At 68.0% G+C, this 57,458-nt stretch carries 39 protein-coding genes; 8 read left to right on the top strand and 31 right to left on the bottom strand.

The window, feature by feature from the left end:
* The 24 genes from AC1DJN_RS02435 to purL form a co-directional block, all read right to left on the bottom strand.
* On the bottom strand, positions 1–998 hold a 998-nt coding region (locus tag AC1DJN_RS02435; RefSeq protein ID WP_478038739.1), incomplete at its 3' end, for an MBOAT family O-acyltransferase.
* Between the two features lie 13 nt (positions 999–1,011).
* Positions 1,012–2,136: an alginate O-acetyltransferase AlgX-related protein gene (locus AC1DJN_RS02430; protein WP_442251751.1), complete on the bottom strand. Its 1,125-nt coding sequence runs from the start codon at positions 2,134–2,136 to the stop codon at positions 1,012–1,014.
* A gap of 4 nt (positions 2,137–2,140) precedes the next feature.
* Positions 2,141–3,181, bottom strand: coding sequence for an alginate O-acetyltransferase AlgX-related protein (locus AC1DJN_RS02425; RefSeq protein ID WP_442251750.1), 1,041 nt, complete (start codon positions 3,179–3,181; stop codon positions 2,141–2,143).
* A 21-nt stretch (positions 3,182–3,202) separates the two neighbouring features.
* Positions 3,203–6,022, bottom strand: a complete 2,820-nt coding sequence (locus AC1DJN_RS02420; protein WP_442251749.1) for an NfrA family protein — start codon at positions 6,020–6,022, stop codon at positions 3,203–3,205.
* Complete coding sequence (locus AC1DJN_RS02415; protein WP_032978927.1) at positions 6,019–8,166, bottom strand: glycosyl transferase family protein; 2,148 nt, start codon at positions 8,164–8,166, stop codon at positions 6,019–6,021. The genes AC1DJN_RS02420 and AC1DJN_RS02415 overlap by 4 nt, the downstream gene beginning before the upstream one ends.
* A gap of 6 nt (positions 8,167–8,172) precedes the next feature.
* On the bottom strand, positions 8,173–10,374 hold the full coding sequence (locus AC1DJN_RS02410; RefSeq protein WP_282280462.1) for a hypothetical protein: 2,202 nt from the start codon (positions 10,372–10,374) through the stop codon (positions 8,173–8,175).
* Positions 10,371–11,555: a non-hydrolyzing UDP-N-acetylglucosamine 2-epimerase gene (wecB, locus tag AC1DJN_RS02405; protein WP_032978922.1), complete on the bottom strand. Its 1,185-nt coding sequence runs from the start codon at positions 11,553–11,555 to the stop codon at positions 10,371–10,373. The genes AC1DJN_RS02410 and wecB overlap by 4 nt, the downstream gene beginning before the upstream one ends.
* Before the next feature lie 135 nt (positions 11,556–11,690).
* The gene (gene pncB / locus AC1DJN_RS02400) at positions 11,691–12,887 is read right to left on the bottom strand and encodes a nicotinate phosphoribosyltransferase (RefSeq protein WP_032978918.1); all 1,197 of its coding nucleotides are present in this window, start codon (positions 12,885–12,887) and stop codon (positions 11,691–11,693) included.
* A 109-nt stretch (positions 12,888–12,996) separates the two neighbouring features.
* The gene (locus AC1DJN_RS02395) at positions 12,997–13,836 is read right to left on the bottom strand and encodes a glycosyltransferase family 2 protein (protein WP_099782791.1); all 840 of its coding nucleotides are present in this window, start codon (positions 13,834–13,836) and stop codon (positions 12,997–12,999) included.
* Positions 13,833–14,687, bottom strand: a complete 855-nt coding sequence (locus AC1DJN_RS02390; RefSeq protein WP_313444879.1) for a glycosyltransferase family 2 protein — start codon at positions 14,685–14,687, stop codon at positions 13,833–13,835. The genes AC1DJN_RS02395 and AC1DJN_RS02390 overlap by 4 nt, the downstream gene beginning before the upstream one ends.
* A gap of 438 nt (positions 14,688–15,125) precedes the next feature.
* Positions 15,126–17,339: a type II secretion system secretin GspD gene (gene gspD / locus AC1DJN_RS02385; protein WP_099782787.1), complete on the bottom strand. Its 2,214-nt coding sequence runs from the start codon at positions 17,337–17,339 to the stop codon at positions 15,126–15,128.
* Between the two features lie 9 nt (positions 17,340–17,348).
* Positions 17,349–18,137 (bottom strand): general secretion pathway protein GspN, encoded by a 789-nt coding sequence (locus tag AC1DJN_RS02380; protein WP_180831567.1) that lies wholly within the window; start codon positions 18,135–18,137, stop codon positions 17,349–17,351.
* Positions 18,127–18,846, bottom strand: coding sequence for a type II secretion system protein GspM (gene gspM / locus AC1DJN_RS02375; RefSeq protein WP_025876696.1), 720 nt, complete (start codon positions 18,844–18,846; stop codon positions 18,127–18,129). Before gspM ends, AC1DJN_RS02380 begins: the two co-directional genes overlap by 11 nt.
* Positions 18,821–19,990 (bottom strand): PilN domain-containing protein, encoded by a 1,170-nt coding sequence (locus AC1DJN_RS02370; RefSeq protein WP_442252075.1) that lies wholly within the window; start codon positions 19,988–19,990, stop codon positions 18,821–18,823. The genes gspM and AC1DJN_RS02370 overlap by 26 nt, the downstream gene beginning before the upstream one ends.
* On the bottom strand, positions 19,987–20,850 hold the full coding sequence (locus AC1DJN_RS02365; protein WP_025876700.1) for a type II secretion system minor pseudopilin: 864 nt from the start codon (positions 20,848–20,850) through the stop codon (positions 19,987–19,989). Before AC1DJN_RS02365 ends, AC1DJN_RS02370 begins: the two co-directional genes overlap by 4 nt.
* Positions 20,847–21,479 (bottom strand): type II secretion system protein J, encoded by a 633-nt coding sequence (locus AC1DJN_RS02360; protein WP_032977169.1) that lies wholly within the window; start codon positions 21,477–21,479, stop codon positions 20,847–20,849. The genes AC1DJN_RS02365 and AC1DJN_RS02360 overlap by 4 nt, the downstream gene beginning before the upstream one ends.
* Positions 21,476–21,895, bottom strand: a complete 420-nt coding sequence (gene xpsI, locus AC1DJN_RS02355; protein WP_025876704.1) for a type II secretion system protein XpsI — start codon at positions 21,893–21,895, stop codon at positions 21,476–21,478. Before xpsI ends, AC1DJN_RS02360 begins: the two co-directional genes overlap by 4 nt.
* Entirely contained in the window at positions 21,892–22,386 is a 495-nt protein-coding gene (xpsH, locus tag AC1DJN_RS02350) for a type II secretion system protein XpsH (RefSeq protein WP_025876706.1), read from the bottom strand. The genes xpsI and xpsH overlap by 4 nt, the downstream gene beginning before the upstream one ends.
* Positions 22,387–22,392: 6 nt before the next feature.
* A complete protein-coding gene (gene gspG, locus AC1DJN_RS02345) occupies positions 22,393–22,836 on the bottom strand; it encodes a type II secretion system major pseudopilin GspG (protein ID WP_032951922.1) in 444 nt (147 codons plus the stop codon).
* A 49-nt stretch (positions 22,837–22,885) separates the two neighbouring features.
* On the bottom strand, positions 22,886–24,106 hold the full coding sequence (gene xpsF / locus AC1DJN_RS02340) for a type II secretion system protein XpsF (RefSeq protein WP_478038737.1): 1,221 nt from the start codon (positions 24,104–24,106) through the stop codon (positions 22,886–22,888).
* 24 nt (positions 24,107–24,130) lie between these two features.
* A complete protein-coding gene (gene gspE / locus AC1DJN_RS02335; RefSeq protein WP_478038735.1) occupies positions 24,131–25,852 on the bottom strand; it encodes a type II secretion system ATPase GspE in 1,722 nt (573 codons plus the stop codon).
* Between the two features lie 135 nt (positions 25,853–25,987).
* Positions 25,988–27,874, bottom strand: coding sequence for a S8 family peptidase (locus AC1DJN_RS02330; protein WP_032977158.1), 1,887 nt, complete (start codon positions 27,872–27,874; stop codon positions 25,988–25,990).
* 161 nt (positions 27,875–28,035) lie between these two features.
* The gene (locus AC1DJN_RS02325) at positions 28,036–36,492 is read right to left on the bottom strand and encodes an ESPR-type extended signal peptide-containing protein (protein ID WP_478038733.1); all 8,457 of its coding nucleotides are present in this window, start codon (positions 36,490–36,492) and stop codon (positions 28,036–28,038) included.
* A gap of 440 nt (positions 36,493–36,932) precedes the next feature.
* Positions 36,933–40,817 (bottom strand): phosphoribosylformylglycinamidine synthase, encoded by a 3,885-nt coding sequence (gene purL, locus AC1DJN_RS02320; RefSeq protein ID WP_478038731.1) that lies wholly within the window; start codon positions 40,815–40,817, stop codon positions 36,933–36,935.
* Positions 40,818–41,663: 846 nt separating this feature from the next.
* Between purL and AC1DJN_RS02315 the strand changes: the two genes are divergently transcribed.
* Complete coding sequence (locus tag AC1DJN_RS02315) at positions 41,664–43,775, top strand: glycosyl hydrolase family 18 protein (protein ID WP_478013629.1); 2,112 nt, start codon at positions 41,664–41,666, stop codon at positions 43,773–43,775.
* Positions 43,776–43,892: 117 nt separating this feature from the next.
* Here the strand turns inward: AC1DJN_RS02315 and AC1DJN_RS02310 are convergent, their stop codons facing one another.
* Complete coding sequence (locus tag AC1DJN_RS02310) at positions 43,893–44,684, bottom strand: thioredoxin fold domain-containing protein (RefSeq protein ID WP_032977259.1); 792 nt, start codon at positions 44,682–44,684, stop codon at positions 43,893–43,895.
* 100 nt (positions 44,685–44,784) lie between these two features.
* Entirely contained in the window at positions 44,785–45,762 is a 978-nt protein-coding gene (gene xerD / locus AC1DJN_RS02305; protein ID WP_442252316.1) for a site-specific tyrosine recombinase XerD, read from the bottom strand.
* A gap of 56 nt (positions 45,763–45,818) precedes the next feature.
* On the opposite strand from xerD, the gene AC1DJN_RS02300 reads away from it, so the two are divergent.
* Positions 45,819–46,307 (top strand): RDD family protein, encoded by a 489-nt coding sequence (locus AC1DJN_RS02300; RefSeq protein WP_025879355.1) that lies wholly within the window; start codon positions 45,819–45,821, stop codon positions 46,305–46,307.
* 82 nt (positions 46,308–46,389) lie between these two features.
* On the opposite strand, the gene lptG is transcribed toward AC1DJN_RS02300, so the two are convergent.
* Together lptG and lptF are read right to left on the bottom strand one after the other, a co-directional pair.
* Positions 46,390–47,496, bottom strand: coding sequence for an LPS export ABC transporter permease LptG (lptG, locus tag AC1DJN_RS02295; protein ID WP_025879356.1), 1,107 nt, complete (start codon positions 47,494–47,496; stop codon positions 46,390–46,392).
* Positions 47,493–48,575, bottom strand: a complete 1,083-nt coding sequence (lptF, locus tag AC1DJN_RS02290) for an LPS export ABC transporter permease LptF (protein ID WP_032977254.1) — start codon at positions 48,573–48,575, stop codon at positions 47,493–47,495. Before lptF ends, lptG begins: the two co-directional genes overlap by 4 nt.
* 104 nt (positions 48,576–48,679) lie before the next feature.
* On the opposite strand from lptF, the gene AC1DJN_RS02285 reads away from it, so the two are divergent.
* The 5 genes from AC1DJN_RS02285 to AC1DJN_RS02265 all read left to right on the top strand — a co-directional run bounded on the left by AC1DJN_RS02285 (position 48,680) and on the right by AC1DJN_RS02265 (position 54,721).
* Positions 48,680–50,158 carry a leucyl aminopeptidase gene (locus tag AC1DJN_RS02285; RefSeq protein WP_059065965.1) on the top strand — a complete coding sequence of 493 codons (1,479 nt, stop codon included), beginning with the start codon at positions 48,680–48,682 and terminating at the stop codon, positions 50,156–50,158.
* A 97-nt stretch (positions 50,159–50,255) separates the two neighbouring features.
* Positions 50,256–50,681 carry a DNA polymerase III subunit chi gene (locus AC1DJN_RS02280; RefSeq protein WP_442252315.1) on the top strand — a complete coding sequence of 142 codons (426 nt, stop codon included), beginning with the start codon at positions 50,256–50,258 and terminating at the stop codon, positions 50,679–50,681.
* Between the two features lie 19 nt (positions 50,682–50,700).
* Positions 50,701–50,892, top strand: coding sequence for a YqaE/Pmp3 family membrane protein (locus AC1DJN_RS02275; RefSeq protein ID WP_025879360.1), 192 nt, complete (start codon positions 50,701–50,703; stop codon positions 50,890–50,892).
* Positions 50,893–50,926: 34 nt separating this feature from the next.
* Positions 50,927–53,770 (top strand): valine--tRNA ligase, encoded by a 2,844-nt coding sequence (locus AC1DJN_RS02270; protein ID WP_478014235.1) that lies wholly within the window; start codon positions 50,927–50,929, stop codon positions 53,768–53,770.
* 129 nt (positions 53,771–53,899) lie between these two features.
* Positions 53,900–54,721: an EamA family transporter gene (locus AC1DJN_RS02265; protein ID WP_025879362.1), complete on the top strand. Its 822-nt coding sequence runs from the start codon at positions 53,900–53,902 to the stop codon at positions 54,719–54,721.
* Positions 54,722–54,779: 58 nt separating this feature from the next.
* Here AC1DJN_RS02265 and rimI read toward each other — a convergent pair whose 3' ends face one another.
* From rimI to pssA, 3 genes are read right to left on the bottom strand one after another with little or no spacing between them, the layout of a single operon-like run.
* Positions 54,780–55,277 carry a ribosomal protein S18-alanine N-acetyltransferase gene (gene rimI / locus AC1DJN_RS02260; protein ID WP_032952160.1) on the bottom strand — a complete coding sequence of 166 codons (498 nt, stop codon included), beginning with the start codon at positions 55,275–55,277 and terminating at the stop codon, positions 54,780–54,782.
* Complete coding sequence (locus tag AC1DJN_RS02255) at positions 55,274–55,786, bottom strand: hypothetical protein (RefSeq protein WP_442252313.1); 513 nt, start codon at positions 55,784–55,786, stop codon at positions 55,274–55,276. Before AC1DJN_RS02255 ends, rimI begins: the two co-directional genes overlap by 4 nt.
* Positions 55,783–56,562 (bottom strand): CDP-diacylglycerol--serine O-phosphatidyltransferase, encoded by a 780-nt coding sequence (gene pssA, locus AC1DJN_RS02250; RefSeq protein ID WP_025879365.1) that lies wholly within the window; start codon positions 56,560–56,562, stop codon positions 55,783–55,785. Before pssA ends, AC1DJN_RS02255 begins: the two co-directional genes overlap by 4 nt.
* A gap of 80 nt (positions 56,563–56,642) precedes the next feature.
* On the opposite strand from pssA, the gene AC1DJN_RS02245 reads away from it, so the two are divergent.
* Positions 56,643–57,020, top strand: coding sequence for a DUF4124 domain-containing protein (locus AC1DJN_RS02245; protein ID WP_025879366.1), 378 nt, complete (start codon positions 56,643–56,645; stop codon positions 57,018–57,020).
* The last annotated feature ends 438 nt before the right edge of the window (positions 57,021–57,458 follow it).

The following is a 57,458-nucleotide window of genomic DNA, read 5'->3' as shown; positions in this document are numbered from 1 at the left end:
GTGTTGTAGTTGGGCACCACGCGCTCGGCGCCCAGATACGACAGCGTCAGCAGCGATGCCTTGTCCGACAGCAGCGGCAGGGCTGCCTTGGCGAGCGCCGGGAAGCTGTAGTACAGGTAGGCGGTGATGTAACGGGTGAGCGTCATGTGCCAGCGCGCCCAGAAGTCGATGATGCTGGTGGCCTTGTACGGCGAATTGAAGTTCAGCGGGAAGCGGATGCCGAACATGCGGGCCAGGCCCAGCGCCATGTCCGAATAACCGGAAAAATCGAAGTACAGCTGCAGCGCATAGCTGAGCGCAGTGGCCCATGCGCCCCAGAACTGCACATCACCGGTGGAGGCGAAACCGGCATCGGCATACGGCGCGATGCTGTCGGCGAGCAGGACCTTCTTGGCCAGGCCGATGACGAACAGCATGCCGCCGATGGACAGGTTCTCGGCCTGGAAACGATAGGTCTCGCGCTTGCTGAACTGCGGCATCATCTCCTTGTGGTGGAGGATCGGGCCGGCAATCAGGTGCGGGAAGAAGGTCACGAACAGGACATAGCTGAGCGGGCTGCGGTCGTTGACCACGCCGGCACGGCAGTCCAGCAGGTAGCCGATCTGGGTGAAGGTGAAGAAGGAAATGCCCAGCGGCAGGATCAGCGTGTCCATCGGGCCGACGTTGAAGCCGATGTCGTGGACGAAGTTCACCATTGCCGCGAAGTACTTGTAATGCACCAGCAGCAGGATGTCGGCGGCCACGCCCAGCGCGGTGGCCAGCAGCTGCAACCGGGGACGCTTGGCCAGCGACAGGATCACCAGGCTGACCAGGTAGTTGAAGATGATCGAGCCGGCCAGCAGGATCACGAACTGCGGATTCCACCAGCCGTAGAACACGATGGAGGCCACGCACAGCCACAGCGCGGCCAGCCGTGGCCTCAGCGCGCCCAGCAGGTAGTGCACGCCCAGCGCGATCGGCAGGAAAATCAGCAGGAACAGGAAAGAGTTGAACAGCATGGTCGGTCGGCGCTCAGTCGATACCGGCCAATGCCTTCTGCTCGCCTTCGGTCAGCGGCAGGGACAGGGCCATTTCGGAAAATTCCCAGATCACCAGTTTCACGGTGGGTGGCCACGTCGACTGCTGCGGCAGCGCCGCCAGCAGTGCGCCGGAAAACTGGCCGCCGTCCATGCTCTGGTTCCACACTTCGCGCCCCAGGCCATGGCCCAGGCGTTCTGCGAACAGGCTGCGGCGGCCGTTGGAGCTGCCCAGCAGCAGCACCTCCACCGGCGGGGTGTCGTCCAGCAGTCCACCGCTGCGCAGCGGCGTGATGACCTGCTCCGGCTCCAGGTCCAACGGCGGCCGCCATGATGGCGGCGCGTGTTCCAGGCCTGCCAGCACGATCAGGTCGCCCATGCGTGGCTTGGGCGTGCCCGGCGCTCCGACCTCGAATGCCTGGCTGCCCTGCCCGCCCAGCAACGGCAGTGCCACCGCGCTCACCGCGTCGGCGGCACGCTGCGCGCCGATGCGGTTCATGTGCACGTCGGTGCGGAAGAACACCGGCGCGTCCTGCCCGGACAACACCGGCAGCAGATCGACACTGGGTACCTTCGCCGCCGCCAGCGCCTGCTGCCACTGCCCGTAGCGCGCACGCATCGGTTCGGAATAGCGCAGGCCACAGGTGTGCGCCTGCTCGATGCGCGACTTGTCCGGCACCACCACTACCAGCAGCTTCGCACCGGTGGCCTGCAACTGCTGCGACCAGTGCTGCATCAGGCGCACGCGATCGTTGAATACCTTGGCACCGGCACCCGGCTGCGGACGCAGGCCATCGCGGTAGAACAGCCAGTCCGGGCACCCCAGCGCCACCTGCTCGCCAAGATCGCCCAGCAGGCGATAGCGCACGGCGGCCCCCAGCAGGTCGCCCTGGGCCTGGATCGGCAGCCGCAGGGCCTGGTTGATCGCCTGCCCGGCTTCGCCATCTGCCCAGCGCGAGGGCAGCAGTTTCTCGGCCGGCAGCTTGGCGTTGGCCAGCATCCAGGCACCGGCGCAGACGCCGATCAGCAGCAATGCCGATACCACCACGGCGGTCAGCCGATGGGCACGCGGTGGGGCAGCAGGTGGCAGGGGCGCGGGCGCCCCGGGACGGGCATTCATCGGATCACTGCCCCAGCGCCTTGTGCAGGCGTACCTTCCATTGTTCGGGGGTCATGATCGAGGCGTTGTCCCACTGGCCACGTGCATCCGGGCCCTGCGGGTAGGACGGTTCGAACATCTGCCAGACCAGCACCTGCGGCTTGTTCTGCTTGAACGCGGGTGATTCCAGGTACTCCAGCAGCATCACCCAGTGGCCGACGTTGCCGGGCTTCCAGTTCACCGATACCGGGCGGTCGATCAGGTTGGACAGCTTCTGCGGGAAACCGAAATACGGCTGCACCATGCTGTGGCCGGTCACGTGCACCGGCGCCGGTGCATCATCCAGCAGCGACTGCTGTTCGGCCTGGCGGCGCACGGTGAAGGTATCGCGGCCGATCGCCCTGCGCTGTTCATCGGTAAGGAACAGCTCGGCCAGATCGCCGAAGCGGCGTTCCTTGATCTCGCTGCCCAGCGGCATGCCGCTGCCGGCCTGCCCGGCCAGGGTCGGCACCTGCTCTTTCACCTTCGCGGCGACGGCAGCGGCCACTGCGTCGGCGGCCGGCTGGGTCCAGTGCTGATCGCTGCGATAGAACACCTCCTGGCCGCCCTGCTTGACCTGCCGCATCGCCTGCAACGCATCGACAGCCGGCACGTGCGCATTGACCAACCCCTCCAGTTCCAACGCATAGCGGCCACGCACCGCATCGCCCAGCCGCTTGCCGTCGGGCAGCTTGTCTTCATAGAACAGGGCCTTGTCCGGCAGCACCAGCACCTGCAGCTTGACCCCGGCGGCGGCCAGCGTGCGCTGCGCCTCGGCGATCAGCGCCGTGTTGCGGGCGACGGCGGCACTATCGACCTCGGTCAGGCTGCCCCAGGCCGGGAACAGCCAGCCATCCTTGCCGGTCAGCACGATGGACGAGTCTTGATTGGCCGCGGCAACGGGCGCGGCAGGTGCCTGCGCCTGCAGGGGACCGGCAGCGGCCAGCGCGCACACGGCGGCCAGCAGCAGCAAGCGCGGTCTACGTGCGGACGGTACGCGGAGCGTTGCAGAGAAAACTGATTTCATCGGCAGATCCTTCATGCAGCATCAGTAGTAAAGGGTGGCAGTGGCGAACAGTCCCTTGGCCCGCTGGGTATCGCCGCCGCCGATGGCGAAGCGGTAGGACACCGACAGGTCCAGGTAGGAGCGCGCCGCGTTGTAGTGATCTTCGCGGAACCAGTAACGGACGCCGACGCCAGGACCGGCCCCGAGCGACCAGCTGCGCTGGGTGTCGGACAGGTTGAACGACTGCGGCCCGATGCCGGGATAGTCGATGCCGCGCACCCGCGAGCGCTGATCCTGCCAGTCCGCACCCAGCACCAGGTACGGGGTGACCAGCCAACGGGTCTGGTCGGCACCGAAGCGATAGTTGCGCCCGGCGCGAAGTTCGGCTGCGGCAAAGGCCTGCTGGCGACGCAGGCGGCCGTTGGATTCGCTTACGCGCTGGGACGGGGCGCCGTTGGCATCGAGCGCATCGACGGTGAAGTGGGCGCGGTTGTCATCCCAGCTCAGGCCGGCCTGGGCATAGCCACTGACCGTCCACCACTGGCTGACGTCGGTGCGCACGCCGGTGCCGTTGTAGAACCCGTAGGTGGCGTAGGTCATCCAGCCACCGGCGCTGTCGTTGAGCCGGTAACGGGCCAGCAGGTTGGCCTGCAGCGGGCGTTCGGATTCGATCTGGATCTGGCAGCGCATGGCGGCGGAGTCGGCATAGATGCCGCCGCGCCGGGTCGCGCTGCCGAGGAACTGGCGGCGTTCCAGGCCGACGCTGAGGCCGGTCTGGCCGAAGGCATAGCGCACGCCGAACGAACCGACGGTGGACGGCCAGCCGGCGATCGAACGCGAACGGCTGAGGCGCTCGGCACGTTCACGGTTGTCCGGCGTCGCCTGCCCGGTGCAGGGGTCGGTGAACAGCAACGATTCGAACGTACCGCCTTCGTCGTACAAGGTATTGGCGATGCGCGCGTAGGCTTCCAGCGTGCCGTGCTGGTTGTTGGTGGCCTGCGGCCGCCAGAAGGCTTCCAGGGTGCTGAACACCGAAGCGCCGGGCGTGCTGATCGATGCCCCGCCCAGGTTGGTGGCCGCCTGGCGCGACCCACGGTAGCCGGCCGAGGCGGTCACGCCCCAGTCGCGCGAGTAGCCGGCGATGGCACTGCGCGTGTTGTAGCGCTGCGCCTTGTCCAGTGGCAGCTGGCCGGCGTCGGCAGCGTCGATCGCGCCGCGCAGCAGGGTCACGGCCTGGCGGTGATCGCCGCTGGCGGCACTGGCATAGGCCTGGTCCATCATCACCGTCTTGGGCGCCTTGCCGGTGGCCTCGGCGGCTCGGAAGTCAGCCAGCGCCAGCGCCGGTTCGCGCGCCGCCTGATGGAGGTAGCCACGCTGCATCAGCAGGCCCGCATCATCGGGGTGGGTGGCCAGCGCGCTGTCCAGGCGCTGGCGCGCCTCGCCCTGCTGGCTGCGGTTGCCGGCGGCCAGGGCCGTGGTCAGCAGCCCTTGCAAGGTCGCACTGTCCGGAGTTTCCTGCACGGCCTGGCGCGCTTCGCTGATGGCCTGCTGGTAATCCTGCCGGCCATAGGCCGCATAGGCGCGCTGTGCCGGGCCGACTTCGCCCTGCAGATCGGCGGGCATCAGTTCGCACTGGGTACCGTAAGGCGTATCGCGGCACTGCTGGAACGGCGCCGGATAGGACTGCAGCGTCAGGGTCTGGCCGGCGCGTGCGCCACGGATCGCCTTTTCGCGCTGGGTCACCGCCTCGCGGATGCCCTGCCGTGAGGACGCGTCTACGTCGTCCAGGGGATCGGCCTGCAGCGGCGCCAGCAGCGCGGTGGCACGGTTGCGATCACCGGCAGCCACCGCGGCGTCCACCGCCAGCAGGCGCACGTTTCGGCGCTGCTGGTCATCGAGCCAGTCCTGCTGCAGGGCCGCGTCGAAATCGGCGTTGGCCTGGGCAGTGTTGCCCTGGCGCTGGCGCAGATAGGCCCGCATCACCAGGGCGACGGTATCGTCGGCATCGTTGTCCAGGGCCTGGTCGGCGGTGCGCTCGGCTTCTGCCAGCTGCCCATCGAGCAACTGCGTGGTCATCAGCAGCAGGCGGTGCGAGGCGACGTCGGGCGCACGTGCCACCGCTTCGCGGGCGAACCCGACGGCGGCCCGGAAATCCTGCGATATCAGCGCCTGGTAGCCTTCCTGTGCCGGTTTCACTGCACGCTGACGGCCCAATGCCACGCGCTTGGCGCGTAGATCTGCCACATTCGGTGCGCCCAGCTGCAGTGCTGTAGCCGCCGCAGCGTCGGCCTGCTCCAACTGCTGCTGCGCTTCCAGCGAGGCGACCCACAGCATCGCCCATGCGCCCTGCTGCGGCTGCTGACGGAAGGCCTGTTCGGCCTTGCTGGCGGCCACCACCATCTGGTCGTTGTTGTAGGCGGTATAGGCTTCGGTCGCGATGGCGAATGCCTGCTGGTAAGCGCGCTCAGCCGGCGTCTGTCGTGCCGCCGGCACGGCGCGGGTACCACCGCCGCTGGCAGCAGCGGCCGCCGGCGCGGTGGCCAGCCCCGGTAATGCCGGATCCTTCAGCCCCGCATCCAGCGCACGCCGCGCCTGCTGGCGTGCCTCATCACTGCGACCGAGCTTCTGCAGCGAATAGATCTGCAGCAACCGCAGGCGCACCACATCCGGCCGCAGCCGCGATGCTTCGCCGGCCTGTCTCAGGGCCGTGCTGTAATCGCCACGCTCGTAGGCGGCGAACGCCTGCTCGGCCATGCGGTAGGCGGGCCCGGACAGCGGCAATGGCACGTCGGCCTGCGCGTATGCCGGGGCAGCGGCCGCCAGGGCAACGGCGATGACGGTGGACAGCAGCGAGGTCTTCATACCGTTGCAACTCCGGGAGGCGGCGACTGCAGCATCGCCGCGCGGCGGCGTTGTTCTTCCATCGCCTGGGCGATGGCGTCTTCGGTGGCGATGCCCCGCTTGACCAGGTAGTCGCCGATGCGTCCATCACGCTGGGGCTTATACTCATCCAGTGCGATCTCGAAATGCGCATGGTCGATCAGGCGCATTTCCACCAGCAGGTCGCCCAGCAACGGCACGGTATCGATGCGCCAAAGCTCGGCGCCACTGATCATGCGCAGGCCAGCGTTGATCTCGCTTTCGCGGGCAATGCTCTGCTCGACCTGGGCGTTGCCGGTTTCCTGCTTCAACAGGTCCAGTGCGGCCTCCGACAGTGGATTGGCCACGGCCAGCCGCAGGGTACCTTCCTGCAGGGGCGGCAACGGCAGCATGCGCCACTGCACGCAGGCGTCGACGCTGACCGGGAACCCGCCCCGGCCCAGATAATCGACGTCGATCACCGCACGCTGCAGGTCGCCCTGGAAGGCAATCGCCTCGGCCAGCGTTTCATCATCCAGCCAGCCCTGCGACAACAGGATCCGGCCCAGAGGCTGCTGGCGCCCGCCTTGCTGTTGCTGCAGCGCCTGTTCCAGGCGCTCGGGCTCGACGGCCTGCCAAGTGGTCAGCAGTTCACCCAGGCGCTTGCGGGTCTGCACCAGTGCTGCGGCATCGGGGAAATCATGCATGGTCTTGTCCCAGACCATGCGCTTGCCGAAAAACAGATAGGCCAGGAACATCCGCCATGCGCGCGCGGTGGCCATGAAATTGACCATGTTGCCGACCACCATGCGTGGGATCGACATCAACGCGTGTTCCCAGCCATACAGCCGGTTGACGAAGTAGAAGCGCTGCACCACGCGGGTGGCCAGGGCAGCGGTGGTCAGCAGCGCCACGTTCATCTGCCAGCTGCCCGCCTGGAACACGCTGGGGTACTGCAGGTTCCACACACCGGTCATCTTCAGCAGCCAGAACAGCAGCAGCTGCAGGAAGATCAGGTAGGCGATGATGCTGACAAAGGAGGTGATGATGCCCTTGCGATCGCGCGCCAGCAGGTACTTGGTCGCCAGCGAGCCGCGCCAGCCCAGYGTTTCCCAGCTCTGCAGGCCGATACCCAGTACCCAGCGCGCCTTCTGCCGGTAGGACGCACGGAAGTTGTCGGGAAAATACTCGCGTACGCACAGCGCCATCTGCTGGGTGCGCTCACGCACCGGCCCCCAGCCGAACCAGGACGGTCGCCGCACCAGGAACTGCACCGGGAAGCGGGCGAAGATCGAGTGCATTCCCATCGTCGCCAACCGTGCGCCGACGTCATAGTCTTCGGTCAGGCTGTCTGTATTGAACGGCTGGTTGCCGGTGGCCTCGCTCAGCGCCAGCAGCGCACGTCGCGAGAAACAGGTGCCCACGCCCGCCGACGGCACCATGCCGGACACGCTCTCGCGGACCACCAGGTCCTTGGCATGCCATTCGGCGAACTCATCCATGTACACGCCCGCCACCAGTTCGTACCACTCGCGGTCCAGCGAGGTCACCGGCAACTGGATCATGTCCTTGCGTGGCAGCAGGTAGTTGAAGAAACGCAGTTCCATCGGGTGCAGCACGTCTTCACTGTCGTGCAGGATGACGCCGGCGAACTCCATGTCGTGGCGCTTTTCGTAGTCGAAGATCGACAGGATCAACCAGTTCAGGCAATCGGCCTTGCTGGTGGGGCCGTCATGCGGCACTTCCACGCGGCGCAGACGCTTGTAGCGCCGGCGCATGCGCTCGACTTCGTCGATGGTCTGCTGGTCGTTGGGATAGGTCCCGACGAATACGATGTACTCGCGATAGTCGAGCACATCGATCATGTTCTCCACCATCTGCGCGATGACGTCGTATTCCATCCACGCCGGCACCATGATCGCCAGCGGCTGTTCCGGCCGCTGCAGCAGGTCCTGCTGGGTCAGCGGCTTGTACTCACGGCGCTTCTTGACCGTCAGCGTGCGCCAGCTTTCGCGGACCCAGTACCAGACGTCGATGAACAGGTCATCGAGGCTGGAAATCAGGATCAGCACGGCCACCGCCGCTGCCACTGTCTCCAGGGCAGCGTAGTAGTTGGCCAGCTGGATGTTCCAGAACAGACCGTCCACGTCCGGTCAATGCCCGACGTTGGCAGACTTGCGGCGACGGCGGACCTGGGTAATGCGGGCAGCGGCCAGTGCGAACACCACCACGCCGACCAGCAGCAGCAGCCACACCATGTGCTGTTCCCACTTCGACTGCGGATTGCCTTCCTGGGCGATCCGCGAACCATAGGGGTCCTGGCTGTCGAAATCGCGCACGACGTCGCTGCCATCGATCACCGCCAGGTCACCCCGCAGCAACCGGAACGGCGCAGCCAGCACCGGTCCCTCGGTGCCCAGGTCGCTGTACAGCACACCGATCTGCCCGCCTGCCGAGGCGACCTGCACGGCGGCCGCCCGCTGCAGGCCGCTCAGATCGAGCAGCGGCTGCGGCTTGCCGGCAATCACCAGCTGGCCATTCTTCAGGCCCGCCAAGGAGACACCGGACGGCGCCAGGGCGAAGGCCAGGTAAGGCCTGGTCGGACTGATCGCCGCGCCCGCATCCACTACCTTGAGGCTGGCCGCTTCCGGCGATGCCCCCACCGCGCTGGCAATGGCGATGACCTTGGCCAGCGAGGCCGGTGCATCCTGCAGCCAGGTAGCCGGCACGAACACTTCATTGGCATGCGCCAGCTGGCTGGCCGCGCCGATGAAGTCTGCGCCAAGCGTGCGCTTGGCCAGCTTCAGGTGGCTGCTGGGCAGGATCGACACCGGGAACGCGGTGGCGGGATCATGGCAGTAAGGCCGCGCCGGCTGGCGCAGGAAGCTGACCCGCACTTCATTGCGGGCCGACAGCGCGTAGGTGGGTACCTTGGCAACCAGCCGCTGCGGTTTGCCATCGGCCGACAGCACCTTGGCCCCCAGCAGGTAGTCGTTGAAGTAGATCGTCGCAACCGCGCCCTGCCCGGCCGCATTGGGCGCAGCCGATACATCCAGCACCACTTCTTCCGGCAACCGGCCATCGGCCGACAATGCACCCAGTTCAAAGGTGGCGCTGCGATCGCCACGAGTGACGATGTCCTGCGTACCGGCGATGTTGCCCAGCCGGCTCAGCAGTACGCGATCCCCTTCCATCGCGGGTGCGACCGCCTGCGTGACCTGCAGTGAACGCCCCAGTGCATAGTTGCGCCACTGCTCGGACAGCAAGCCTGCCACCTTGCCCCCGGCCGCGGGGTCGACCACCAGGGTCGGCCGTCCGGCAACAGTGGTCACGCTCACCGAGGCATTGGTCACCGGCTTTTCCAATGCCGCCATGTCGGCCGCCCGCCAGGTGCTGAATGCACTGGCGGCATCGGCGCCGCTGGCCCCGACCTGCGCGGCCAGCGCATCCAGTGCAGCGCGTACGCCATTGCGCAGCGCATCGCTGCCGATCATCACATCGGCGGCGAGCGGGCCGCTGTCACGCAGCGACAACAGCGCGCCGACTTCGGCCAGATCCTTGATCGCGTGCGCGCGCTCACCGGCCGCCAGCGCCGCATAGGCAGGCACGCCCTGCAGGCTGGCGGGAATGTTGATGCCGGTCAGGTCCACGCTGTCACCGACCTTGGGCAGCGCGACCACGTCAACCTGCTTGCCTCCGGTCTGCAATGCTGCACCGATGCGCCACGCCGCATCGTAGGTCGATGCCTGCAGCGCCTTGCCCTCCACCAGCAGGCGCACGCGCGGCGGCAGTGCGCCCCAGGCCTTGGCCACGGTGTCCACCGCACGTCCATCGAAGCGATAGCTGAAGCGCGAATCCGGCGACAGCCGCAGCACGTTGGCTGGCGCGCTCTGGTCCGCGCAGCGGTAGTCGGAAACGATCGACCACCAGCCCACGCCGACGCGGACGAAGCCGTTCTCGCGGGGCTCGCCGTCAATGGCCAGCAGCTGGCTGGCGTCGCCCTGCGCATCGGTGATCGAACGTGCCGCCATCGGATCGCCATCGACCGACCATAGCCCGGACGTGCGCCCGGTATGGCCACGCACATAGCGGCCATCGAGCTGCAGCTGCGCATCGCGGGTCGGCACGCCCACAGGTACGGGCAGGTAGACCTCGCGCTGGCTCTCCTGCCCGCTGAGCACCAGCGGCTGGCGGAAGCCAAGCTGGCGCAGCGTCATCTGCCGGCTTACCGTGCTGTCCCCGGTCCATTCGGTGAACTGGCCGGCAGCGCTGTCGGCAGCGCCAGCGGCAGCGGAGCTCGCCAGGGCCAGCACGGAGGAAACAACGAGGAAGCTACGTCGGCCGGTCTGGGTCATGGCGTCACTTCTTGTAGAGGGGTGGGAACGGGGCCGGCACTGCGGTGGCCGGTAGCAAATTCGGGCAGTGGATGTCCGCGCAGGGCCGCCACGATGCGCGCACTGGCTCGGCCATCACCGTAAGGACTGGCGTCGGGGTCGAAACGGGTTGCATGTGATGGTTGTTGCAACGCGGCGTTGACGGCATCGACGATCCGCGTCGGCGCCGTGCCGACCAGCTTCACCACCCCGGCATCGACCGCCTCCGGGCGCTCGGTTACATCGCGCATCACCAGCACCGGCTTGCCCAGCGCTGGCGCTTCTTCCTGCACACCGCCGGAGTCGGTAAGGATCACGTCGGCGCGTTGCATCAGGCGCACGAAGCTCAGGTAATCCTGCGGCGGCACGAGGTGCACGTTGCCCAGATGGCCCAGCTCGGCATTCACCGGGCCCTGCACGTTGGGGTTGAGGTGCACCGGATAGAGCACCTGCAGGTCTTCGCGCTGGGCCAGCTCGGCCAGTGCGCGGCAGATGTCCAGGAAGCCCTGGCCGAAGCTCTCGCGGCGATGGCCGGTGACCAGCAGCAGGCGACGCTCGGGATCAAGCATCTGGAAGGGCGCATCGGCGCGGGCGCGCAGTGCCGGGTCGCGATCGAGCTGCTGTACGGTCTGCTGCAGGGCGTCGATGACGGTGTTTCCGGTCACCAGGATCCGGCCGCCGAGGTGTTCGCGTTCCAGGTTGGCGCGGGAACTTGGTGTGGGGGCAAACAGGAAATCAGAGACGACATCGATGACGCGGCGATTCATCTCTTCCGGCCACGGCCGGGTGATGTCGCCGGTACGCAGGCCCGCTTCGACGTGTCCCACCGGAATGCGGTGATGGAAGGCAGCGACTGCAGCGGTCATCGCCGTGGTGGTATCACCGTGGACCAGCACGCGATCGGGTCGCACCTGCGCATACAACGCATCCAGGCGCTCGAACAGCTTGGCGCACAGGCCGTTGAGGGTCTGGTTGGGAACCATCACATCAAGATCGTGATCGGCGGTGATCTCGAACAGCGACATCACCTGGTCCAGCATCGCCCGATGCTGGCCTGTGGTGCAGACGATGGATTCGATATCCGGCGCCTCACCCAGCGCCTTTACCAGCGGCCCCATCTTGATTGCTTCAGGACGGGTACCGAAAACAGAAAGAACCTTCACCGCAGAACTCCCTCAAGACCTGCAAACATCCTGTACGCGGATCGTAAGCGATCTCGTGAAGTTCGGCCACGTAAATGTGATACGCATCACAAAGACGCGCAGCAAGCCGGATGAAGCAACTGACGCAGAGCGTCACTATGTGACGCTAGGGCCCGTTTCAGGAGGCAGTTCGAACACTTGCCGCAGGTAGGACAGGTAGCCCGGGTCATCGCACATGCTCTTGCCCGGCGAGTCACTGAGCTTGGCCACCGGCTGGCCGTTGCAGCGGACCATCTTGATGACGATGTTCAGCGGGGTCGGCCCCAGATCGTTGGTCAGGTGGGTGCCCACGCCGAACGCCACCTGGCAGCGGCCACGGAAGTAGTCGTACAGGCGCATCACCTTGGTGATGTCGAGCCCATCGCTGAACACCAGTACCTTGCTGCGCGGGTCGACGCGGCGCAGCTGGAAGTGGGCCAGCATGCGGTCGCCCCAGTCGAACGGGTCGCCGGAATCATGGCGCACGCCGTCGAACAGCTTGCAGAAATACATGTCGAAGTCGCGCAGGAACGCATCCAGCCCGACCACGTCGGACAGGGCGATGCCAAGGTCGCCGCGGTACTCGCGCGCCCACGACTCCAGCGCCGCCACCTGCGAATCGCGCAGGCGCGGGCCCAGTGCCTGGAACGCCTGCAGGTACTCGTGGGCCATGGTGCCGTGCGGCGTCATGCCGTACAGGCGCGCGAAGTGCACGTTGCTGGTGCCGACCAGCTGTGGGCCCAGCGCATCGCGCAGCAGCGGCAGCAGGCGGGCATGCCAATCGCGCGAGTAGCGGCGGCGGCTGCCATAGTCGGCGATGCGGCACTGCTCGAAACCAGGGGTATCGCGCAGCAGCGCGGCCTTGGCCTGCAGGCGGCGTTCGCCTTCGGCGAAATCCGCCGTGGTGGTGTTGCGGAACCACACTTCGTTGATGATCGCCAGCAGCGGCACTTCGAACAGGATCGTGTGCAGCCATGGACCGGTGATGTCCAGTTCGATCTCGCCGGGCACCGTCTTCGACGCGCGCAGCTGGATGTATTTGCGGTCCAGGTGGAACAGGCCGAGGAAGTCGGCGAAATCGGGCTTCACAAAGCGCAGGCCACGCATGTAATCCAGCTCTTCATTGCTGAAGCGCAGGCTGCACAGGTGGTCGATCTCCTCATCGATCTGGTCGATGTAGCGGGCCAGCTCGATACCGGGGGTGCGGCATTTGAAACGGTATTGAACCTGCGCGCCGGGGTGCTGGTGCAGCACCGCCTGCATCATGGTGAACTTGTACAGGTCGGTGTCGAGCAGGGACTGGATGATAGGCATGGGGGAATTATGCGCCCGTTCGGGTGAACCGGGGTCCGTGCTGGAGGTGGCGCCCTCACGCGCTCTGCAGTCGATCCACGCCATGCGTGGATGATCCTGTGGCAGCGCGCTACAGCGACCTGCGCAGCAACCTCGGCACCTGCACCAGTGCATGGGCCCAGATCGCCCCCCACACCGCCACCCGCACCGGCAACGACCGCTGCGGCGCTTCGAACTTGCTGAAATAGCGCCATAGCCCGCGGTGCTTGTGCCATTCAACGAAGAACGGGCGCGAGCGGCTGGACACCCCGCGCACGTGGGTCACCTTCAGGTCGTTGGCGATGGCAACCACGCCACCGGCCTCACGCACGCGGCGGCACAGGTCGAGGTCTTCGGCGTGCAGCCGGTAGCCGGCATCCCAGCCGCCGATGCGATCAAACAGGGCGCGGGGCATCAGCAGCAGCGCACCGGACAACGCCGGCACCTGCTGCAACGGCTGCGCCGGGTCGCGGGCAATGGCCAACCGCGCGCCACGACCGGGCGAGCGCAGCATGGCAAGGAAGTCCGGATCACGGCGCCGTACCGCTTCATCGGCCTGGCCCTGCTCGTCCACCTGCTCCACCCCCAGCAGACTGTCGCCCACCGCACCGGCGCGGTCTCGCAGTGCGGCGAGCGTATCGACTTCGACCATCAGGTCGGGGTTGATGAAGGCCAGCCACGGGCTGCGTGAATCGGCAACGCCCTGGTTGTTGGCTGCGGCAAAACCGGGGTTGTCCGGGTTGGCGATGAAACGTACACGCGGATCATGGCTGGCGTGGCGCTGCACGACTTCCAGGGTGTCATCCAGCGATCCATTGTCGACCACCCGGATCTCGGCTACGTCCTGCGCCTGGCGCAGCCGCGACAGGCAGGCATCGATGGTACTGCCGCTCTGGTAGGTGACGACGATGGCGGCAATGGCGGAATTCAAACAGGCGGCTCCAACGGTGATGGCGGGACGAACAGGTCGCCCTGCCCGCGCGGCATTATCGCCTGCTGCAGGCCGTGCTGCAGGTCCTGGCGCAGCGTGTGCAGCGGGTCGTGCATCAGGAAGTCAGCCAGCCGCGGTACCCAGCCCGGCCAGCGCGCGGCCAGTGCTTCCAGATCGCCGTCGCGGCTGGGCGCTTCACTGGCACGGCTGACGAAGGCGTTTTCGCACAACACGTTGCGCCAACCGAGACCAGCCATGCGCAGGCTCAGATCGACCAGCGCCGCGTTCCAGCCCAGGTAGCTTTCTGTATCCAGGCCACCGGCGCGCCGCCGAGCATTGGCGCGAACCAGCACGGCGTGGGTGACCGCCGAAGGGAGTTCAGGATGCAGGTTCGGCAGTGCGGCGCAGACATGTGCCAACAGCGCCGGGTCGCCCGGTTCGGGGTTGAGCTCGCCCAAGCGCGGCCACGCCGCGGTTTCGCCCACGTTGCACCACGGCGTGGCCGTGGCAATGGCCGCGTCGCGTGCAAACGTGGCCTGCAGCTGCTGCAGCCATCCCGGCGCAGGTACGCTGTCCGGGGCCAGCACCGCCACGTCCAGGCCATCGCAGGCACGCAGCATTTCGTCCAGGTGGGCAACCTCGCCCAGCGGCCGCGCGCGGCGGGTGTATTCGGCCTGCAACGGCGTATGTGCCAGCCAGTGTTCGACCACCGCCTGTGCACGTGGCCCAGCCTGTGCGTCATCGGCCAGCCAGATCGATGTCCCCGCTGCGGTACCGGCATCAAGCGCGGCCAGGCAGCGGTCAAGTACCGCGTCGTCCACGCCCAGCGGCAACAACACGATCGCCCCCATCCCGCCTCCGTGGTTGTCGGTGGCCACAGCGTAGCATCGGGTGGGTGTCGGCCGGGTTGCACCCGGCACCCGCAGAGGCCGCACCGTGAATCCATCCCTGGAGGCTTGGCCGCGGCATCCATGCCGCGGACACCCCCGCCACCGGACCCACCCCGCCTTCGACAGTTCCCCGGTGGCCAGTAGATCCACGCCATGCGTGGATGAATCTTCATCGAAATCGAATATTTCGACATTGAGACGAGGAGCATCCACGCATGGCGTGGATCTACCGGTCACGACGTCGCGTCTGGGGCAGAGCCCCCTGAGTCAGGGGGCGGCCGCAAAGCGGCGGGGGTCTGGAAGCTGGTAAGCGGGGCCCACGGTTCGCGCAGCGAAGCGTGGGAGCGACAGCGCGCATGCGATGGCGTGTTACCCGGGCGCAGGCCTGCCCTCCCCCCCTTACTTCTTTGCGCGCGGCTGGTTCAGCGGTTCCATCGCGCGGAAGCGCTGGCTGTACTCGTCGGTCAGGGTGCGGGCTTCCTGGCCGTTGCGGACGATGGTCGGGGTCAGCAGCACGATCACTTCCGAACGACGGCTGGTGCGGCTCTTCTGGCCGAACAGCGCGCCCAGTACCGGAATCCGGCTCAGGCCGGGAATGCCGCTGCTGCCATCGGTGGCCGAATCGGTGATCAGGCCGGCCAGCATGATGGTGTCCCCGCTCTGCACCGCCGCCTCGGTGGCCAGCTTCTTGGTGGAGATGCGCGGATTGCAGTTGCGCTCCTGCGGATTGCAGTTCTCCGGCACGTCCGATGCGCTGCTGATCTCCTGCACGATATCCAGGAACACCGTACCGTCACGGGTTACGCGCGGGCGCACCTTGAGGATCACGCCGGTGTCGATGTACTGCACCGAGCTGTAGCTGCTGGTGCCGATGCCGGTGTTGACCGTGGTGGTGTTGATCGGCACCTTGTCGCCCACGTTGAGGGTGGCTTCGGCGTTGTTGCGCACGAACACCGAGGGCGTCTGCAGCAGGCGCACGTCGGTGACCTTGTCCAGCGCACTGACCACGGCTGCACCGTTGTGCCCGGTGAACGCCCAGCCGGCGCCATCGGTGCCGGTCACCGCACCGGCGAAGGTGTTCCAGGAGCCGCCGGCCGCTGCTGGCAGGGTCAACCCGGACAGCGCGCCGGTCAGCGCGCGCCCCGCCACGGCATTGTCGAAGAACCAGTTGACGCCGTACTTCAGGTCGCCGGTCAGCCCGACTTCGGCCACCTGTGCTTCGATGTGTACCTGCAGCGGCATCACGTCCAGCTTTTCGATCACCTCGCGGATCGAGCGCCAGGCCTGCGGTGTCGAACGCACCAGCAGCGTGTTGGTTTCCTCCACCGCCGATACGCCGACACGATCGCCTTCCACTTCCAGGCTGATGCTGACGTTGCCCGACTGGCGCTGCGGCAGGTTCAGGCTGCCGGCGCTGCTGCCACTACCACTGCTGCTGCCGCTACCGACCTGGTTGTTGAAACTGCTGCTGTTGCCCGCGTCCATACCGCGGTCGCCCTCGCTGCCCAGCTGCGACGGAATGGCACCCGGCGCCAGCGATGCCGAGCCGGAGCCGCCGCGGTTGCCGCTGCTGGCAAAGGCTTCGCTGAGGCGTTCGGCCAGGTCGCGTGCCTTGATGTATCGCAGTTCATGCGAGAACAGGCGCGCGCTGCCGCCGGCGGTATCGATGCGGTCCAGCCACTGCTGGATCTGGTCCAGGTAGCGCACCTGCGGGGTGATCACCAGCACTGCATTGGCGTTTTCCAGCGGCAGGAAACGGAACATGCCGGCGCTGGGCGTCTTGCTCTCTTCGCCGAAGACCTTCTCCAGATCCGCCGCGACCTGCTCGGCCTTGCCGGACTGGATCGGGAATACACCCACCGACATGCCCGAAAGCCAGTCGACGTCGAAGATCTCGACGGTATGCAGGTAGTTCTCCAGTTCCGCACGCGTACCGCCGAGGGTGATCACGTTGCGGCCGCTGTCGACGTTGACGATGGCATTGGGCCGCGCATAGGGCTCCAGCACCTTCTTCATCTCGGTGGCGGAAATGAACTGCAGCGGCACCACGCGCACTTCAAAACCGCGTGCGCTGGAGGCCGGCGCGGTGCTCGGCGCCACGGTGCCGGCCAGTGCCTGGTCGGCGGCGACGATGTTGTAGCGGCCACCGCTGTAGACCATGCGGGCGTTGTTCCAGCCCAGCACCATCTCCAGCAGGTTCAGTGCCTGTGCCGGCGATACCGGCTTGGGCGTGGCCAGCGTCACCGTGCCCTGCACCCCCGGGGCGATCACGTAGTTCTGGCCGAGCATGTCCCCGAGGATGGCCTTGACCACCGCGTGCACCGACTCGCCTTCAAAGTTGAAGGTCGCCTCACCGGAGCTGGCCGCATGCAGCGCGGGCGACGGCTTGCGTGCGGCTTCGCGGTTGATCATGGTGCCGGTGCCACGGCGGATCACCGCCTGCGGCGCCCCCTGGGCTTGATCGGCCGCTTCGGTCTGCGCATCGACGGCAGCCTGGCCGGCACTGGCCGAGGGCTGCAGGTTGCCGTTGCGTTGCACATGCGGGGCCGACACGGTGCTGCAGCCGACCAGCAGCGTCAGGGCGAAGGACCAGGGAAGAAAACGCAGATTCATGCATTCACTCTATCGGTTGGTGCCATCGCCCGGGGGCGGCGACGGTTGTTGCTGCTGTTGCTGCAGCTGACGGCGGCGGGCCTGGATGCGTTCGCGGATGGCCTGCATCTGCGCTTCGCTGGGACCGTTGGTGTTTGCAGGGGGTGCGGCGGCCGCGGCCGGTGCAGGCGAGGCGGGAGCCACGTTGCCATCGGCGGCACGGGGGGGGGGCAGCGTCTGGCTGGGCGTTGGCTGCGGTGGCGGCGGCGGAACCACCGCGCCAGGCACAGGCGGTGTGCCAGTGGCTCCGCGCAGCGCGGTCGGCGCTTCACCGCCCTGGCCATTGAACACGGCCAGTTCCAGCACCTGGCTGCCACTGGAGCCGATCACCGTGGCCTGGCGCGGTTCCAATGCCACCAGCTGCCAGCCATCGACTGCATCGCCGTTGAGGCGCAGGCGCAGCGACCGGCCCTGCTCGGTGGTGAAGGTGGCCATGCTGAAGTCGCCGGTCATCAGCACGCCGGTCAGGCGCAGTGCCGGACTGGCGGCGGCTTCACTGCCCCCCAGCAGGTACGGGCGCGGCTTGCGGTCTTCGGCGAACAGGGGCCGTTCGCTGATCACGCTGTAGCTGTCTGCGCCGGCCATGCGTTCGGGCGCCAGCACGGGCAGCGCCGGCAGCGCGGCCTGCGCGTCGCCCTCCGCACTGACCGTGGGCAGCTGGCTGCCAAGACCGAAGCCGGTGGCCAGCCAGAGCGCTGCGGCCCATCCGGCCACCGCCAGCAACAGCCCGGTGCGCAGGCTGATCTGCTCAAGCTTCATCGGCCACCTCCTGCGCATCGGTGGCAGGCTGCTCCGCCGGTGACGGCACAGGTGCCGGCGGCGACACCGCCGGCGCCGCTGCAGGCGGCGTGGCCACGGGTGCTGTCGAGGGATCGGCAGCAGCCGCCGGCAACAGGTAGCCGGCCAGCTCGAAGGACACGTCCAGGCCGAGGCCGGATTCGTTGGGCGATTGCTGGAAGCGCTGTGCGATCAGGTTGAGGTTGTCCACGAACAGGCGCGGGCTGCCGGTCTCCAGGCTGTGCAGCACGGTGGCCAGTTCGGCCACGCCACAGCGCAGGCGCACCTGCATGGCCACGCGCACGAACGCAGCATCGCGACGGTTGTCGCTCAACGGCGTGCGGTTGCTGATGGTGCAGCTGCGGTTGCCCGGGCTGGCCATCGCCACCGCATCCTGCAGGCGTGCGCCGAGCGCGGCCGCGGCGGCCTCGGCGGTGGCTTCCTGCAGGAACCCCGGGCGCTGCTGCAGGGCGTCGCGGGTTGCGCGCAGCCGCTGTTCGATCTGCGGCTGCTGCTGCAGCTGCGCCTGCACGCGCTGCTGGCGCTCGCGCAGGGCGGCGGCATCGGCATCGATGGCGCGCAGCGGCTGGGTGAACCACGGGTGCACCAGCAGCAGGTAGGCCAGGCCCAGCACTGCCAACAGCAGTGCCAGTGCCAGCCAGCGGTCACGGCGTGCGCTTGGCATCGGCATTGGCCGCCTCCGTGGTTGCAGTCGGGGCGGGTGCCGGCGCCGCTGCCGCCGAAGGCAATGGCTGCAGCTCGGCGGTCAGGGTGAAGCGGTCGCGGCCACTGGCGGCACCGTCAGCCTGCAGCACGCCGGTAAGGTTGACCTTGCGCCACTGCGGCGCGTCCTGCAGCAGCGTGACCAGCTGCGATGCTTCGCTGCTGAGGCCGATCAACTGCAGGCTGTTGTTCTCGATCGCCAGTTTTTCCAGGTAGGTGCCATCGGGCAGGCGTCGGGTCAGCTCGTTCCAGACTTCGACGGTACTGGCGCGCTGGTTGCGCTGTGTTTCCAGGAACGCCGCTCCATCCAGCAGCGCCTGCAGCTGGCTGCGTTCGCTGGCCACGCCACGTGCACTGCGGGCGCTGCGCTCGACGTCTGCGCGCAGCGCATCGACGGCGTCACGACGGTTGTCCAGCAACTGCATCGCCGCCAGCACCAGCATCACCAGCGCAGCCATGGCAAGCAGCAGGTTCCAGCGCCGCATCGGGTCCGGTCGCTGCTGACGCTGCGCGGGCGGCAGCAGGTTGACCTGCAGCGCGCGGCCCTGGGCATCGATCGCATCGACACCGGCCAGCACGTCGGCCCACGCTCCGATCTGCGCGCGCCAGTCATCCAGCTGGCGCAGCGGCCAGGCCACCAGCTCCACCTGCAGCAGGCCTTCGCCGGCACTGCCCAGCTCACGGATGTCATAGCTGACCTGGCTGGCTTCGAACGGTGTCTGCCGGTCGATCTCGTAGCCGACCACCGCACGCAGGCGGTCAGCGGCTGCGGCAGGAAGACGCAGATTCCGCCGCAGGACCTGCCCGGCCGGCAGCAGCCACACCCGTGGCAGGCTGCGCAGGCGCGGCTCCAGCACGCGGTCCAGGTCCACCGGTTGCAGCGGCCAAGGCAGGCGGGCCACGGGCTCGAGACCGTCGCCGGTTTCACGCCAGACCTGTAGTTGCCCGTCCTCGCACTGCAGCAGCAGGCGGGTCTGCGACCAGCCCAGCGCCCATTGCCAACGCATCGGCACCCAGGCCAGCAACGACTGCCGCCACCAGCGCAGGAAACGGCCGGCACCGGGGCCGATCTGGCCCTGCACCTGCCGCAGACTGTCCTGCCACGCCGTCATCTTGCTGCCATTCCCTGCTCCCAGCGAAGCACTGTGTAGGTCCGGCCGGGCACCCCGCCCGATCCGTTGCGCACCACCGCCTGCAGCACTGACAGGCGTCCGCTGCCGTCAGTGGCGCGGGACTCGATACTATAGGTGCCACTGCCGCTGGCAAGCGCTGATGCACCCGCAGCGTTATCTCCGTCACGCTCCTGCTGGGCGCGTTGCGCCAGCAGTTGTTCCGCATCCAGGCCCAATGCCGTCAACACCGGTCCACTGGCGAAACGTGGATCCGGGCGCGCCTGCCTGCTGTAGAGCGTCAGGTGCGGCAGCATCGCGGCATACAGCGACCCGCGCATCCCCAGCACCCGCTGCAGTTCGCCCAGGGTTTCAAAGCGCTTGTTGCGCGGGCCATAGGGCAGGCCTGCGGCGGCGTACTCCGGCGCCTCGGCACCGCCACCGGGCTGCAGCAGGCTGTCTTCGTCGCGCCAGTCGATGATCGCACCGGCCAGCTGCCTGGCGCTTTCTGCCGGCTCGCCCAGTGCCTGCATGAATGCGGACAGCAGGGCCGCATCGGCCAGGTTGAGGTTGATCTTGCCGTTCTCGTCCAACACCCGGATCTCGATGCGGGCGTCGTCGAACTGCCAGCGATAGGCGCGGCCATCAGCCTGCCACGGCGGACGCTGCGGGTCCGGCTGCAGCCGCAGCAACGCGTATTCCAGGCCGGCGCGGGCGCGCTCCTGGCCGCGTGCGTCGTCACCGAGCACCCGCTGCTGCAGGTGTTCGACCCGTGCGCTGAGCGCAAAGGCGCCGACCAGCGCGGTCATCAGCGCGATCAACCACAGCACCAGGACCAGCGCGGCACCACGTGGACGCTTCATCGCGCACCTCCGCTGCCACCGGCCCGCAGTGACACCACCAGCGGCGGCCACGGCGTGCCCCTGGCCGGCACGATCTGTACTTCCACCAGCAATGGCAGGCGTCGGGTGTCCTCCCAGCGTGGCAACCATTCGGTCAGCTGCCCGTTGCTGGCGTCGACACCGCGGTAGCGCAGCCTTACGTCCTTCAACTCCTCCGCCAGCACTTCGGGCGGGCGCGGCGGGTTCTCTTCGATGCGCTCGCCTTCCTGCAGCAGCACCAGCCCCAGCAGCAAGCGGCGGTGGCCGGCTGCGCCATCCACCTGCAGCGCATGCAGGTAAGGGCCGCCACGACCGAGATAGCCCGGCAGGTCGGCAACGAACTGCATGCCCTGATCGTCACCCTGGAAGAACACCGGTTCGCGGGTGGGATCGGGCACTTCCAGCGGGCTGCGCAGGGCACTGGCGAGCTGCCGCCGCAGCAGGGCCTGCACTGCGCGCATGCGTTCGCTCTGCGCGGCAATCTGCTCGCCGCGCTGGCTGATCGCCATCGCCGAGCGCACGCTGGCGAACGCCAGCGCCAGGCCGCCTGCCAGCAGCACCGTGGCCAGCATCACTTCGACCAGGGTGAAGCCGCGTGCGCGGCGCCTCATCGCGCATTCTCCAGCGCGGGCGGCAACAGACGCAGGCTGCGCCAGCGCAACTGCTCGCGTTCACTGTCGCCCCAACGCACCTGCAGCTGCAGTTCCGCCAGCCAGGGTGCGCCCGGCGACTGCGCAGCGGGCAGCGCACCACTGCGCGGCTCGGCCCAGGGCTGCACCTGCAGCTGCCAGTGATAACGCCCCTGCTCCCACTCGCCCTGCTGGCTGCCGGCCTGCAGCGGTGCTTCCACCCCGGCGGCGGCCAGCAACGACTGCGCGTGCAGCACCGCGCGCGTGCGCAGCTCGGCGTCGCGCACCTGCCGCGCGCCGCCGGACAGGCTGCCCAGCAACAGCGTCAGCGCCAGCCCGAGCAAGGCGAAGGCAACGATCACTTCCAGCAGGGTAAAACCACGGGCGCGCGACCTCATTGCGCCCGCCACGGTCCGGAACGGACTTCACCGGTCAACCAGCCGACATCGATGCGCCACTCGGCGCTCTCCAGCTGCAGGCGGATGCGGCCGCCACTGGAGCCGCCGTCGGGATGGAATTCGATCACGCCCTGGCCGGGCGCGGTGGCCAACTGCGCGGCACCTTCGAACTGCACCTTCAGCTTGGCCGGCACTTCACCGTGGCGCTGGCTGGCGCCCTGCCAACGATGCTGCGCCGGCTCGATCACGAAGCGCTGCGGTTCGCCGCGGGCAATGGCCTGCGCGCGCACCATGCGCAGCTGGTTGGCGATGTCCTTGCCGGCACTGCGCAGCTGCATGCCGGCAAAGCCGCGCGACATGCCAGCGGCGGTGATCAGGCCGATGGCCGCGATCAACGCGATCACCAGCAGCATTTCCAGCAGCGACAGGCCCGCCGCGCGCCTGCCGTGCAGGCGCGGGCGTGACACCCGGCGCGGCAGGAAAAGCAGCATGCGTGCTTACGGCTGGTAGCGGATGTCAGCGTCGACGCTGCTGCCGCCGGCCTTGCCGTCCTTGCCCAGGCTGATCAGTTCATACGCCTGGCCCTCGCCCGGTGCGCGGTACTCCAGCGCGTGGCCCCACGGGTCGTTGAGGTCGGCAGGCTTGGCATACGGGCCCAGCCAGCCACCGACGCCGGCCGGTGCGGTCACCAGGTCGTTGAGCGAGGCGGGCAGCTTGCCGGTGTCGATCTGGTAGTTGTCGACCTTGGAGGCAACGGTCTGCACCTGCGCCTTGGCGATGTTGGCCTTGCCTCGATCGGCGCCGCCGAGCACGCGGCTGGCGACCAGGGTCAGCACCGCGCCGATCAGCACGATGACGATGATGATCTCCAGCAGGCTCATGCCCGACTGGTGGCGTGCGGCGGTGAAGGAAAGGCGGATCGGTCGACGGGAAGCAATCATGGTCGGTCCTTTCAGGTACGGGATGTCGGGGTTGCGAAGGAGGCCATCGTCAGCCGATGGCGTTGGTAAGGTCGTACAACGGCACCAGCACGGCCACGATCACCGCGCCGACCACCGAGGCCAGCACCAGGGTGATCGCCGGCACCATCGCCGCCAGCAGGCGGTCGATGCGGCGGGCGCTGTCCTGTTCGAAGGTATCAGCAGCTTTCAGCAGCATGGTATCGAGCGCGCCGGACTCCTCGCCGACCTGGATCATCTGCAGCGCCAGCCGGGGAAAACGCTTGCCGCGCGACAACGCCAGCGACAGGCCGGTGCCGTTCTTGACCTCGTCGGCGGCGGTCTCCAGGTCTGCGGCAAGCGCGCGGTTGCCGAGCACGTTGCGGGCGATGCCCAGCGCCCCCAGCAGCGGCACGCCGTTGCGCAGCAGTGTCCCCAGGGTGCGCGCCAGCCGCGCGGTTTCCAGCTCGCCCAGCAGGCGGCCGATGCCCCGGCGCTGCAGCAGCCAGCCATCCAGCGCCAGACGGAACGCGGGCTGCCGCACCTTGCGTTCGAACAACAGCAGCAGCACGCCCGGCACCACCAGCAGCAGCACCCACCAGTCGCGCACGAACAGGCCCAGCTGCAGCACCATGTTGGTGAACCATGGCAGCGCCACGTCCAGGCTTTCGTACATCTGTGCGAACTGCGGCACCACGTAGCCCAGCAGGAACAGCAGCGCACCACCCACCACCACCAGCAGGATCGCCGGGTAGACCAGGGCGTTGATCACCTTGCCCTGCAGCGCACGGCTGCGTTCGAGGTAGTCGGCCAGGCGTTGCAGTGTGTCGTGCAGGCTGCCACCGGCTTCGCCGGCGCGCACCATGTTCACGTATAGACGCGAGAACAGGCCGTGCTGGCGTTCCAGCGCRGTCGACAGCGRCGCGCCACCMCGCACCACGTCGCGGATSTCRGTGATCRCSCGGCGCGAGCGCTCGTCTTCGGGCAGGCTGAGCAGGATCGACAGCGCGCGGTCCAGCGGCTGCCCGGCACCGAGCAGGGTGGCCAGCTGCTGGGTGAACTGCAGCAATGCCGCGCCCTGCAGCGGACGCTGGCGGAACAGGCCGCGCAGGCTGCTGCCGCCAACCGCCCCCCCGTCGGCCAGCTGCGTCTCCATCGGCAGATGGCCCTGGTCCTGCAGGCGCGCGACCAGCTCGGCCTCGCTGGCCGCTTCCATCTGTCCGTCGAACACTTCACCGTGTGGGTTCAGTGCCTTGTAACGGTAGTTCGGCATGTCAGCGTCGTCCCTGCACGCGCATCAGCCTTCCTCGGTCACGCGCAGGACTTCCTCGAGGGTCGTCTGCCCGCTCAGGGCCTTGCTCAGGCCATCCTCGTACATGGTGCGCATGCCGGCTTCGCGGGCGATGCGCTCGATCTCGCCCATGCCATCGCGACGCATCACCGCACGGCGCAGCGCGTCGTTCATCACCAGGAATTCCATGATGGTGGTGCGCCCCAGGTAGCCGGTCGGCGCCAGCGCCGAAGGCTTCGGGCGATAAAGGTAGATCGTTCCATCCGGTTGCAGGCGGCGCAGGTCGAAGCGTTCGATCTCTTCCGGCGAGGCTTCGTAGCGTTCGGCGTGGGTCGGCTCCAGCCGGCGCACCAGGCGCTGGGCCAGGATGCCGTTGATGGTGGAGGTGAGCAGATAATCTTCCACGCCCATGTCGAGCAGGCGGGTGATGCCGCCTGCGGCATTGTTGGTGTGCAGCGTGGACAGCACCAGGTGGCCGGTCAACGCTGACTGGATCGCGATGCGCGCGGTTTCCAGGTCGCGCATTTCGCCGATCATGATGATGTCCGGATCCTGGCGCACGATGCTGCGCAGCGCATTGGCGAAATCCAGCCCGATCTGTGGCTTGGCCTGGATCTGGTTGATGCCTTCGATCTGGTACTCGACCGGATCTTCAACGGTGATGATCTTGACGTCGGCGGTGTTGAGCTGGCTCAGCGCGGTGTACAGCGTGGTGGTCTTGCCCGACCCGGTGGGGCCGGTCACCAGCAGGATGCCGTGCGGCTGTTCAAGCACCTTGCGGAACTGCGGCAGGAAGGCATCGGTGAAGCCCAGCCGATGGAAGTCGAACACCACCGTCYCGCGATCAAGCAGGCGCATCACCACGCTTTCGCCGTGCGCGGTGGGCACCGTGCTGACACGCAGGTCCAGTTCCTTGCCCTGCACGCGCAGCATGATGCGGCCATCCTGCGGCAGGCGGCGCTCGGCGATGTTGAGACGGGCCATGATCTTGATGCGGCTGATCACCGCCGCGGTCAGGTTGGCCGGCGGGCTCTCGCCTTCGACCAGCACGCCATCGACGCGGTAACGCACCTTCAGCCGATTTTCGAACGGCTCTACGTGGATGTCCGACGCGCGCAGTTCGACCGCGCGCTGGATCACCAGGTTGACCAGGCGGATCACCGGCGCTTCGGAAGCGAGATCGCGCAGGTGCTCGATATCGTCCACTGCGCCGCCCTCGCCATCGGCGGTTTCCACGATCGCGCCCATCGCACTGCGGCCCTGGCCGAACCAGCGCTCGACCAGATCATCGATCTCCGCGCGCATGCCCAGCAGCGGCGTGACCGGTACACCCAGTGCCAATTGCACGGCCTGCTGCGGGTAAGGATCGTGGGCGTCGGCCAACCACAGCTGCACGCCGTGTTCATCCAGCGCCAGCGGGCACACGTGGAATTGCTTGAGGAAGCGCAGCGACAGCGGCAGGCCTTCGGCCAGCGCCTGCGGTGGCGATTCAGGCAGCTGCCGTCCTTCCAGCAGCGGCAGGCCCAGCACATCGGCGCTGGCCTGCGCCTGGTCACGTTCGGACACCAGCCCAAGCCGTACCAGCAGCCCAAGCAGGCTGCCACCGGACTCGGCATGCAGCGGCCGCGCACGTGCCAGATCTCCTTCCTTGAGCCGACCACGTGCCAGCAGCGCATCGAGGATGCGGCCTTCAGTGTCGTCGATGGCGGTGGCAGCGAGCGCGTTCACGTGACTCTCCTGTCGATCGTCCCGACTTTAGCAGTTAAGCCGTGGTTTCCACCCTCTCCGGTTCTTCTTTCGTAAAAAGACGAGGCCCGTCACACAGGTGACGGGCCCCGCTTATTCATTTACGACAGTCGGTTATTACTGGGTCGCCAGGATGCTCACCCCGCTGTAAGCGGCCTCACCCACCACCTTGATGTAGTAGGTACCGGCCACCGGCTTGGCCACGCGCACGGTTTCGGTATTGCCCGGGCGGGTCGACTTGGCATCGTTGTCGGTCGCGGTGGGCACGCGGCCCTGCGCCAGGTACACCGACACGTTGCCGCTGCCGCCGTAGGTCAGCACGCTCAGCGTCTTGCCGGCGGCCGCTTCGAAGGTATAGACGGTTTCGCTGGCGGCCGCACCGGCCAGCCCGCCCACGGTCACCTTGTTGGTCAGCGGAATGCCTTCCGGCTCGCAGTTCTCGGTGCACGGCTCCTTCAGCGCAGCATCCAGTGCGGCCTTGGCATCGAGGATGCCGGTACCGATCGGGGTGGCCGCCGGGATGGTCACCGGGAACTTGCGCGCCGACTGCTTGAGCAGGGTTTCCAGCGCGGCCGGGGCCAGCGGCTCCTTGCCCTTGGCGATCAGCGCGCTCTGCACCATGGCAGCCACCGCGGCAACGTGCGGCGAGGACATCGAGGTACCGCCCTTGCCCATCAGCACCCACTCACCGGCGTCCGGGGTGGTTTCCGAACTGGAACCGACCTGCCAGATGTAGCCGTTCGGGTTGCCGTCGACACTGCCGCCACCGCCCGGGGCCGACAGGTCTACCGCGGTGCCGTAGTTGGAGTAATAGGTGATGCCACCGGTGACACGGGTCGCACCCACCGCCACCACGTTGTTGCAGCTGGCCGGACGGTACTTGGACGCGTTGTCGGTTTCGTTGCCGGCCGCGACCACCACCAGGGTGCCGCGCGACACGGCGCCGTTGATCGCGTCCTGGTAGGCGGCATCGCAGGCGCCACCACCACCCAGGCTCATGTTGATGATTTCCGCCGGATTGGTGTTGGCCGGAATGCCCGGCACGGTGCCGCCCGACGCCCAGGTGATGGCGTCGCTGATGTCGGCCAGGGTGCCGCCGCACTTGCCCAGCACGCGCACCGGCAACACCTTGGCCTTGTAGGCCAGGCCTGCCAGGGCACTGCCGTTGTTGGTCACCTCGGCAATGGTGCCGGCCACGTGCGTGCCGTGCCAGGAACTGCCTTCCGGTTCGGAACCGGTGTAGCACTCGTTGGCCGTTTCCACCCAGTCGCCGTAGTCGGTGGCACCCGGTGCGCGGCCATCGTTCGGGCGGCGCGAGGATTCCTTGTCACTGATGAAATCGTAGCCTTCCAGCAGGTTGCTGCCGAAATCCGGCACGCCCGGCAGGATGCCGGTATCGAGCACGGCGACCACGATGCCCTCGCCCTGCGAGAGATCCCACGCGGCCGGTGCATTCACACCACCGGTGGCGTTGAAGAAGTTCCACTGGTACTGCGCGTAGTTGGGATCGTTGGGCACCAGTGCCGGCTGCGCATTGGTGGCACGCAGGTCCGAGCGCTGCAGGCGCACGTTGGCCACCGCGTACTGCACCGACGGATCGGCATTCAGTTCAGCCAGTACCTTCTGCATGTCGGCCGAGCCCAGCCGGGACTTCAGGCGGATCAGGTCGCCACCGGTACCGAGCTTGCGCTCCACCAGCGGGGAAAGTGCCGCAGCACGGCTGGTGGTGCCGCTGCTGACGATGGCACGCGACAGTGCCGACTGCACGACCGAGAGCTTGGTCGAACGATCGCTGGCGGCCGCGGTGCCGTTGCGGTACTTCACGATGATGCCGTCCACGCTCTGCTGGGCAGTGCTGGCCACGCGCGCCGGTTCCTTGGCCACGCCCGGCTTGGCCGCATGCGCCGCACCGACGCCGACAGTCAGCGACAACACGGCGGCAGCCAGCACATTGATGCGAAGGGTCTGCTTCTTGGTCACGTTCGAAATCCTCTTCAAGGTCATGGTTGAGCTTTCCTTCTCCGTCCGTTGCACGGACGGAGCTCACTACGGCCATCACTCCCTGCGACTGCCCTGGCTGGCCCACCAGGGTTGCCATGCCACGCCCCTTTGGCGCTCACTGCTCGACGTGCCGATGGGTTGTCCACCGGCACGTTGTTGCGCACTTACCAGCCGAAGCCGGCACCCACGCCGACCGAGCTGTCATCACTGCTGAAGGCACCACCGACGGTGACCGTGGCGCGATCGCTGATCGCACGCTGGTAGCCCAGCGACATGGCCGACTCGCCGCCCTGGAAACCGATGCCGACGCCGACCCGGTTCTGGGTGCGGATGCCGGCGGCACTGGTGGCCATGTTGAGCATCGCTGCGCTCATCGCGCCCTGGCGGTCGATGCGGCGATCCATGTGGCGCAGGCGTCCATCAACTTCGCCCTTGAACACATCGAAGCTGTCGGTGACTGCCTGCACGCGGCTGTCGGYGTAGCTGTTGGCGGTGGTGATGCCACGATCCAGCTGGCCCTTGTTGACCGCATCGGTTGCGGTGGTACCGGCCGCCACGTTGGTGACCTGGCGTTCGTTGCCCTCACTGCCGACCGAGACGGTGTTGGCGCGATCGGCAACCGAGCCCTGGCCCAGCGCCACCGCATTGGCCGCCGTTGCACTCGCGCCCTGGCCGACAGCGGTGGACGATGCACCGCTGGCGACTGCGCCATCGCCCATCGCGACGGCGTTGACGCCACCGCCTGCGACCAGTGCCGGCTGAGCACTGCCTGCGCTGGCAGCGGTCGGCGTGCCCTGCACACGGGCCGTTGCCGATCCGCCATCCGCCAGGCTCGCGTCGGTGGCAGCCGACGCCGTGGCCACGTTGGACGCGTCTGCGTCCAGCGGGGCGGCCATCGAACGCAGGCTGGCCGCGCCGGAACGCGTGCCGCTGGCGGTGCGACGATCGATCTCGCTGACCTTGCGGTCCAGTGCGCCCAGCGCGTCGCCGACGTTGCTGTAGGTGGACCCCTGGATCACATAGTTCGGCGCGACGAACACGCCCTGCATGCCGACGCTGGCACCGCCGCCGAGGAAGCTGGCGGCATCGCTGAGCGACTGGAACAGCTGCCCACCGTTGATCGCCTGGCGGCTGCCGGAGGCGATGCTGCCGGCGCCGACGTTGTCGATGGTGGTGCCCTGGATACCGGCCAGGGTCAGGCGGTCGCGGCTGGCATCGTCGTAGCCGACCGAGCTGGCCGCGCTGGTTTCAACAGTGGCGATGCGCGAGTCGAAATCACCGACCCGGGTTTCCACCGCACCCACGCGCTGGTTGGTGACGTTGAGCTGTGAACCGGTCACGGCGTCGCTGCTGCCGGCGGCGATGCGGCCATCGGCAACGTTGACGATGCGGCGCGTAGCAGGACCATCAGTGCCGTTGCCGCCACCGACCGACACTACGTTTGCATCCACCGCACGCGCGCCGGCACCGAGTGCCACTGAGTTGCTGCCGGTGACGGCGGCATTGGCGCCTACGGCCAGTGATGCGTTGCCGACGGCGCTGGCGTTGCTGCCCAGTGCATTGCTGCGGTTGCCACTGGCAGTGGCACTGGAGCCCACCGCCACTGCGTTGGTACCGCTGGCAGTGGCGGTGCCGCTGCCGTTGGCACGGAAGTGCCTGCTGGTGGCGTCGGCGGTGGAGGCCACCGCATCCAGCTGGCCCTTGTTCACCGCATCGTTGGCCTGGGTACCGGCGGCCACGTTGGTCACCTGGCGGTTGATCGCGCTGTGGCTGACCCCGGCAGCATCGACCCACTCCTGCGCCGCACCCACCGATACCGCATTGGCACGGTCGGCCAGCGAACCTGCACCGAGCGCCACGCTGTTGTCGGCGTCCTTGGTGGTCCAGGTATTGCTGCCCAGCACGGTGGCATTGGTGGCCTGCGCATAGCTGTTGTAGCCGACCACGGTGGCACCGTCCTCGGTGGCCCATGCCTCGCTGCCGATCGCGGTGGTGTGCTGGCCCGTGCCAACGCTGTTGGCGTCCTGTCCGGCCAGCGCGTTGAAGCCGACCGCCACGCCATTGAGCCCGGTGGTGGCATTGTTGCCCAGTGCGGTACCGAACTGGCCGGCGCGCGCCTGCACGCCGAAACCAGCACCGGCGATCTGCGCGACGGTGCCCTGGCCCACGGCTGTGGACACTTCGGCGGCCTGCGCGCCACTGCCCAGCGCGGTGCCGAAGAAGGCGGACGTGGCACCGGCACCGTAGGAGGTGGACTGCCAGCCGTTGGCCGACGCGAAGTTGCCGACGGCGGTGGCTTCGCGACCATCAGCGGTTGCGCCATAACCGACCGCGGTTGCGGYCAGCCCGTTGGCCTGGGCGATGCCGCCGACGGCGACCGCACCGATGCCCTGCGCCTGGGACTGAGCACCGAGGGCCACACTGGCCGGGCCTGCGCTGCTGCTTTCCACGCCGATGGAAATCGCGCCACCGGCCGTGCTGCTGGCGCTGCTGCCGATCGCCACACCGTCTTCACCACTGGCCAGCGCATTGAAGCCGACGGCGGTGGCGTTGGCCGCGACCGCGGTGGCACCACTGCCGAGCGCACTGGCGCCATTGCCGATCGCATTGGCCGCTTCACCGGCCGCCAGCGCATTGTCACCTTCGACGTAGGCACCGGCATCGCTGTCGGCACTGCCGCTGGCCTGGAAGTGCTTGCTGGTCTTGTCGGCGACACTGGCCACGGCATCCAGCTGGCCCTTGTTCACTGCATCGGTGGTCTCGGTGCCGGCGGCAACATGGGTGACCTGGCGTTCACCGCCCGCGCTGCCGACGGCCACCGTGTTGTCACGGTCGGCCTTCGAGCCCGCACCAAGGGCGACACTGTTGACACCGTTGGCGGTCGCGCTGGCACCCAGGGCGGTGCTGTCAGCCGCATCGGCCCATGCATTCCAGCCGATCGCGGTGGCGTAGTCATCGGTCGCCCAGGCACCGGCACCGAAGGCCGCCGCACCGGTACCGCTGGCACGCGACGGGATCAGGCCGAAGAAGGTGCTGCCGCCGATGGCGACACTCTCTGCGCCACTGGCTTCGCTGGACTGACCGACGGCGACGGCGCCGCTGCCTGCTGCCGCCGCTCCGAAGCCGACAGCCGTGGTGTTGGCACCGGTCGCTGCCGAACCGTAGCCCAGCGCGGTGCCGAGGCGGCCGCTGGCTTCGCTGTAGCCACCGATGGCGGTGGTGCCATCGGCCGAAGCGGCACTGCGGAAACCACTGGCCAGCGACTGCGCACCGCTGGCGACGGCCTCCGCACCGTTGGCGGTGCTGTAGACGCCGCTGGCCTGTGCAGCGGTGCCGGTAGCGGTGGCGCTGATGCCACTGGCTACCGCGCCGTTGCCGAGTGCGGCACTGTCTTCACCGGTGGCCTGCGCGTTGCTGCCTACCGCAGCCGCATTGCTGCCCGTGGCCAGCGTGTTGAAGCCCACGGCGGTCGCGTTGGCGGCCACGGCCGTGGCACCACTGCCGAGCGCGGTGGCGCCATTGCCGATCGCATTGGCCGCTTCACCGGCAGCCAGTGCGTTGTCGCCTTCCACATAGGCACCGGCATCGCTGTCGGCGCTGCCGCTGGCCTGGAAGTACTTGCTGGTCTTGTCCGCCGTAGCGGCGACAGCATCGAGCTGGTTCTTGTTGACCGCATCGGTGCCTTCGGTGCCGGCCGCCACATGGGTCACCTGGCGTTCGCTGCCGGCACTGCCGACGGCCACCGTGTTGTCACGGTCGGCCTTGGAGCCTGCGCCCAGGGCGACGCTGTTGGCACCGTTGGCGGTAGCGCTGGCGCCCAGCGCCGTCGACTCGGCGCCATCGGCCCACGAATTCCAGCCGATTGCAGTGGCGTAGTCGTCGGTGGCCCAGGCACCGGCACCGAACGCCGCTGCGCCGTAGCCACTGGCACGTGATGGCACCAGGCCGAAGAAGGTGCTGCCACCAATGGCCACGCTCTCATCGCCGCTGGCTTCGCTGGAATCACCCATCGCCACCGAGCTGGCGCCCGACGCCGCAGCGAACACGCCGGCAGCGGTGCTGTTGGCACCACTGGCCACGGTGCCATAGCCCAGCGCCGAGCCGAGGCGACCGCTGGCTTCGCTGTAGCCGCCGACTGCGGTGGTGCCGTCTGCAGAGGCTGCCGAACGGAAGCCACTGGCCAGCGACTGCGCACCGCTGGCGACCGCCTCGGCACCGTTGGCCGTGCTGTACACCGCCGTCGCCTGCGCGCCTGCACCGGTCGCGGTGGTGCTGGTTTCGCTGGCCACCGCGCCGCTGCCGAGCGCCGCACTGTCTTCGCCCGTCGCCTGTGCGTTGTTGCCCACCGCAGCCGCATTGCCGCCGCTGGCCAAGCTGTTGAAGCCCACCGCCGTGGCGTTTGCCGCTACCGCTGTTGCACCACTGCCGAGTGCGGTGGCGCCGGTGCCGATCGCATTGGCGGCCTCACCGGCAGCCAGCGCGCTGTCACCTTCCACGTAGGCACYGGCATCGCTGTCGGCGCTGCCGCTGGCCTGGAAGTACTTGCTGGTCTTCGCGCCTTCGGCGGCCACCGCGTCCAGCTGGTCCTTGTTCACCGCATCGGTACCCTGGGTACCGGCGGCCACGTTGGTGATCTGGCGGGTGTTGCCGCCGCCACCGACCGACACGGTGTTGTCGCGGTCGGCAATCGAATCGGCACCCAGCGCCACGCTGTTGGCACCGCGCGATTCAGCCGCATTGCCCAGCGCGGTGCTGTTGATGCCCGGCGCATAGGCGCCGCCACCGACCGCGGTGGAATAGTCGCCGGATGCTTCGGTCGCCAGCAGGCCGAACAACGATCCACCGACGGCCACGGCATTGGTGCCGGTAGCCAGGCTGCCCTGGCCGGTGGCGGTGCTGTAGGCACCGGACGCTTCCGAATCGCCACCAAGCGCGACGCTGTTGGAACCGGAGGCGTTGGCAAAGTTGCCGAAGGCAGTGGCGTTGAATGCCGAGGCGTTGGCGTAACCGCCGATGGCGGTGCTGTAGCCACCGGTCGCTTCGGCACCAATGCCGAATGCTGCCGAAGCGGTGCCACTGGCCACGCTTTCACTGCCGACCGCAGTGGCGGCCTCACCGCTGGCGTTGCTGAAGTAGCCTACCGCCACGGCTTCTTCGCCGCTGGCTTCGGACAGCACGCCGCTGGCGGTGCTGCCAGCGCCGCTGGCCACCGCGGCCGCGCCGAAGGCCGCACTCTGTTCGCCGCTGGCTTCGCTCTCGGCACCATGAGCAGTGGCGTATTCGCCGGTCGCCTGCGCGTTGGCACCGATGGCGCTGGCATTGGCCGCGCTGGCCAGGGCATTGAAGCCGATGGCCTGTGCGTTGCCGGCCAGTGCATTGGCGCCACTGCCGAGGGCGGTTGCGCCGTTGCCGATGGCGTTGGCCGATTCACCCGCGGCCAGCGCGTTGTCACCTTCCACGTAGGCACCGGCGTCGCTGTCGGCACTGCCGCTGGCCTGGAAGTACTTGCTGGTGGTCGCGGCACTGGCTGCAACCGCGTCGAGCTGCGACTTGTTCACCGCATCGGTGGCCTGGGTACCGGCCGCCACACTGGTGATCTGCCGCTCGTTGCCGACGCTGCCCACCGACACGCTGCGGTCGCGGCTGGCCACCGAACCGGCACCCAGTGCAACCGCGTTGTTGCCACTGGCCGTGCTGCCCGCGCCCAGGGCGATCGCACTTTCACCGCCGGCCACCGTGTTGGTGCCGATGGCGATGCTGTTGATGCTGTTGCCCAGCGCCTGGAAGCCCAGCGCAACACTGTTGTCGCCGTAGCTGAAGGCGCCGCGGCCGACGGCGGTGGAACTGGTGCCGTTGGCCCAGCTGTTGTAGCCGATGGAGGTGGCACCATTGGCGCTGGCCCATGCCGCCGGACCAAACGCCGAGGCATTGCGACCGGTGGCCCACGCGCCGGCACCGAAGGCAGTGGCGCCTTCCTCGCTGGCAGTGCTGTAGCCACCCACGGCGGTGCTGTCATCGGCCTTGGCGAAGGCGCTGTCGCCGACGGCGACGGCATAGCTGCCGGTGGCGCGCGACTTGCCGCCTGCCGCGAAGCTGTTGTCGCCGGTGGCCTGTGCCGCATTGCCGAAGGCGCTGCTGCTGGCACCGGTCGCCTGCGCGGCATTGCCGACGGCGGTGGAACCGGCCGAGGCGGTGGTGCCGATCTGCACCGGGTTGCCCTGCTCATCCAGCAGCGGCTGGTTGTATTCGTCGTAGGCCTGGCCGAGGCCACCCACGGCTACCGCACCGTCACCGTCGGCGAAGGTATTGCGACCCAGTGCCACGCTGTCGGCGCCGATGGCCGCAGCGCCTGCGCCCTGTGCCAGCGCGCCGGCACCGATGGCGTTGCTGGCCGAACCCGCCGCTACCGCACCCTCGCCCTCTGCATAGGCGCCAGCATCGCTGCCGCTTTCCGGCTGCGCCTGGAAGAAGCGCGCGGTGGTGTCGGCGGTGCTGGCCACGGCGTCCAGCTGGGCCTTGTTCACTGCATCGGTGGCTTCGCTGCCAGCAGCCACGCTGGTGATCTGCCGCTCGTTGCCGGCACTGCCCACGGCCACGCTGTTGGCGCGCACCGCTTCGGAATTGGCGCCCAGTGCAACGCTGTTGGCACCACGCGCAGTGGCGTAGTAGCCGACGGCGGTGCTCTGCGTGCCACTGGCCCAGGTCTGCGCGCCCAGCGCACTGGCGTTCTCGCCCGGTGCATAGGCGAAGTAGCCCACTGCGACCGACTCGGCACCGGAGGCCTCGGTCAGGCTGCCATTGGCCACGGCCTGGTCGCCGCTGGCGATGGCACCGGCGCCGACGGCCGTGGCCGCTTCGCCACTGGCCTGGGTCTGCACGAAGAAGCCCAGGCCCGGGATCAGATCGGCCGGGCCACCGATGGCCACGCTGCTGGTGCCGGTAGCGTTGCTCTGCGTACCGACGGCCGTGGAGTAGTCGCCGATGGCATTGGAGACAGCACCGAACGCCGACGACTGTGCGCCTGCCGCGTAGGCTCCCACACCATACGCCGACGCTGCGAAACCACCGGCATCGGCGCTGGCGCCGACGGCGGTACCACCGACCCCGGCACTGGTGGCGCCGGTCTCTACCGGCACGCCACCACTGGTGATCAGCGGATTGCCATCGGCATCCACCGCAGCACCGCCGACGGCGACGCTGCCCGGGCCGACTGCCTGCGCGTTGTTGCCGAAGGCCGCGCTGTTCTGGCCAGATGCAAGCGCGTTGTTGCCGACCGCAGTGGCGTTCTGCGCGACGGCGGTCGCACCTGCACCGACGGCGGTCGTACCGTTGCCGATCGCATTGGCAGCTTCGCCAGCGGCGAGCGCGTCATCTCCCTCGGCCAACGCACCGGCATCGCTGTTGCTGCTGCCGGTGGCCTGGAATCGCTTGGCGGTGGTATCGGCTACCGCTGCCACGTCGTTCAACTGAGCGACGTTGACCGCATCGGTATCTTCGGTACCGGCGGCAACACTGGTGATCTGCCGGGTCAGGCCGTAGTCGACCGCACCCACCGACACGGTATCGACGCGGTCGGCCAGCGAGCCGGCGCCCAGCGCCACGCTGCCGGTAGCCACGGCCGCCGAATTGGAACCCAGCGCGGTGCTGTATTCGCCCACCGCCGTGCTGAACGCACCGACGGCAATCGACGCTTCGTTGGCGGCGGTCGCACCACGGCCCAGCGAGGTGCTGCCGGGGCCCATCGCCACGGCGCCCGCGCCGACCGCGGTAGCGCCATCGGCGCTGGCTTCGGACAGTGCACCCAACGCGGTGGCTGCACCGTTCTCGCTGGCGGCCACGGCACTTGCACCTACCGCCGTATCGCCAAGGCCGAAGGCGGCCGCACTCTGCCCGACCACTACGCTGGCATCACCCAAGGCGAGCGCGTTCTGGCCGAAAGCACTGGCACCAAGTCCTGCGGCAATCGCCTGGGTGCCGACCGCGGTGGTGGCGTTGGCCAGCGACTGGCTGCCACTACCGACCGCGATGGCGCCCTGGCCTTCGATCTTTGCCGCGTCGCTGTCATCACCAGCGCCATCGGCCTTGAAATAGCGGCTGCCCTCGGCGGCCGCCTGCGCAAGCGCGGCCTGCGTGGCGCGCGCCTGTGCATCCAGCTGTGCCTTGTTCACCGCATCGGTGGCGGCGGTACCGGCGGCGACATTGGTCACCTGCCGTTCCTTGCCGGCATCACCGACAGAAACGGTGTTGGCGCGCGTTGCCTTGGAACCGGCGCCCAGCGCCACGCTGTTGGCGCCGGTGGCGCTGGTACCCGCACCAATCGCCACCGCGTTGCTGCCCTTGGCGCTGGCACTGCCATCGACCACGCACTTGTCCAGCACCTTGCTGTTGAGCACCACGCAGTTCGCGCTGCCCCCAATCTCGACCGACTGCGCCGCAGCGATGCCGGTCATGCCCAGTCCCATTGCCAAGGCCAGCGCTGCAGCCAGTCGTGCCGGCGCGGCATCGGTCGCACCGCGGCGCTGGTCGACGACCCCGCCTGATGAGCTGGAAGAGGCCAGTTCCGAGGCCACCACCAACTGACCCAATGCTTTGTTCCAGACCTTGCGATAAATCCGATTCATCGGTACGGCTCCTGATTGGACTGGTTTTGGGCAAAGCAACGCCACCGCCGAGCCTTCGTGGCCCAACGTCCCCTGGGGGCGTTTATTCGCGTGATTTACTGCGGGTATTGCCGAACGGCGCGCAGGGACAGAAAACCGAGCGCATGCGCCGTGCGGTTACTGCGGGATGAACAGATTTGAAACGGGGGTCAAGTGTTAACGGCATCTTTGCGGATCGTCAAGAGTTTGACGCAGCAAAACCCATTGCCGTGAAGCAGTTCACTGTTTCACTTGTTTATGTACGCATTTTGTTAGGCGCGCGTGAGGAAATCCTCACTTATGAAAACGCATGTAACTGATGGCCAGTTCAGGAGTTTCCGTATGGACAARGAAAAACCCGCCGGTTTCCCGGCGGGTTCTCCATACGCGATGGCATCGTCAGYTGCGCAATGCGCGTGCGATCAACCGCACCACACCCGTGCGTTGCGGAACATGCGCATCCACGGTGAATCGCCCTGCCACTCGGACGGGGCCCAGCTCAGGTTGAGCGCGCGCGGGGTGCGCTCCGGGTGCGGCATCATGATGGTCACCCGGCCGTCGGTGCTGGTCAGGCCGGTGATGCCGTCGGGCGAGCCGTTCGGGTTCAGCGGGTACTGGCTGGCGACGTTGCCGTTGCCATCGATGTAGCGCAGTGCGACACGGGCTGTGGCCTGGTCGACGGCGTTGTCGAACACCGCCTGGCCTTCGCCATGTGCCACCGCCACCGGCAGGCGCGACCCGGCCATGCCACGCAGCAGGATCGACGGCGACTCCACCACTTCCAGCAGCGCGGTGCGGGCTTCGAACTGCTCGCTGGCGTTGCGGCGGAACTGCGGCCAGTGTTCGGCACCGGGGATGATGTCCTTCAGCTGGCTCATCATCTGGCAGCCGTTGCACACGCCCAGGGCGAAGCTGTCCTCGCGCGCGAAGAACGCGGCGAAGGCATCACGCAGCGCGGTACGCTCGAGGATCGAGGTCGCCCAGCCGCGGCCGGCACCGAGCACATCGCCGTAGCTGAAGCCACCGCAGGCAACCAGGCCGGTGAAGTCCTGCAGCGCCACGCGGCCTTCGATGAGGTCGCTCATGTGCACGTCGAACGCGCGGAAGCCGGCACGTTCGAAGGCGTTGGCCATTTCGATCTGGCCGTTGACGCCCTGTTCGCGCAGGATCGCAACGCGCGGACGCGCCCCGGTCTGCACGAACGGTGCGGCAACATCCTCATTGGGATCGAAGCTCAACTTCGGCTTCAGGCCCGGCGCGGTAAAGGCGCGGGCGATCTCGCGCTCGGCATCGGCGTTGGCCGGATTGTCGCGGCGCTTCTGCATCGCGTGGGTGACCGACCACCAAGCATCGAACAGCGCTTCCCAGCGCCATTCGGCCAGCGAATCACCACCCAGCGACACCCGCACCACCGGCGCAGTGGTCGGCTTGGCGATGCGCTGTGCGCACTCGGTCAGCGCATGGCGCTCGACCAGGTCGGCGAACGCGGCGCGGTCTTCGCGGGCGATCTGCACAACGGCGCCCAGCTCTTCATTGAACAGGCTGCGGAACGGGTCATCGCCCCAGGCATCGAGGGTGATGTCCAGGCCCAGGCGCGAGGTGAAGGCCATTTCGCACAGCGCGGCGAACGCACCACCGTCGCTGCGGTCGTGGTACGCGCGCAGCAGGCCGGCCTGGCGTGCATCGCGGATCAGCTCGAAGAAGCCACGCAGGCGCTGCGGGTCGTCCAGGTCCGGGGCGGCACCGGCGAAGGCCGGCAGGTCGCCGTGGTCGGCATGCACCTGGGCCAGGATCGAACCGCCCAGGCGCTGCTTGCCGGCACCGAGGCCAATCAACCACAGCTCGCTGTCGATATCGCGGTCCAGCAGCGGGGTCAACTGCTGGCGCGCATCGGACACCGGCGCGAACGCGGTGATGACCAGCGACACCGGCGACACGCTCTTGTGCGCCTGCCCCTGGTCGTGCCACTGCGCCTGCATCGACAGCGAGTCCTTGCCCACCGGGATGCTGATGTCCAGCTGCGGGCACAGTTCCATGCCCACCGCCTTCACCGCGTCGTACAGCAGCGCGTCTTCGCCCGGGTGGCCGGCAGCGGCCATCCAGTTCGCCGACAACTTGACTTCATCCAGCGCATCGACCGGGGCCGCGCACAGGTTGGTCAGTGCTTCGCCAACGGCCATGCGGGCCGMGGCCGCCGCGTCCAGCAGCGCCAGCGGCGTGCGTTCGCCCAGTGCCATCGCCTCGCCGGCCACGCCGTCGAAATCGGCCAGGGTGATCGCCACGTCGGCCACCGGCAGCTGCCACGGGCCGACCATCTGCTCGCGCGCGGTCAGGCCGCCCACGCTGCGGTCGCCGATGGTGACCAGGAAGTTCTTGGAAGCCACGGTCGGGTGTGCGAGCACGCGCAGCCCGGCTTCCTGCAGATCCAGGCCACCGGTCTTCAATGCCGGCCAGCGCGGTGCCGGCGGGTGCGCGGTATCGCGGTGCATCTTCGGCGGCTTGCCGAACAGCACGTCCATCGGCAAATCGATGGGCGCATCGGCCGGGATGTTGCCCGGCACGGCACCATAGGCCACCACCAGGTGTTCGGCTGCGGTGGCGACACCGACCGCAGCGAACGGGCAGCGCTCGCGCGCGCACAGCGCGGCGAATTCAGCCAGGCGCTCCTGCGCCACGCCGAGCACGTAGCGCTCCTGCGACTCGTTGCACCACAGCTGCATCGGCGACAGCGACGGATCGTCGGTGGGCACCTTGCCCAGGTCGATGATGCCGCCCACGCCGGAATCGTGCAGCAGTTCGGGAATGGCGTTGGACAGGCCACCGGCACCGACGTCATGGAAGAACTTGATCGGATTGTCAGCGCCCATCGCCACGCAGCGATCGATGACCTCCTGGCAGCGACGCTCCATTTCCGGGTTGTCGCGCTGCACGCTGGCGAAGTCCAGGTCCTCGGCGCTCTCACCGGAAGCGACCGAACTGGCGGCACCGCCGCCGAGGCCGATCAGCATCGCCGGGCCGCCGAGCACGATCACGGCATCGCCGTCCTGCAGCAGGATCTTGTCGACCTGCACGCGATCGATGGCGCCGAGGCCACCGGCCAGCATGATCGGCTTGTCGTAGGCGCGCACGAGGTCGGCGCCTTCCGGCAGTTCGAAACTGCGGAAGTAGCCGAGCAGCGCCGGGCGGCCGAATTCGTTGTTGAACGCGGCGCCGCCGAGCGGGCCGTCGGTCATGATCTCCAGCGCCGGGGCCATGCGCGGGTTCAGCGCACGCGGCGCTTCCCACGGCTGCGGCAGCTCGGGAATGCGCAGGTGCGAGACCGAGAATCCGCTCAGGCCGGCCTTCGGCTTGCCGCCACGACCGGTCGCACCTTCGTCGCGGATTTCACCACCAGCGCCGGTCGACGCGCCCGGGAACGGCGCGATCGCGGTCGGGTGATTGTGCGTTTCCACCTTGATCTGGAACGCGCTGGGCACCTGCGGTTCGCGGCGATACTCGCCGCTGGCCGGGTCCGGGCGATAGCGCGAGGCCGGATGGCCTTCGATCACCGCCGCGTTGTCGCTGTACGCGCTGAGCGTGTGCTGCGGGGTCTGCTGGTGGGTGTTCTTGATCATCCGGAACAGCGAGCGGTCCTGCTCCTGGCCGTCGATGGTCCAGCTGGCGTTGAAGATCTTGTGCCGGCAGTGCTCGGAATTGGCCTGCGCGAACATCATCAGTTCCACGTCCGACGGCGACCGGCCCAGCGCGGTGAAGCGCTCGCGCAGGTAGTCGATCTCGTCCTGCGCCATGGCCAGGCCGAGGCGCTGGTTGGCGGCCTCCAGCTGGTCCACCGGCACGCGCTCCAGCTCGCCACGGGCCGGGGTCGAGAACAGGGAGTGGCCCTGATCGACGCGCTCCAGCACCGACTGCGTCATCGGGTCGTGCAGCACCTTGACCAGCGCCTGCTGGGCGGCAGCCTCGGTCGGCCAGCCCTGCACGTCGATGCGCAGGCCACGCTCGACCCGGCTCACCGGCTGGCCGGCACCGCGGACCAGCTCGCTGGCCTTGCTCGACCACGGCGACAGCGTGCCCAGGCGCGGCACCACGATGCGGCTGACCGCACCGTCAGCAACCGCCTCGGACTGCGGGCGGGCTTCCAGGATGCGGCACAGGGTATCGACGTCGGGGGCGGCAGTGCCCTCGGCCTGCACGAAGTAGACGTGCCAGGCACCGCTGATGCGCAGGGAGGGAGCGATGGACTGCAGGCGGGATTCAAGACGTTCGCGGCGGAACGGCGACAGGGCGGGCGCGCCCTCGAGGACCATCATGTCCGGGGAACCGTAGTTGGGAAACGGGCCCGACATTGTACCGGAAGCGGGGATAGGCTTCGGCCGGGCGGCGCCCGGCACCCGCCGAAGCGGTAGTGCCGGCCGCTGGCCGGCAACCTCAACAGCAACAGCCGAAGCAACAGCAGAAGCTGGCATTCCGTGGGATGGCAGGGTGGGTCCGGTTGCAGGGGACGCCGTGAATCCGTCCATGGAGGCTCGGTCGCCGCATCCATGCGGCTCACGCCCCCGCAACCGGACCCACCCCGCCTTCGACAGATTTCCGCGATCTGCGGTAGATCCACGCCATGCGTGGATGCTCTGCGGTAATGCCGGCCACTGGCCGGCAACCAGGGAACATCAGAAATCAGGCATTGAAGAGCGCAGCGACCGGCTTCTGCTTTTGATTTTCTGTTCTGTCTTCCGTGGCTGACCGCACAGGAACCTGTCCGTGGCCGGGCGGGTGGGGTCAGGCGGGGTGTCCGCGGCATGGATGCCGCGGCCAAGCCCCCATGGACGGGTTCACGGCGTCCCCGCCTGAGCCCACCCGCCCGGCCCACCCCCAGAAATACGCTGTTCGCGGCAAGCCCCAGCCACGAGGGGGCTCCGCCGCTGGCCGCCGACCCCGCGCCAGCGCCGCTCTCCGCCAAATCCCCGAACCATGCACTCGCTCACGGATTGACCACGCAATTGATGACAACGTTGTCCCCACCTGGCGCCGGACTCTCTCCCCGGCCCACCAGGTACCTCCGTCCGCCCCCTCCGTCGCCTTCCCGGGTGACGTCCGGACCCTGCGTTACGTGCGGCGCCGTCTTGGCCCGCGCGCCAACCATCGATCGGAGACACACCATGTACGACCCGCTTGTGCAGAGTGCCGATGTACGCAGTGCCCACCCTTCCCTTCATCGCTGTCGCCCGCGCCGTCTGGCCTGGCTGCTGGCCCTGGCCGGGGCGGTCACCCTGCCCGGCCTGGCCCAGGCCGCCAGTTGTGCCGGCGTGGCCGAATGGGACCAGGCCAAGATCTACCGCAGTGGCGACACCCTGCAGAAAGGAGGGGTCCTCTACCGGGCGAACCAGGACATCTGGAATGCGCCGCCGGACCATCCGGCCGGGGCGCCCTACTACACCAACCTCGGCGCCTGCGACGGCGGCGGGGCCAACCAGCCGCCGGTGGTCAGCCTGACCTCGCCGGCCAACGGCGCCACCTTCAGCGCCGGCAGCACGGTCAACGTGACCGCCAACGCCAGTGATGCGGACGGCAGCGTCAGCAAGGTCGAGTTCTTCCGCGATGGCAGTTCGCTGGGCATCGACACCAGCGCGCCGTACAGCGCCAGCTGGGCCAACGCCAGCGCCGGCAGCCACACCCTGCGCGCGGTCGCCACCGACAACAACAATGCCACCGCCAGCACCGCGACCATCACCATCACCGTCAACGCAGCCAGTGGCGATACCACCGCGCCCAGCGTGCCCGGTGGCCTGGCCGTGGGTACCCGCACCGCCAACAGCATCGCCCTGAGCTGGAGCCCGTCCACCGACAACACCGGCGGCAGCGGCCTGGCTGGCTACGACGTGTACCGCAATGGCAGCCTGGTCGGCTCGCCGTCCAGCGCCAGCTATGTCGATGGCGGCCTGACTGCATCGACCAGCTACAGCTACCGCGTGCGTGCCCGCGACAACGCCGGCAATGCGTCGGCACAGGGCACGGCAGTGACCGCCAGCACCCTGGCCGGCGACGGTGGCACCACCGGCAAGCGGGTCATCGGTTACTTCACCCAGTGGGGCATCTACGGCCGCAACTACCGGGTCAAGAACATCGACAGCAGCGGTTCGGCCGCGCGCCTGACCCACATCAATTACGCCTTCGGCAACGTGCGCAACAACCGCTGCGAAGTGGGCGTCACCCAGCCGTCGGATCCGAACAGCGGAGCCGGCGGCGATGCCTTCGCCGACTACACCAAGGCCTTCGGTGCCGGCGAAAGCGTGAGCGGCAGCGCCGATACCTGGGACCAGCCGCTGCGCGGCAACTGGAACCAGCTCAAGCAGCTCAAGGCCAAGTACCCGGGCATGAAGGTGCTGATCTCGCTGGGTGGCTGGACCTGGTCGCGCGGCTTCTCCAGCGCGGCGCAACCGGCCAACCGCCAGGCCTTCGTCGCTTCGTGCATCGACGCCTACATCAAGGGCAACCTGCCGGTGACCGACGGTGCCGGTGGCCCCGGTGCGGCGTTGGGGGTGTTCGATGGCATCGACATCGACTGGGAATACCCGGTGGCCTGCGGTATCGCCTGCGGCACGCCCGAGGACAACGCCAACTTCACCGCGCTGATGGCCGAATTCCGCCGCCAGCTCGATGCGGTGCGCCCGGGCCTGCTGCTGACGGTGGCAGTCGGCGCCGGCATCGACAAGATCCGCGTCACCGATCCGGCCGCGTACCACCCGTACCTGGACTACATCAACGTGATGACCTACGACTTCCACGGCGCGTGGGATGCGAAGACCAATCACCAGTCGGCGCTGTTCGATTCGCCGAATGATCCGTCCACCGGCGACCAGAAGCTGTACAACAGCAACGACGCCATCGAGGCCTTCATCAGCCGTGGTGTTCCCGCCGCCAAGCTCAACCTGGGCATCGGTTACTACGGGCGCGGCTGGACCGGGGTGACCAACGCCAACAATGGCCTGTACCAGAGCGCCACCGGTGCGGCACCGGGTACCTACGAGGCTGGCATTGAAGACTGGAAGGTGCTGAAGAACCTGGCGTGGCCGAGCTACACCGACAACACCGCCGGTGCCACCTGGATCTACAACGGCAGCACGTTGTGGAGCTTCGATACCCCGGCCAACATCACCCGCAAGATGGGCTACGTGAAGACCCAGGGACTGGGCGGTGCGTTCGTCTGGGAGTTCAGCGGCGACGATGCGCAGGGCACGCTGACCAAGGCGGTCAGTGATGGGTTGAAGTAAAAAAAAAGCCGGGGGCGCACTGCGTCCCCGGCTTTCTGTCTGATGCATCCGCCGGGCATGGCCCGGCGCTACCCGCCCATCCACGGTAGCACCGGGCCATGCCCGGCGGCGTTTCAATCAGCGCTTGGCCGACAGCTTCTCCAGCGCAGCACGCAACTGCGCCGGCGGCAGGTAGCCGCCGAGCTGGGTGCCATCGGGCGCGAAGATCGCCGGCGTGCCATTCACGCCCAACTGCTGGCCCAGGGCGTACTGCATCGCCACCGGGTTGGTGCAGTTCTTCGCTGCCACCGTGCCACCACGCTTGGCATTGGTCAGCGCCTGGCGGCGATCGGCCGCGCACCAGACCGAGATCATGTCGGTGTAATCCTTGCTGCCCAGCCCCATGCGCGGGAAGGCCAGGTATTCGACGGTGATGCCGTTGCGGTTGAGCTCGGCGATGTCCTGGTGCAGCTTGCGGCAGTAGCCGCATTCGATGTCGGTGAACACGCTGATGGTGTACTTCGCGTTCGGCGCGGCGAACACGATGCGGTCGCCATGGTTGGCCTTGGCCAGCAGGTCGCGACGGTAGCCCAGCAGGCCTTCGCTGTTGGCCGGGCTCTTGGCGCGGGTGTCGTAGGGCTGCGACTGGAACAGGTAGCGGCCGTCGTCGGAGACGTACAGCAGCTGGCCGGAGACCACCACTTCACGGAAGCCCGGGAAGGGCGCGGCACCGATGTAGTCCACCTGGAAGCCGGGGTTGAGCTCGGTCAGCGCCTTGCGCACGGCCTGCTCGGCCGGAGCATTGGCCGTGGCGGCAGGGCCGGCCTTGGCTGCCGCTGCAGCGGGGGCCTTTGCGGCGGGCGGGGCGGGCTGGGCGCAGGCACTCAGGCTGAGCGCGCCGAACACGGCGGCGATGGCGAATCGGAGCATGGAGCAGTCCGCAGCAGAAAGAAGACCCCGGATTCTGACACAGCCATCCTGAGCGGTCCGCGATGCCGCGCACAGGCCCGGCAGGGGTTCAGCCGCGGGCTCAGCCGCGTGGATGATGGCGGGCGTGCAGTTTCTGCAGGTGTTCGCGTGCGACCAGCGTGTAGATCTGCGTGGTGGACAGCGAGCTGTGGCCCAGCAGCATCTGCAGCGCGCGCAGGTCGGCGCCACGGTTCAGCAGGTGGGTGGCGAAACTGTGCCGCAGGCCATGCGGACTGATCCGCGCCGGGTCGATACCGGCCACCGCCGCATAGCGCTTGACCAGGTGCCAGAACGCCTGGCGGGTCAAGCCATGCAGCGCCGGTTCGATGAACAGCGGCGTCTGCCCGTCGGCCAGCGCCTGCACCTTGCCCTTCCCCACCAACTGCGGTCGCGACTGCTGCAGGTAGCGTTCCAGCCAGTACTGCGACTCCTCGCCCAGCGGCACCAGGCGTTCCTTGCTGCCCTTGCCGGTCACCCGCAGCACGCCCTGGCGCAGGTTCACCGCCGTGGCGGGCAACAGCACCAGCTCGCTCACCCGCAGCCCGGCGGCGTACATCAGCTCCAGCATGGCGCGGTCGCGCAGGCCGAGCGGACTGTCGATATCCGGTGCCGCCAGCAGCGCGTCGATCTGGCTCTCTGCCAGTGCCTTGGGCAGCAGCCGTGGCAGCTTCGGCGGGTCCAGCAGCGCGCTGGGATCCTCGCTGCGTTCGCCACGCCGCACGGCATCGGCAAAGAACGCGCGCAGCGCCGACAGCAACCGCGCGTTGCTGCGCGGCGACCAGTTGTGGCGGGTGCGCCAGGCCAGGTAATCGAACAGACCGGCGCGTTCAACACCGGCCAGACCACCGTCGCGCCCGTCACACCAGCGCGCCAGGCCTTCAAGGTCGCGGCGATAGCTGTCCAGGGTGGCGCGGGCCAGACCGTGCTCGGCCCAGATCGCATCGAGGAAACGCTGGATGCGCTGGCTGTCCTCGCCGCGCAGCTCCGGGAGTTGCTGGACCAGCTGACGACGTTCGGTGGGAGTGGAAGTGACGGCCATGCACGCAGGATACGAGGCCAACTGCGGGCACGGCCAGCATTGCGTATGCTCGGCACATGTCGAGCCCCGCCACCGATGCGGCCCACGTCGCCGCTGATACGCCCCGCCCGCGCGCGCTGCTGCTGTGGCGCCTGCTGGCGATGATCTATGACGCGCTGCCGGTGCTGGCCTTGTGGATGCTGGCCGGCACGGCCTTCACCCTGGCCTATACGTTCAGCGGCCATGCGCAGCGCGACAACATCGCGCCTTTCAGTGCCTGGCAATGGCTGTTGTGGGCGGTGTGCTGGGCCATGACCGGGTGGTATGCCACCGCCAGCTGGCGGCGCGGTGGGCAGACGCTGGGCATGCGCCCGTGGCGCTTGAAGCTGGAATCACGCGATGGCACGCCGTTGCGACGCGGCCAGCTGTGGCTGCGCTTCGCGGTGGCCACGCTGTCGTTGCTGCTGGGCGGATTGGGCTTCTGGTGGGCCTTGGTGGATCGCCAGCGGCTGACCTGGCACGACCGCGCGAGTGCCACGCAGCTGCTGCGGATGCCGAAGCGCTGACCTGTCCTGGCAGCGCCGGGCCATGCCCGGCGGACGCGGGATATCGCACACCTTCGCCGGGCGTGGCCCGGCGCTACCGGAATCAGCCCGATTTGCGCCGGAACAACAACCCGGACACGGCCAGCATCACGATCGGCGGCAGCGCATAGGCAATGCGGTAGTCGAACTTGAGCGCACCGGCCATGCGGCCGAAGAACAGCTGCAGCAGCCAGAACGCCAGCGCGAACAGGATGCCCAGGAACAAGCGCTTGCCCATGCCGCCACTGCGCAGCGAACCGAACGCGAACGGCACCGCCGCCAGACACAGCGCCAGCACATTCAACGGATAGAACCAGCGGCTCCAGTACACATCCTCGTAGTCGCGTGCATCCAGCCCGTTGCGCTCGCGGTAGGCGATGCTGGTGCTCAGCTCGGACACGCTGAGGTTGCGCGGCTTGGCGATGCCGGTGGCCAGGGCGCCGGCATCCAGCTTGGAATTCCACGGCTCACGGGCCGCTTCCTGGCGCGTTGCCGAGCGCTCGCCGAAGGTGTCACGGCGCACGCCGGTCAACACCCAGCCATCCTTGTCATGCTCGGCGGTGGCCGCATGGGTCAGCGTACCGATCCGACCCTCTTCGTCGATCTTGTACAGGCGCACGTCACGCAGAATCAGCCGGGTGCCCTTGTCGCCGACCAGCTGTTCTTCGCCACTCTGTGCGTTGAGGAACGTGTCACCTTCACGCGCCCACAGGCCGGAGTAACGCGCCACCGCCATGTCGGTGCCCCACTTGGCACTCATCTTCAGCGAATCGGCGCGGTTCTGGCCCCACGGCCCCAGAGTCTCGGCGCTGATCACCATCAGCCCGGTCAGCAGCGACAGGGCGATCGCCACCGACACGCTCAGGCGCTTGCGCGACAGGCCCAGCGCGCGCAGCGCCGTCAGCTCCGAGGTCGCGGCCAACTGGCCCAGGCCCATCAGCGCGCCGATCACCGCCGCGGTCGGGAACATCGTGTAGGCCCGGCGCGGCACGGTGTACAGCACCCAGGCGGCAGCATGGCCCAACGAATAGCCGTTCTTGCCGATGTCCTTGAACTCACCGGAGAAGGCCATCAGCACGTCCAGGCCCACCAGCACCGCCCAGGTCAGCAGCACGGTACCCAGCACTGCCCGGCCCAGGTACAGATCGAAACGCATCGGTCGCAGCATCATGCGCGGGCTCCCTTCGGGCGGGCCATGCGGCCGTCACGCGCGTACATCCAGATCGCCAGTGCCAGCAGCGGCAGGGTCAGCCACCACAGGCCAAGCGCCGGCGGAATCTGGCCATTGGCGATCCAGCCACTGCCGATGAACATCAGGTTGGTACCGACCATGTAGGCCATCAGGGCCAGCATCATCCGCCCATAGCGCTGCTGGCGCGGCGAACTGCGTCCCAGCGGCACGGTCAGCAGGGCAAAGGCCAGTGCGATCAGCGGCGGCGCCAGGCGACGGTGCAGCTGTGCCTGGGCCTCGGGGCGCTTGTCACCGAACAGCGCGGTGGTCGGCATCAGTTCGGGGTCATCACTCTTGCGGGCCTCACTGCCGTCGGGCAGCGCCACATCGTTGCGGGCGAAGGTCGCCAGGCGGTAGTCCAGTGCGCCGGCCGCCGGCCCTTCCAGCTGGTGGCCATCATCCAGTTCGAGGAAACGCTGGCGGGCGCCTTCGAAGTACATGCGGCCGCTGGCGGCGGACACCACTTCAAGGCGATCCTCCTTCTGCCGCTGCAGGAACACCCGGCCCAGCTGGCTGCCATCGGGCGAGATCGAGGCGACATAGACCACGCCGCCATTGGGCAGCGGGGTGAACCGGCCCGGCTCCAGGCCGGCCATCAGCACGCTGCGGTTGGCGTCCTGCACCATCTGTTCGGCGGTGCGCCCGGCCCAGGGGCCGAGCCACAGCGAACAGGCGCCGACCACCGCGATCACCGGCAGCACCAGCATCAGCAGGGGCTTGAGCAGGCGCCGGGGGCCGACACCGATGGCGGTGATGACCGCCATTTCCGAGTCGCGGTAGAGGCGGGCAATGGCCAGCAGCAGGCCCAGCATCAGCGCCAGCGGCAGGATCAGCGGCATGTAGACGATGAACTGCAGGCCCAGCTGCGAGAACAGCAGCTTGGCCGGCAGCCGCCCGTCGGCGATGTTGCCGAGGATGTCCACCAGCACGCCGCCCACGCTGACCACCAGCAGGACGATCAGGGTAGCCAGGAAACTCTGGACGAAATCGCCCAATAGATAGCGGTCGAGCTTCAACATGGGGCGGTGGTTTAAACTCTCAGGTTCGTTCGCGGTGCCGCCCAGTCTAGCGTCTGGGCGTAAACGGTCCGCGATTGTACGGACTTGCCAATGGAATCTGCTCAATGGCTCTCGAATTCACCCTGAACCACCTCGCTGCGGCTTCGGCCGCCGTTGACTGCATCGTCGTCGGCGCCTATGCCGACCATACCCTGACTGCGTCCGCGCAGGCACTGGATGCTGCAAGCGGTGGCCGCCTGGCCGCCCTGGCCCAGCGCGGCGACCTGTCCGGCAAGACCGGCGCCACCACCCTGCTGCACGACCTGCCGGGCGTGACCGCCCCACGCGTGCTGGTGGTCGGCCTCGGCGATGCCGCCCGATTCGGCGTGCCGCAGTACCTGAAGGCRGTCGGCGATGCCGTGCGCGCGCTGAAGGCCGGCGCTGCCCGCAGCGCACTGTTTACCCTGTCCGAAGTGGCAGTGAAGGACCGCGACGCGGCCTGGGCGATCCGCCAGGCGGTGATCGCCGCCGACCACGCGGCCTACCGCTACACCGCCACCCTGGGCAAGAAGAAGGCCGACGATGCCGGCCTGGCCCAGCTGGCCATCGCCGGTGATGACGCGCAGGCCCTGGCCCAGGGCCAGGCCATCGCCGCCGGTGTCGAGTTCGCCCGCGAGCTGGGCAACCTGCCGCCGAACTACTGCACCCCGGCCTATCTGGCTGAAGTGGGCGTGAAATTCGCCGGCGAGCATGACGGTGCCGAAGCCGAGATCCTCGACGAGACCCAGATGGAAGCGCTGGGCATGGGCTCGCTGCTGGCCGTGGCCCGTGGCTCGGCCAACCGCCCGCGCCTGGTCGTGCTGAAGTGGAGCAATGGCGGCGACGCCAAGCCCTACGTGCTGGTCGGCAAGGGCATCACCTTCGATACCGGTGGCGTCAACCTGAAGACCCAGGGCGGCATCGAAGAGATGAAGTACGACATGTGCGGTGGCGCCAACGTCATCGGCACCTTCGTCGCCGCGGTCAAGGCCAAGCTGCCGTTGAATCTTGTGGTGGTGGTCCCGGCGGTGGAAAACGCCATCGACGGCAATGCCTACCGTCCGTCCGACGTCATCACCTCGATGTCGGGCAAGACCATCGAAGTGGGCAACACCGACGCCGAAGGCCGCCTGATCCTGTGCGACGCACTGACCTACGCGCAGCGCTTCGAGCCGCAGGCGCTGGTCGATGTGGCCACCCTGACCGGTGCCTGCATGGTCGCCCTCGGCCACCAGACCGCAGGCCTGATGAGCAAGCACGACGACCTGGCCAACGAGCTGCTGGCTGCTGGCGAGCAGGTCTTCGACCGCGCCTGGCGCCTGCCGCTGTGGGACGAGTACCAGCCGATGCTGGATTCCAGCTTCGCCGACGTCTACAACATCGGCGGCCGCTGGGCCGGTGCCATCACCGCCGGCTGCTTCCTGTCGCGCTTCGCCGAAGGCCAGCGCTGGGCCCATCTGGACATCGCCGGCGTGGCCAGCGATGAAGGCAAGCGTGGCATGGCCACCGGCCGGCCGGTCGGCCTGCTGAGCCAGTGGTTGCTGGACCAGGTCGCCCGCGCCTGACGCTGTACCTGACCCTGGCCGGCAACCGCCGGCCGGGGCCTCGCCGGTCCAGCCGCCACCCGGCATGGATCGGCACCTGCCTCACCTGGATGCCGCCATGCCCCGCGCCGACTTCTACCTGATCGCCAAGCCCCGTTTCCTGACCGAGCCGTTGCGCCTGGTCTGCGAGCTGGCGCGCAAGGCCAACGACGCCGGGTTGTTCATCCTGGTCCTCGCCCGCGACCAGGCCCAGGCCGAAGAACTTGACGAACTTCTCTGGTCATTCGACGACGATGCCTACATTCCGCACCAGATCGTAGGTGAGGACGTGGACGAGGAAGAAGCCCTGGTACTGATCGCCCCGCCCGGCGGCGAGGCGCCCGTGCGGCCGCTGGTGATCAACCTGCGCGACGAACCCTGGCTGGGCCAGTGCGAGCGCGTGCTGGAAGTGGTCCCGGCCGATCCGGAAGCGCGCGAACCGCTGCGCGAGCGCTGGCGCCAGTACAAGACCGCCGGCTACGACCTGAACAAGCACGACATGTAAGCCCTGCGAGGACCCCTTGATGCGCCTGCTGATCGCCCTGATTCTTCCCTGGCTGTCCTTTTTCACCATCGGCCGGCCGTTTGCCGGCATCGTCTGCCTGATCCTGCAGATCACCCTGATCGGCTGGCTGCCCGCCGCGATCTGGGCTGCCTATTCGGTCAGCCAGTACCACACCGACCAGAAGATCCGGCGCACCCTCGGGTCGCGCTGATCTCCCTTCCCGCCTTGATGACTGGTTCCCCCGCATGACCCAACTCGCCTCCAGCTACGACCCGAAGTCCTTCGAGACCGACCTCTACGAGGCCTGGGAGAAGGCCGGCCATTTCAAGCCGTCCGGCAAGGGCGAGCCGTACACCATCCTGCTGCCGCCGCCGAACGTGACCGGCACCCTGCACATGGGCCATGCCTTCCAGCAGACCCTGATGGATGCGCTGGTGCGCTACCACCGCATGCGCGGCTACGACACGCTGTGGCAGGTCGGTACCGACCACGCCGGCATCGCCACCGAGATGGTGGTCAGCCGCAACCTGGCGCTGGAAGGCAACGGCGAGACCCGCGATTCGCTGGGCCGCGAGGGCTTCATCGGCAAGGTGTGGGAGTGGAAGCAGCAGTCCGGTGACATCATCGAACGGCAGATGCGCCGCCTGGGCACCTCGGCCGACTGGTCGCGCAGCACCTTCACCATGGACCCGCAGCCGTCCGAAGCGGTGATCGAAGCCTTCGTGCGCTGGCACGAACAGGGCCTGATCTACCGTGGCCAGCGCCTGGTCAACTGGGATCCGGTGCTGAAGACGGCGATCTCGGACCTGGAAGTGGAGAGCGCCGAGGAAGAGGGCTTCCTGTGGTCGATCGCCTACCAGCTGGATGAAGGCCTGAGCTACGAGCACGTCGAGCGCGATGCCGACGGCGTCGAGACCCTGCGCGAAACCCGCGATTACCTGGTGGTCGCCACCACCCGCCCGGAAACCCTGCTGGGCGACACCGCGGTGATGGTGCATCCGGAAGACGAGCGTTACCTGCACCTGATCGGCAAGAGCGTGGTGCTGCCGCTGACCGGCCGCCGCGTGCCGGTGATCGCCGATGACTACGTGGACCGTGCGTTCGGTACCGGCGTGGTCAAGGTCACCCCGGCGCATGACTTCAACGATTACCAGGTGGGCGTGCGCCACAGCCTGCCGATGATCAACCTGTTCACGCCGGTGGCCGCGATCAACGACAACGCGCCGGAACGTTTCCAGGGGCTGGACCGTTACGACGCGCGCAAGGCCGTGCTGGCTGAACTGGAAGACCTGGGCATCCTGGTCGAGACCAAGGCACACAAGCTGCAGGTGCCGCGCGGCGACCGTACCGGCCAGGTGATCGAGCCGTACCTGACCGACCAGTGGTTCGTGAAGATGGACGAACTGGCCAAGCGTGGCCTGGAGCTGGTCGAGAACGGCAGCATCTCCTTCGTGCCGCCGAACTGGATCAACACCTACCGCCACTGGATGACCAACATCCAGGATTGGTGCATCAGCCGCCAGCTGTGGTGGGGCCACCGCATTCCCGCATGGTTCGATGCCGCCACCGGCAGCTGCTACGTCGGCCGCAGCGAAGACGAGGTGCGGGCGAAGAACAATCTCGGCAGCGACGTCGTGCTGAGCCAGGAAAGCGACGTGCTGGAGACCTGGTTCTCCTCGCAGCTGTGGCCGTTCTCCACCCTGGGCTGGCCGAACGAGCAGGCGATGGCCGAGCGCGGTTTCGACCGCTACCTGCCGTCGTCGGTGCTGATCACCGGCTTCGACATCATCTTCTTCTGGGTGGCGCGCATGATCATGGCCACCGACAACCTGACCGGGAAGATCCCGTTCAAGGACGTCTACTTCACCGGCCTGATCCGCGACGGCCAGGGCCAGAAGATGTCCAAGAGCAAGGGCAACGTGCTCGACCCGCTGGACATCATCGACGGCATCACCATCGATGATCTGGTGGCCAAGCGCACCGGCGGGCTGATGCAGCCGCGCATGGTCGAGAAGATCGAGAAGGCCACGCGCAAGGAGTTCCCGGACGGGATCGCCGCCCATGGTGCCGATGCGCTGCGTTTCACCATCGCCGCGCTGGCCACCCATGGCCGCGACATCAAGTTCGACATGAACCGCGCCGAGGGCTACAAGAATTTCTGCAACAAGCTGTGGAACGCCAGCCGCTTCACCCTGATGAACACCGAAGGTGCGGCGTTCACCGGCGTGCCGACGCCGCGTACCGATGCCGAGCGCTGGATCCTCTCGCGCCTGGCCGCTACCACCGCCGAAGCGCAGGGTCATTTCGCCGCCTATCGCTTCGACCTGTTGGCGCAGTGCCTGTACGAATTCGCCTGGAACGAGTTCTGCGATTGGTTCCTGGAGCTGAGCAAGCCGGCATTGAACGGCGCCGATGCCGCCGACGCCGACAGCACCCGCCACACCCTGCTGTACGTGCTGGAAGCGCTGCTGCGCCTGCTGCACCCGTTGACCCCGTTCATCACCGAACAGCTGTGGCAGCAGCTGGCACCGCGCCTGGGCCTGGCCGAAACCACGCTGTCGCTGCGGCCGTACCCGACCGCCGCCGAATTCGAGGGCGACTTCACCCAGGCCGAGGCCGACGTGGAATGGTTGAAGGCGGTGATCAGTGCGGTGCGCCGCGTGCGCAGCGAACTGAACGTTGCCCCGTCCAAGCTGGTGCCGCTGCGCCTGCTGGCCGGCCAGGAACATGCCGGGCAGAGCCAGGACCGCGAGCGCATCGAGCGCTTCAGCGCTTCGCTGTCGTTCCTGCTGAAGCTGGACAGCATCCAGTGGCTGGCCGACGCACAGAGTGCGCCGCCGGCCGCCGCCGCGATCGTCGGTGAGCTGAAGCTGCTGGTGCCGCTGGAAGGCCTGGTTGATCTCGATGCCGAGCGCGCGCGCCTGGACAAGGAGATCAAGCGCGTGGAAGGCGAACAGGAGAAGAGCGAGACCAAGCTGGCCAAGTTCTCCGACAAGGTTCCGCCGGCGGTGATCGAGCAGGAACGCGTGCGCCTGGTCGACTGGAACAACCAGCTGGCCGGCCTGCGCGAACAGCGCGCGAAGCTGTAACGCCTCCCGGGTGGGTGCGGACCTTGGTCCGCACCGCTGTGATGTGCCAACCCAGGTTGGCACCTGCCATGCAAAACGATGTGCCGACCAAGGTCGGCACCCCCCCCTGTCTTTTGGCATCATCGCTTGATGCCGCTTTCCATCTTCCTGCTGGTCCTCGCCGCCGCCGCACTGCACGCCAGCTGGAACGCGATCGTCAAACGCGGGCCGGACAAGTTCCTCGGCACGGTGCTGGTCACCGGCAGCGCTGCACTGCTGTCGGCCATCGCCCTGCCCCTGCTGCCCATGCCCACCGCCGCAAGCTGGCCATGGCTGGCCGTCTCGGCGCTGCTGCAGGTGACCTACTACGCGTTGGTCGCACGCTGCTACCAACAGGTCGACATGAGCCTGGCGTATCCGATGATGCGTGGTTGCGCGCCCATCCTCGTTGCGCTGGCCGGCGCCGTGCTCGGCGAACGCCTGCCGCCGTCGGCCTGGCTCGGTGTCCTTCTGGTGAGTGGCGGCATCCTGTGCATGGCCCGCGGCGCACGTGGCGGTCAGCTGCGGCTGCCGTTGCTGACGGCGGCGATGATCGCCACCTACACCCTGGTCGATGCGCAGGGTGCGCGACTGTCCGGCAATGCGCTGAGCTACACGTTGTGGCTGTTCCTGCTGTCGGGCATTCCGTTGCCGTTGTGGGCGCTGCATCGGCAGCGCGGCAAGCTGCTGGCGTATGCGCGCCAGCACTGGCCGCTGGGCGTGGCCGGCGGCATCGGTACCACCGCCTCGTATGCGATGGCGCTGTGGGCGATGACCCAGGTGCCGGTGGCAATGGTGTCGGCGCTGCGCGAATCGTCGATCCTGTTCGCGCTGCTGATCTCGGTGTTCCTGCTGCGCGAGCGGGTACCGCGTGCACGCTGGGTGGCGGCCGCGCTGATCGTGGCTGGCGTGCTGGCGCTGCGGTTGGCGTAAACAACGCATCGGTAGCGCCGGGCCATGCCCGGCGAGCGCAGCGGCCACGCGACGCCGATTACAGCGGCGGCATTGTCTCCAGCTCGCCGTCCACCAGCTCGATCGCCATCACCAGCGCATCTTCGCGCCCCTGCGCAGCAGGGTAGTAGCGGGGACGCCGGCCGATCTCGTTGAAGCCTTCGCTGTGATACAGCGCCAGCGCCGGGGTATTGGACGGACGCACTTCCAGGAATACCCGCTGCGCGCCTCGATCACCGGCCAGGCGGACCAGCGCACGCAGCAACTGGCGGCCGAGCCCACGCGACTGCACCAGCGGATCGATGCAGATGTTCAGCACATGTGCTTCATCGGCAGCGAGGCTGAGCACGCCATAGCCGATCAACAGGCCATCGCGCTCCATGGCCAGGCCGGGGTAACCGGCACGCAGGCAATCCAGGAAAATGCCGCGGGTCCAGGGATAGGGATAGCCACGCACTTCGATGGCCATCACCGCGTTGAGATCGCTCTCGCGCAGCGCACGCAGCGCCACCGGGCCGGGCTGGCTGACCGCACTCATGCGGTTCCGCCCTTGCGCAGCGCGCGCAGCTGCGGCCACAACTCGCGCTTGGCTGCGGGGTCGCGACGCAGTTGCTCCAGCGGCCAGCTGTCCATCAGTGCCTGGGTGGCGGGGTCGTTGGGATTGCAGCCCGAGGCACGCAACAGCGCGATCTGCAGGCGGTCAGGCAGGCGCACCAGCGGCTGGCGCGCGTTGCCGGTGGGCAGCGGACGGGCCGCAGCCGGGACGGTGTCCGGCGCCGCTACCGGCACGGCAGTGCGTGGTGGCGCGCGCTCGAGCCGAGGCTCCGGCGCCGCGCCACGCTGGCTGGGTGCGTGCTGCATCGAAGGTGGAGCCGCGCGCGTCGCCTCGACCGGCACGGGTGCCGATGCTGCGGCTTCAGCCACGCTCAGCTGCAGTGCCGCGTCCATTTCGGCGGCCAACTGGCCGTCGTGATAGACGGTGTAGCCCATGGCCTGCAGCCACGCCTGCTGGGCCGGGGACCACAACACGGGCAGGTCCTGGCTCACGCCGCCTCGGGCTTCTTGCGCAGGCGCTGCACGCCCCACATCACCGGGCCTGACAGGGCGTACAGGATGCCGACGACGAACAGCACGCGGGGCAGGTCGATCACCGCGATGGCGATGGCGATCGGCACCAGTGCCAGCACCAGGAACGGGACACGGTCCGAGCGCGCGCCCTGCTTGGCCGCGCCGCCCTTGAAGCTCCAGAAGCGGATGCGGCTGACCATCAACAGTGCGGCGACCAGGGTCACCGCCAACGCCACGAAGCGCAGCTCGTTGCCGTTCCAGCCCAGCGTGCCATCGGCGAAGGCCCAGACGAAGGACATCATCAGGCCAGCGGCAGCCGGACTGGCCAGGCCAACGAACCAGCGCTTGTCGACAACGGCCACCTGGGTATTGAAGCGCGCCAGGCGCAGCGCCGCGCAGGCGGCGTACAGGAACGCCACCGCCCAGCCGAGGCGACCGACCAGTTCACCGTCGTATTTCAGTTCCGACAGGGACCAGTGATACATCACCAGTGCGGGCGCCATGCCGAAGCTGACCAGATCGGCCAGCGAGTCGTACTGCACGCCGAACTCGCTGCTGGTGCCGGTCAGGCGCGCGACACGGCCATCGAGGCCGTCCATCACCGCCGCCACGAACACGGCGATGCTGGCGTTGACGAAATCCCCGTTGGCCGCGGCGATGATGGCGTAGAAGCCAGAGAACAGCCCAGCCGTGGTGAACAGGTTGGGCAGCAGGTAAATCGTGCGCGAGCGCGGCGGCGGTGTGATCGGGTCCATGGAATCCAGTTTAATCGACTTGCCAGCGGTCGGCGCCAATGCTGCAATCGGCGTTCTACGCCCATTCTGCGGAGTTTGCCATGCGTGCCCTGTCCTGCCTGGGTTGCCTGCTGCTGTTGGCCAGTACCACTGCGCTGGCCGGCCCTGTCTACAAGTGGAAGGATGCCAAGGGCGTGACCCAGTATTCGGAAACGCCGCCGGCCGGGGCAAAGTATGAGACGCGTGCCCAAGCCAGGACAGCGGCGACGGACGCGGCCCCCGAGCCTGCCGCCGCGCCGGTGCCGGAACAATGCAGCACCGCCCGCGCCAACGTGACGCTGCTGGAAGGCACCGGCCCGGTGATGCAGGACACCGATGGCGATGGCAAGGCCGATACCGCGCTTACCCCGGAACAGCGCAGCGCGCAGAAGGGCCTGGCCGAGGCGGCGATCAAGGCGTACTGCCCTCCGGCGGGTTGAGGGGGGATCGGCCGGGCGGCGCCCGGCACCCGCCGAATCAACGTCAACGTCAACGTCAAAAGCGGGCATTCCGTGGGATGACGGGGCGGTGTCGGATTGCGGGGACGCCGTAAACCCATCCGTGGGGGCTTGGCAGCCGCATCCATGCGGCTGACACCCCGCAATCCGACACCGCCCCGYCTTCGACAGTTTCCCGGTGGCCAGTAGATCCACGCCATGCGTGGAGTTCTACGTTCAATTGTCGAAATATTCGATTTCGACGGAGATTCATCCACGCATGGCGCGGATCTTCGTGTCGACCAAGGTCGACACCCACCAAGAGCAGGCCATGCCATAGAGCAGGCCATGCCATCCCGACAGATTGCGGAAATCTGTCGAAGGCGGGGTGGGTCCGGTTGCGGGGGTGTCCGCGGCATGGATGCCGCGGCCAAGCCCCCA

The sequence above is a fragment of the Stenotrophomonas sp. 05L414_2 genome (genome assembly GCF_056397905.1).
The sequence above is the reverse complement of the archived record's forward strand: the minus strand, read 5'-3'. Positions and strand labels throughout refer to the sequence as shown.

What these genes read in the sequence shown, in the direction of transcription:
- AC1DJN_RS02430 (WP_442251751.1), bottom strand. Translation starts at nt 2,136, where the DNA reads ATGAATGCCCGTCCCGGGGCGCCCGCGCCCCTGCCACCTGCTGCCCCA.
- AC1DJN_RS02425 (WP_442251750.1), bottom strand. Translation starts at nt 3,181, where the DNA reads ATGAAATCAGTTTTCTCTGCAACGCTCCGCGTACCGTCCGCACGTAGA.
- AC1DJN_RS02420 (WP_442251749.1), bottom strand. Translation starts at nt 6,022, where the DNA reads ATGAAGACCTCGCTGCTGTCCACCGTCATCGCCGTTGCCCTGGCGGCC.
- AC1DJN_RS02410 (WP_282280462.1), bottom strand. Translation starts at nt 10,374, where the DNA reads ATGACCCAGACCGGCCGACGTAGCTTCCTCGTTGTTTCCTCCGTGCTG.
- pncB (WP_032978918.1), bottom strand. Translation starts at nt 12,887, where the DNA reads ATGCCTATCATCCAGTCCCTGCTCGACACCGACCTGTACAAGTTCACC.
- AC1DJN_RS02390 (WP_313444879.1), bottom strand. Translation starts at nt 14,687, where the DNA reads ATGGGGGCGATCGTGTTGTTGCCGCTGGGCGTGGACGACGCGGTACTT.
- gspD (WP_099782787.1), bottom strand. Translation starts at nt 17,339, where the DNA reads ATGAATCTGCGTTTTCTTCCCTGGTCCTTCGCCCTGACGCTGCTGGTC.
- AC1DJN_RS02380 (WP_180831567.1), bottom strand. Translation starts at nt 18,137, where the DNA reads ATGAAGCTTGAGCAGATCAGCCTGCGCACCGGGCTGTTGCTGGCGGTG.
- gspM (WP_025876696.1), bottom strand. Translation starts at nt 18,846, where the DNA reads ATGCCGATGCCAAGCGCACGCCGTGACCGCTGGCTGGCACTGGCACTG.
- AC1DJN_RS02370 (WP_442252075.1), bottom strand. Translation starts at nt 19,990, where the DNA reads ATGACGGCGTGGCAGGACAGTCTGCGGCAGGTGCAGGGCCAGATCGGC.
- AC1DJN_RS02365 (WP_025876700.1), bottom strand. Translation starts at nt 20,850, where the DNA reads ATGAAGCGTCCACGTGGTGCCGCGCTGGTCCTGGTGCTGTGGTTGATC.
- AC1DJN_RS02360 (WP_032977169.1), bottom strand. Translation starts at nt 21,479, where the DNA reads ATGAGGCGCCGCGCACGCGGCTTCACCCTGGTCGAAGTGATGCTGGCC.
- xpsI (WP_025876704.1), bottom strand. Translation starts at nt 21,895, where the DNA reads ATGAGGTCGCGCGCCCGTGGTTTTACCCTGCTGGAAGTGATCGTTGCC.
- xpsH (WP_025876706.1), bottom strand. Translation starts at nt 22,386, where the DNA reads ATGCTGCTTTTCCTGCCGCGCCGGGTGTCACGCCCGCGCCTGCACGGC.
- gspG (WP_032951922.1), bottom strand. Translation starts at nt 22,836, where the DNA reads ATGATTGCTTCCCGTCGACCGATCCGCCTTTCCTTCACCGCCGCACGC.
- AC1DJN_RS02330 (WP_032977158.1), bottom strand. Translation starts at nt 27,874, where the DNA reads ATGACCTTGAAGAGGATTTCGAACGTGACCAAGAAGCAGACCCTTCGC.
- AC1DJN_RS02315 (WP_478013629.1), top strand. Translation starts at nt 41,664, where the DNA reads ATGTACGACCCGCTTGTGCAGAGTGCCGATGTACGCAGTGCCCACCCT.
- AC1DJN_RS02310 (WP_032977259.1), bottom strand. Translation starts at nt 44,684, where the DNA reads ATGCTCCGATTCGCCATCGCCGCCGTGTTCGGCGCGCTCAGCCTGAGT.
- xerD (WP_442252316.1), bottom strand. Translation starts at nt 45,762, where the DNA reads ATGGCCGTCACTTCCACTCCCACCGAACGTCGTCAGCTGGTCCAGCAA.
- AC1DJN_RS02300 (WP_025879355.1), top strand. Translation starts at nt 45,819, where the DNA reads ATGTCGAGCCCCGCCACCGATGCGGCCCACGTCGCCGCTGATACGCCC.
- lptG (WP_025879356.1), bottom strand. Translation starts at nt 47,496, where the DNA reads ATGATGCTGCGACCGATGCGTTTCGATCTGTACCTGGGCCGGGCAGTG.
- lptF (WP_032977254.1), bottom strand. Translation starts at nt 48,575, where the DNA reads ATGTTGAAGCTCGACCGCTATCTATTGGGCGATTTCGTCCAGAGTTTC.
- AC1DJN_RS02280 (WP_442252315.1), top strand. Translation starts at nt 50,256, where the DNA reads ATGCCCCGCGCCGACTTCTACCTGATCGCCAAGCCCCGTTTCCTGACC.
- AC1DJN_RS02275 (WP_025879360.1), top strand. Translation starts at nt 50,701, where the DNA reads ATGCGCCTGCTGATCGCCCTGATTCTTCCCTGGCTGTCCTTTTTCACC.
- AC1DJN_RS02270 (WP_478014235.1), top strand. Translation starts at nt 50,927, where the DNA reads ATGACCCAACTCGCCTCCAGCTACGACCCGAAGTCCTTCGAGACCGAC.
- AC1DJN_RS02265 (WP_025879362.1), top strand. Translation starts at nt 53,900, where the DNA reads ATGCCGCTTTCCATCTTCCTGCTGGTCCTCGCCGCCGCCGCACTGCAC.
- rimI (WP_032952160.1), bottom strand. Translation starts at nt 55,277, where the DNA reads ATGAGTGCGGTCAGCCAGCCCGGCCCGGTGGCGCTGCGTGCGCTGCGC.
- pssA (WP_025879365.1), bottom strand. Translation starts at nt 56,562, where the DNA reads ATGGACCCGATCACACCGCCGCCGCGCTCGCGCACGATTTACCTGCTG.
- AC1DJN_RS02245 (WP_025879366.1), top strand. Translation starts at nt 56,643, where the DNA reads ATGCGTGCCCTGTCCTGCCTGGGTTGCCTGCTGCTGTTGGCCAGTACC.